We start from the raw sequence: 56,045 nt of genomic DNA on the forward strand, positions 1-56,045 counted from the left end.
GGGTCTTCATCTTCGTTCCTTCGTCACTACGACGAAGCCCCAACCCTCCTTAAATCACAACCTCAAATCTGTGCCATTGGTGCTGACGGGGGACACGCTGCCTGGGTCGAGGATTACAACCGGGAGAGACCACACTCGTCCCTTGGCTACGCAACCCCGGCGGCGTTCGCCGCCGAACTGAATAAGCAATGGCCTGCTTCGCTACGCCCTACGGGCTCCGCTACGCAGCCCATTGCTTCAACCGCGCTGATGCGCGAAATAACCGCCCGGCTCTAATCCCCGCTGGAGGAAAGCTGGGGGCCACGTCAACTGAAATATAGAATACTCTTCAATAGTCAAATACAAACTTGCAATGAATATTTAATGTTAATTGAAAGTCTAAATATAAATTTCAAGATTGTTAGATCACCGGCGTGGTTCATGGACCAAAATGGTTTGGTATTTGGTTGGCGCCCCGCAAGTACGGAGGGTACAGTTTGCCGACTATTCCCTTGTCGCGCGCAGTGGTGTTGGATCCGCCAACTTTTCCGTTGCTCCGTCATGCCCACCCTCTGGGTGGTGGATGCTGACCATCACGAGATGGTTTCGCCTGCTTATCACATTCACACTGCTATCCTTACAATCTGATCGACCGTAATTGGCCCCCAGTCTGTTCGATCAACCGACACGGAGCGATGTCCAGCCGACTGCTCGCACCTCGCCATGATACAGGCAGCCGCGGCAATCACGCCGCGGCTACTTCCTAGGCCCTTCCAGCAAGGTGTGCGCCGCAGGAAGCCCATCGAGCAGCATTTCTGCCCATATCAGCGCCAGCTCTCGCTTCCTGTCGTCAAACTGTGCCCGATTGTATGCCGCCTCGACCCGGTCTTTTGGCGCATGCCCAAGCATCAAATCGAGGATCCTGCTGTCGTTGGGCGTGCCGTTCTTGATCGCCCATTCGTTCATGATAGTGGAGAAGGACGCGCGCCAGCCATGAGGCACGTGACGATCCTGAAAACCTGCACGCTTCAACATGAATCCGAGAGCATTCTCGCTCATGTGTTTGCGGATATCCCACAGGCTCGGGAACAGATATTCGGAGGTGCCGCAGATCACATGCAATGCTCGAAGGACAGCAATGTGATGCGGGCCGAGCGGCACGACGTGATCTTTCTCTGACCGGTATTTCTCAGCCTTCGGCATCTTCATTCGGCTTGCCGGGATGCGCCACAAAGGCTTCTCCGCATCAAATGACGAGAATTCGTTCCAGCGCGCGCCAATGAGGGTGCCAGGCCTTACCGCCGTCAGCCCCAACAGCCGATTGGCAAGCTTGGTGGCAGGTTGCATCGGCATGCTCTCCACCTTGATCAGCATCGCTCTCAATTCGGCCAGGTCGGTGATCGAAGGCTGCGGCCGTTTCGGCTTCATCGGCATCAGTGCCGGCCCGATACCAGCGGCTGGATTCCGCTCGCATTCACCCTCCGCGATTGCAAACGCAAAAACGCCGCCAATCTTCTGACGAAGCCTTTTCGCTGTTTCAATCGCTCCCCGAGCCTCGACGTCCCGCAGCACAGCGAGGATAGTTTTCTCCGTGATTTCAGAGATCGGCATCTGCCCAATCTCGGGGAACACGTCACGCTGCAGGCTGTGCAGGACATCATGCGCATGACGATCAGTCCATTTAGGCTGTTGAATGGCCCACCATCGCTTTGCCATTGTTTCAAAGTCTGTGGTGCTTGTACCGCCGCCTGCTGCTTCGCCGCCTCGCAGTAACTGCCGAGGATCAATCCCCTGGGTGAGAGCGCGCTTGGCTTCATCACGTCGCTCGCGCGCCTCGCGCAACGGGACGTCGGGGTAGCCGCCAAATGTAAGCAACTGCTCGCGGCCCTGAACCCTGAACTTGAACCGCCAGACCTTTCGGCCGGTCTTGTAGACGTGAAGGTAGAGCCCTCCAGCGTCACTCAACTTGTAATCCTTGTCCCGCGGCCTGGCCGCCCTCACTGCGGTATCCGTGAGCATCATACCCCCATGGTCTTCGGCCTACCCCCGACCACACCCCCAAGAACGACTAGCTTACCCCGGAAAGGGGTGGCCTTGCGTAGACAGATGAAGCGGAGAAAACCCCGTATTCGCAGGGGTTTATAGACGATCGAGGAGCGGTATGGAAGAACGACTGGCGGAGAGGGTGGGATTCGAACCCACGGTGAGCTTGCACCCACGCCGCATTTCGAGTGCGGTACATTCGACCACTCTGCCACCTCTCCGGCCGGGCGAGCCGAACGCTTGCGTTTCGGCGATCCATTCGGTTCTCGCGGGGCATGAAAATGCGTGGTCGATCCGCGAGAAGGCGGGCCATTAGCGCAAGGCGACATGCTTGCCAAGGGGGAATCCGGCGTGTGCGTGCCGGAAAGCTTGTATGCTGCGCCGCAACACCTTAGATTAAGCCTATGAGCAACAATCCCTTCCGTTTCGGCCAAGACGATGCACCCGATGGCAGCGCCGGTTCCGGTGCGGTGGTGATGCCGCGCGTGGCAAAGGCGCGCTATGCGATCGGCGATGTCGTGCGGCACCGCATTTTCGACTTTCGCGGCGTGGTCTTCGATATCGATCCGGTGTTCGCCAACAGCGAGGACTGGTACGAATCGATCCCCGAGGAACTGCGCCCGGCCAAGGACCAGCCCTTCTATCACCTGTTCGCCGAAAATGCAGAAAACAGCTATATCGCCTATGTCAGCCAGCAGAACCTGGTGAAGGACGACAGCAACGGCCCCGTGGACCATCCCGCGGTGCCGCAGCTGTTCGGCCCGTTCAGCGACGGGCGCTATCGCCTGCGCACGATGCACTGACGCGCGTCATCCAATGGGCTGCGCCCTCCCGACATATACAGGCTGAATTGGCAAACCCGACCGAGCCACATCGCCGACACCTAGCAGGCTGACGGATCGCTTTCGCGTAGACCCAGAAAATTCGGATTTTCTGCTTTCGATCCCAATCCGGGCATCTCGAACCGGGCCCTTTTTTGCCAATAGCCGCCCAGAAACCGAAGAAATTTGGAGGCCCTTAGGCTGCCAACTGGCACGATGCGGATGGATCAGGTAACTGGGATGGGAATTTTTGATCGAAAGTTGACCGGACATGGTTCTCTCGCGACCCGGCATGATTTGTATTGTTGTGCTGACGATGGGTTGCGAACCTCAGGCATCGCAGATCAAAGCCGTAAGCGACGACGACACGCAGGTCCAACCTTCTGCAGCGAAGCGGCAGTCTCAGATGCCAACATCAACCCAAACTGATGAACTGCAGGGAGGATTGGCAGATTTGGCCTATTCACGTCCCACGAGTGGTGCCGAGCTTCGGATCCTGATTTCGGATAAACGGTTTGATCGTCGCAAGGGTCAACCAACGCCAACCCGAGCCGAGCAATTCAATGCTGATGGCACTTGGTGGGCGAGTGTCGAAGAGACGATAGCGGCGCAGCTTAATGGCAGTTGGAGAGTGGTCGAGCAGCAAGGCTCACCACCGGAAGTTTGTGTTTCACTGCTGACTAAAAACAAATCACCGATAGATCAGCGCAAGGAAATATGCCGAGTTGTGGAGTTTTCTGAAGACCGGCGCGTTGCGAAGGTTCCCGACATCTACCGCGCATCTGTGATTTCGGAGTTCGATATAGACATGCTTGGGGATGTCTGAGGCAGGCAGAAGTCCGTCCGGCTTGAAGCGCCTAAAGGCACGCCGCCCCCCTTCCACCCGATCCCCTTCATTCCGGCACCCAGCTAATCTCCCAAAAAGCGGACCCGGCCCGAACTCGCACAAAAGCGCTGCTGGCTGCTGGTGAAATCCCCGCCTGCCGGTCAGGAGCGCAGCTTCCATCCCGATTTCAGCAGCGCATAGCAGCCGATGCCGAGCGCGGCATTGATGCCGAGCAGCAGCAGCGATCCGGCGAGAAGCGGCGAATCGGTCGTGCCTATGAAACCGTAGCGAAAGCCCGAGATCACGTAGAAGAACGGATTGGCGTGGCTCAAAGCACGGAAGGTGGGCGCCATAGCATCAACCGAATAAAAGGTGCCCGAAAGCAGCGCGAGCGGCGCGACCACGAAATTGGTGATCGCGGCGGCATGATCAAATTTCTCTGCCCAGATCGAGGTGAGCACGCCCATGAAGGCGAGCATCACCGCGCCCATCAAGCCGAACCACAGGATCGCCCAGAGATGCTGCGGCATCACGTGGATGCCGGGCCAGAGCAGCATGGCGAGCCACACGGCGGCGCCAACAAGAAACGCGCGCGTCACCGCCGCGATAACCAGCGACACCAGCACTTCCATTTCGGACAGCGGCGGCATGAGATAGTCGATGATCGTGCCCTGAATCTTGCCGACCAGCAGCGAGAAGCTCGAATTGGCAAAGCTGTTCTGCATCATCGCCATCACGATGAGGCCAGGAGCGAGGAAATCGCCGAAGGGCACGTCGAGCACCATACGCCCGCTGCGTCCCAGTGCGACGGTGAAAATCACCAGGTAGAGCATCGTGGTGATCGCTGGCGCCCAGATGGTCTGCAACTGCACCTTGAAGAACCGGCGCACCTCTTTCATATAGAGGGCTTTCAGTCCTCCCCAGTTTATTGCGCTGATCCTTACGGTGCCGGGTTCCGCAAAGGGACTCGGCGATCGCACTTCCGGCCTTGTGCCGGTCTGGGCCACGCCAGCGGGGGGATTTGGTGCTTGATCGTTCATGGTGGATGCGCCTATCGGCGGACACCAGACCGGGCAAGCCCCAAGTGGTCAAGAAGGAATTGCTTTTCATGTCATGGACCGACGAGCGCATCGATCAGCTCAAAACCATGTGGGAGAAAGGCCTCACCGCCAGCCAGATCGCAGAAGAGCTGGGCGGGGTCAGCCGCAACGCGGTCATCGGCAAGGCACATCGCCTGGGCCTGAAGTCGCGCCCGTCGCCGGTCAAGGCAGGGGAAGCCAAGCCGAAGGCCGCGCCCAAAAAGGAAGCCGCCCCCAAGCCAGCCAAGAAGGCGGCAGCCGAGGTTGCGGCCGACGAACCTCCGTTCAAGGTTGACGCGCCCGTCGCCGCCAAGCCGGTGCGCGCTGCGCCTGCTCCGGCTCCCACCCCTGCCCCGGAACCGCGCCCCGTAGAGGCCGCGCCTCCGGCCGATGAGGATGAGGACGATTTCGACGATGGCGCCGAACTGGCAGCCGCACCCGAGCCCAAGCCGCAGCCGCGCATCGTTTCGGTCGGCCCCGGCGGATTCCTGCGCCAGGGCCCGGGCGACCAGCAGGCACCGATTCCGCCCGCACCGCCGCGCCGCCTGGTGCCGGCGCGCCCCAGCCCGGAAATCGCCGACAAGACGAGCCTGCTCGATCTGACCGATCGCATCTGCCGCTGGCCGATGGGCCATCCGGGCGAGCCGGATTTCCATTTCTGCGGCGAGGCCGTCAACCCCGGCTTCCCCTATTGCGTCGAGCATTGCGGCCGCGCCTATCAGGCGCAGCTGCCGCGCGGCACGCGTCGTCCGCCGCCACCGATGCCGTTCGGCGGCCCACGGGTTCGCTGAATTTTTTCGAGTTGACCGTTCACGGGCAACGGCTCGGAAAATGCGGTCACAGGCCTTCATGTTCCTGCCATCGAAGGCGGCAGGAATATGATGCGATCAAAGCCTGAACATTCTGGCGGATAAGTCGGGCGGGCGGCTTGCCCGACAGGGGTATTGCGCCCTATAGCTGCAGGCATGTCCGACGATCTGTTCGCCAAGTCCGCAGCTGCAGCCGAAGCCTATGACGCCTCGGCGATCGAGGTGCTGGAAGGGCTCGAGCCCGTCCGGCGCAGGCCCGGCATGTATATCGGCGGTACCGACGAGCGCGCGCTGCACCACCTGGCGGCCGAAGTGCTCGACAACAGCATGGACGAGGCGGTCGCAGGCCATGCCAGCCGCATCGAAGTCACGCTTCGCGCGGGCAACCATCTGACGATCAGCGACAATGGCCGCGGCATCCCGGTCGATCCGCATCCCAAATATCCGGGCAAGTCCGCGCTCGAGGTGATCCTCACCACGCTGCATTCAGGCGGCAAGTTCTCGAACAAGGCCTATGCCACCAGCGGCGGCCTGCACGGCGTCGGCGTCTCCGTTGTCAACGCGCTGTCGACCGAATTGCTGGTCGAGGTCGCGCGCAACAAGGAGCTGTACGCGCAGCGCTTCTCGCGCGGGGCTCCGCTGGGACCGCTGGAAAAGGTGGGCGCGGCGCCCAATCGGCGCGGTACCACGATCAGCTTCGTGCCTGACGAGGAAATCTTTGGTGCTGGTGCAAAGTTCAAGCCGGCGCGGCTGTTCGCGCTCGCCCGGTCCAAGGCCTATCTGTACGCGGGAGTCGAGATCCGCTGGAAGTGCGACCCGGAACTGGCCGACGACAAGGTGCCGGCCGAGGCGGTGTTCCAGTTCCCCGGCGGGCTTGCCGATCACCTGCGCGAGCAGCTCGGCAGCCGCGAGTGCGCCACATCGGATTTCTTTGCCGGGCGGCAGGATTTTCCCGAAGACAAGGGCCGGGTCGAATGGGCAGTCGCCTGGCCGCTCTGGTCCGATGGAAGCTACAGCTATTATTGCAACACCATCCCCACGCCCGATGGCGGCACGCACGAGGCAGGTCTGCGTGCGGCGATCCTGAAAGGGCTGCGCGGTTTTGGCGAGCTGATCGGCAACAAGAAGGCAGCTGGGTTGACCGCAGAGGACGTGATGACCGGATCTGAGCTGATGCTCTCGGTGTTCATCCGCGATCCGCAATTCCAGAGCCAGACCAAGGATAGGCTGACTTCGCCCGAGGCGGCGCGGCTGGTGGAAGCGGCGATCCGCGACCATGTCGATCATTTCCTCACCGACAATATGGAACGCGGCAAGGCGCTGCTCGGGCTGGTGCTCGAGCGGATGGACGAGCGGCTGAAGCGCAAGGCCGAGCGCGAGGTCAAGCGCAAGACCGCGACCAGTGCGCGCAAGCTGCGGCTTCCGGGCAAGCTGACCGATTGTAGCAATGACGGCACCGGGGTCGAAGGCGCGGAGACCGAGATATTCATCGTCGAGGGCGACAGTGCGGGCGGATCAGCCAAACAGGCGCGCGATCGCAAGACCCAGGCGATCCTGCCGATTCGCGGCAAGATCCTGAACGTGGCTTCCGCCAACAGCGCCAAGATCGGGGCCAATCAGGAAATCGCCGACCTCGCGCTGGCGCTTGGCTGTGGCACGGGCAAGCATTGCGACCCGGCCCAGCTGCGCTACGACCGCATCATCATCATGACCGACGCCGATGTCGACGGCGCGCATATCGCGACACTGCTGATGACGTTCTTCTTCCAGGAAATGCCGGACATCGTGAAGGCCGGGCACCTGTACCTCGCGCAGCCGCCGCTTTACCGGCTCGTGGTCGGGGCCAAGAGCTGGTACGCGCGCGACGATGCGCATCGCGCGGAGCTGGAGGCGACGGTGCTCAAGGGCAAGAAGGTCGAGGTCAGCCGCTTCAAGGGCCTGGGCGAGATGAACCCCGGCCAGCTGCGCGAGACGACGATGAACCGCGCGACCCGTTCGCTGCTGCGAGTCACGCTGCCGCCTGCCTATGAGCAATATGCGGCGGTGAAGGAACTGGTCGGCGAACTGATGGGCAAGAACCCGGAACACCGGTTCAACTTCATCCAGAACCACGCAGCCCAGGTCGACCGTGAAGCGATCGACGCGTAAGAGTTTGGGCCTGGGGGGCCTGTTCGTGAAACGTCCCTCGACTACGCTCGGGACAAACGGAAAATTCATGCGCATGTCGTCATGTCGTGATGCGGGATTGCTCTTCTCTCCGTTTGTCCCGAGCGAAGTCGAGGGACCTGCGCGTATATCTCGCCAATTGATGGCGACCATCGCAGCGCTGGGCCTCGCGATCGCGGCCCCCATAGCCCACGCGCAGACACCCCCCGCATCCACCACAACCCCCTCCCCCGGCTTCGACCAGGCGGCCAGCAATGTCCTCACCCTCCTGCAAGGCAAGGCCAAAGCCGCAGACATCTTCAACCCCGCCTTCATGACTGCTGTGCCCGAAGCGCAGCTCGCGCCAGTGCTCGCCGGTCTCAAGGCGCAGCACGGCGAGGCGCAGGCGGTGGTCGCGGTGCGGCCGATGGATGCGCGGGCGGCCAGCGTGGATATCCGTTTCGACAGGGCCATCGTCACCTTCACCATCGGCATGCTGGACGGCAAGCTCTCCGGCCTGTTCATCACCGGCACGCGCACCGAGGGGGACAGCCTCGACACGATCATGGCCGAAATCGCCGCGCTGCCCGGTCGCACCGGGCTGATCGTGCAGAAGCTGACCGACACGGGCGCCGAAACCATCGTGGCGCACAACGCTAACGACCGTTTCGCCATTGCCTCCGTCTTCAAGCTCTATGTGCTCGCCGAGCTCGACCGAGCGGTGCGTGCGGGCGAGCGCTCGTGGAGCGACGTGCTGGTGCTGTCGCAGAAATCGCACCCGTCGGGCATCAGCCAGGACTGGCCCGACGATGCTCCGATGACGCTGCAGACACTGGCGACGCTGATGATATCGGTCAGCGACAACAGCGCCACGGACACGCTGATTGCGGCGATCGGGCAGGAGAGGCTCGCCGCGATCGTGCGGGCGAGCGGCCATGCCCGGCCATCGGACATGATCCCGCTGCTGTCCACGCAAGCCGTCACCGGGCTGAAAATGGCGGCCAATTCGGGGGTGCGCGACCGCTTTCTCGCTGCCGACGATGCGGCGCAGACGCTATTGCTCGCCGAGGCGGGCGATGTACTGCGCCTCAAGAATCTCGACCTCTCGGTCTATACCGGCGGCCCGAACCAGATCGACACCATCGAATGGTTCGCCAGCCCCGCAGACATCGCACGGCTGCTGGCGATGCTCGAACGCGAGGGCGATCAGGTCACGCGCGCGATCCTGAGGATCAACCCCGGCATTCCCCCGGTCAATGCGGGGCGCTGGGCCTATCTTGGCTACAAGGGCGGATCGGAGCCGGGGATCATGGGGATGAGCTTTCTCGCAGCAAGCAGGACCGGCGAGCGCTATATCGTCAGCGCACTGGTCAACAATCCCGCAGCAGAGATCGACCAGCCCGGTTTCGTCACGCTGATGGCGCGGCTGCTCGATCAGCTCGCTGCGCCAGCCACTCGTCCCTGAGCAGTCCGAACAACAGGGTATCGCGCACGCCGATATGCGTTTCCCACTCGGCGCGCAGATGGCCTTCTAGTTGGAAGCCCATCTTCTTCAGCAGCGCGATGGAAAAGCGGTTTTCGGGATCGGTATCGGCGAAGACGCGGCGCTGGCCTTCGGCAATGAACAGCTGATCGAGCACCATGCCGACCGCCTCGCGCGCAATCCCCTGCCCCCAGGCCGGGCGCGCCAGGATATAGCCAATCTCGCTGACATTCTCGCGCCGCTGATGCGCATTGACCCAGCCGAGCGCGACATCCTCGCCGGAGCGCGTGATCGCCCAGCTGCGCCAACCGCCGCCACCGGTCGCCGGTTCGATATAGGCGCGGGTTTCCTCGATCGATTGGTGCGGGCCGGACGACCACCAGGTCATCAATTCGGCATCGGATAGCACCTCGAACAGCGCCTCGGCATCGCTCACGCGCACCTGGCGCAGCGTCAGCCGGTCGCTCGTCAGGACGGGACGGCCGCTCATGCTGCGGTGAGCGCGGCGACCAGCGCCTTGACCTTCTTCTGCCGCCATTGCGGGGTCGGCGCGACCACCCAGAAGGCACGGCGCGAGTCGCGCACCTCACCGATCGCCACCAGCCGCCCCTCGGTCAGATCGCGCTCGGCGAGCAGCCAGGGCACGGTGACGATGCCAAAGCCTGCAATCGCGGCATCGAGCCCCAGACCTGCATCGGCGACCTGCATCACGGTCGAGTCATCTGCCTCGTCCTCGCCCGCGCCGCGCTGACAGCCGGGCCAGTCGATCCGACGCTCGCCCTGATAGCCGGGTGCGGAAACCGTGACGAATTGCGCCGGGCCGATCTGCGCGCCTTCCAGCTCGGCCGGGCCGTCGGCAAGGCGGATGGCGCAATCAAGATTGGCCTCGGTAAAGTCGATATCGCTGTCGCCGGATACCAGCGTGTAGCGGATTTCGGGGTTTGCAGCGGCATAGCCGATCAGCCGGTGGTGCAGCCATTTGGCAGCAAAGTCGCGCGGCACCGCGATGGTCAGGCGAAAGCTCGACTGGCCCTGCTGCATCGCCCGCACCGCCTCTTCGAACTGCAGGAAGCCGCTGCGCAGCGCATCGAGTCCCGCGCCTGCCTCGTCGGTCAGTTCGAGCCCCTTGGGCGTACGGCGAAACAGCACGACGCCCAGCATCTCCTCGAGCGCGCGGATCTGCTGACCCACGGCGGCGGGCGTCACCGCGAGTTCATCGGCCGCGCGGGTGAAGCTCAGGTGCCGGGCGGCGGCATCGAGCACGCGCAGGCCGTTGAGCGGAAGATGGGTACGCTTCATGGGAAAAGGTGATTAATCGGCAACCGCCGGGGCGACCAGAGGAAAACGCGGAATTTCCACCGAGATCAGCTGGCCGTCGTCGCGCAGCATGCGGTAGATACCCTCCATTCGCCCGGTCGGGGTGTTGAGCGGGCAGCCGGAGACATAATCATGCGCCTTACCAGGCTGGATCACCGGCTGTTCGCCGACCACGCCCTCGCCATCGACCTGATGCACGCCGCCGCGCCCATCGGTTATGACCCAGTGGCGGGTGAGCAATTGCACCGCCTGGTCCGAATGGTTCTCGATACGGATGTGATAGGACCAGAACCACCGCGCGCTGTCGGCCCTGGACCGATCTGGCAGGAAGCTGACCGCCACCCGCACCGTGATGCCCTGGGTGGTGGCCGAATGGCCGAAGAACCTGTCCATGCTGTCTTTGAAGCGGTCCATGCCGTCAATATGCCTCTTTAGGCCCGGCTGCGAAAGGGGGCATCAGGGATAAATTCGTGCGCCAGCACCAGCGGGACTACTTGCCGCTCTCCTTCTTCAGATAGGCAATCACATCGGCGCGCTGCTGCACGTTCATCAGGCGGAAGGGCATCTTCGCGCCGGGCACGAACCCCTGCGGATGGGCAAGCCATTTGTCGAGCTTCGCCGCGTCCCAGATAAAGCCTGCCTTCTTGAGCGCTGGAGAATAATCGAAACCCGGCGCGCTGCCCGCCTTGCGACCGAAAACACCGCGATGCGCAGGCCCCACGCCATTGGCATCGAGGGCATGACAGCCCGTGCAGTTCGTCTGATAGACCTTCGCTCCGCGCTCGGCATTGCCCCCCTGCGGCGCCGTCTGCGCCATGGCGGACACCATGGCGAGCGCCATCAGCCCTGTGCCCAGCAGACCAAATTGGAAAACGCGAATGTCGATCAAGGTCTTCTCCACCATGTCCAGCTACGAGCGCAGGATATGGGAGCAAGTCGATGGTTTACCAGCCACGCTGCGCAGGAACAGGCACCTATTCTGCAGGCGCGACGAACGGATCGGCCTTGCCGCGCCGACCGGTCAGCCAGGCAATGGCTCGCGGCACCGGGCCGTGACGATCCATCCACGCAGCATAGGCGGCATAATCGGGATCGGCCATCAGATGCCGCTCCTCGGTCCGCGCGCGCCAGTAATAGACGCCTGATACCGCAGCCAGCAGCACCGTGTTGCGCAGCCCATCCTGCCAGGAGCCGCTGGTGACCAGAAACGGCATGGTCGCAAACCACCAATAGGCGTTCTTGGACAGATAGGCCGGGTGCTTGGTCCAGCGATACGGCCCGTGCGTCAGGATGCCGCGATGGGTGAGGTTGGAAAAGCGGATACCGAACGCGACCGTGGCCCAGGCATAGACCCCGGTCAGGAACACCAGCCACACGCCCCAGATGGCGAGCAGCGCCGTCTGCCCTTCGAACCAATAGGCCCAGTCGGCGGTCGCGACATGATAGTTGAGCGGACCGTTGTCGCCCATCAGGATGAACGGCGGATAGCAGATCAAGGCTGCGGCCCAGCCTGCCATATAGGGATTGGCGGTGCGGATATGCGCATCGAGCGGCTTGAAGGTCAGCACATAGCCGACGGTGGCGAACTGAACGTCAACCAGGAACATCGCGATGATCAGCCAGTTGGCAATCCACACCGGATTGGTGACGATCTCGGCGACATTGGCGTTGACGATATCGGCATAGCCGCCCGGCACGATCGAGAGCATGAAGGCGAGGAAGAAGCCCTTCACGCCCCACGCGCGAAGATGGTGCCAGATCTGTTCCCTCTCCCAGCCCGCCTGGCCAGAGATCATCGCGCCGAAATGCCACGCTCCGTCGCGCGGCTCCTTCAGAAAGCGGTCGATCCAGATGACATAGGGGATCGAGAGGAAGAAAAGGAACGGCGCGGCGTAGATGAACACGGCCATCGAGAACTGGTAACTGCCCGTCCAGTACCAGCGGGCGCAAGCATAGATCGCGGCGATCAGCGACCAGGTCAGCCAGAGGCCGGTCAGCTTGATCGTGCTGATGTCGAGAACATCCTTGACCGCGCGCGGGCTCGACCAGTCGATGCCGGTGCTGGGCCGCCGATGGACCTTGTCGACAAGAAGCGACCAGAGCACCATCGGCAGGCCGGTCGCGACGCAGCAGACCAGCGCCGCATTGGGCCCGTTCCAGCCATAATGGCGCGCCAGCATGACCCAGCCGATCAATCCGACGAGCCCGACAAGGCCGGCGCCATGACTGACCGCGCTGGGCGGACAGGGATCGGACAGTTGCGACGCGTTGCGGGTCATGACGCCCAGCCTTTAACCGATATTGGTAAGAATTGGATGAAGGAAACGCATTCCCGGTCGTGGCAAAGCGCCGAGCTGAAGCAAATGCCACTCGACTTGGGAACATGAACGTGCCCTAATCGTAAGCCCGGCATGGGGCATGGCCTGACTAGGGAGATGCCGGGAACAGGGTTGCAAAGGGCTGTAGCATGTATCTGGGGCGTTGGCGGGCGCGTGGTCTCGCAGGAGCGGGACTGGCAATCTTCATGACGGGCATCGGCGCGCAGGCGGCCGGGTCCGAAACCATTCACGGGACATGGGAAAATCCGACCGGCGATGTCCGCGTCATTACCCAGCCGTGCGGCGACAATCTTTGCGGCAAGGTCAGCTGGGCCAGCGATCTTGCCAAGAGGGACGCCGCAGCCGGAGGCACGCCCAATCTCATCGGCACAAGCCTGTTGCGCGACTATCACCAGACCAAGCCGGGTCACTGGAAGGGCCGTGTTTTCGTACCGGACTTGGGCGATACCTATTATTCGAAGATCGTTCAGCTGGACAACCGGCGGATCAAGATCAGCGGCTGCATATTGGGCGGCCTGCTGTGCAAGTCGCAGGTCTGGAAGAAGATCTGACCGGTCAGCCCTCGCGCTGATCGGCCTCGCGCATTGCGGGGTCGAAGCCGTGCATCCGCCAGTGATATTGCAGCGCGATCACCGCGCCCTTGGCGGGTTGCAGCATCACGATCGTCAGCAGCAGCGCGCCCAGCACTGCGATCAGCGCAAGCCAGCCCATCGGAAGCAACTCGTGTGACCCCGCCGCGATCAGCACCGGCGCGAGCAGATGGCCGCTGACGAAGATCGCGATATAGGCAGGAAAATCGTCGGCCTGGTGCAACGTCCAGTCCTGGCCGCAACATGCGCAACGCTCGACGGGCTTCAGATAGCGCGCGAACAGCGGCTTGTGGTCGCAACGCGGACAATGGTTGCGCAGCCCCCTGAGCGCGGCGACCACGGCGCTCGGCTCCTCGACAGCGCGCGGTGCGGTATTCGGCATGGCATTCGTCCCCGGTCAGCCTCGGCACTGGCCCGATCGGCGTTACGCCCTTGATGCCGCAATTCATAGTGGCCTTCAGCCATTGATTGACGGGCGAGCCTCCCCATCATGAAAGGCTCGCACGACAGGGGCCCTTCATGACCATACTCATCCCGATCCTGGGCGATCAGCTCAGCCCGAATCTCTCCGCGCTCCAAGGCGTGGAGCAGAAAGCGGCGGTGCTGCTGATGATGGAGGTGGATGAGGAAACGACCTATGTCCGCCACCACAAGGCCAAGATCGCCTTCATCCTGTCTGCCATGCGGCACCATGCCGAGGCGCTGCGCGAGGCGGGCTGGGCGGTCGATTATGTCAGGCTCGACGACGCCGAAAATGCAGGATCGTTCACCGGGGAGCTTGCCCGCGCGATCGAACGCCACCGGCCGGACCGCATCATCGCGACGCTGCCCGGCGAATGGCGCGTGCGAGCGGCGATGGAGGAATGGGCAGACCGGTTCGACGTGCCGGTCGAGCTTCGCGAGGATGACCGGTTCGTCTGCACGCACGAAGAATTCGACGCCTGGGCGGAAGGCCGCAAGCAGCTGCGCATGGAATTCTTCTATCGCGAAATGCGCCGCAAGACCGGCCTGCTGCTCGACGACGAGGGCAAGCCCGAGGGCGGCGAGTGGAATTACGACAGCGAGAACCGCAAGCCGCCGCCCAACGAGCCGCTGCTGATACCCCAGCCGCTGCGCTTCAAGCCCGATGCGATCACGTGCGAAGTGCTCGATCTGGTGGCAAGGCGGTTCGGCAACCATCCTGGCAGCCTCGACCATTTCGCCTTTGCCACCAGATTGGAGGATGCGAAGAAGCAGCAGGCGCATTTCATCAAGCACGCGCTGGCGAAGTTCGGCGATTACCAGGACGCGATGCTGACCGATCAGCCGTTCCTGTGGCACTCGATCCTGTCGCCCTATCTCAATTGCGGGCTGCTCGATCCGCTTGACCTGTGCCGTGCCGTGGAAAAGGCGTATCGGGAGGGCAAGGCCCCGCTCAATGCCACCGAGGGGTTCATCCGCCAGATCATCGGATGGCGCGAATATGTGCGCGGCATATACTGGCGCGAAGGACCGGACTACGCGACACGCAACGCTTTGAACGCAACCCGCCCGCTGCCCGGCTTCTATTATGACGGCCAGACCGACATGCATTGCCTGAAACAGGCGATCGGCCAGACCATGGATCATGCCTATGCGCACCATATCCAGCGGCTGATGATTACCGGCAATTTCGCGCTGGTCGCCGGCATCGATCCGCATGCGGTGCACACATGGTATCTGGAGGTCTATGCAGACGCGTACGAATGGGTGGAGTTGCCCAATACGCTGGGCATGAGCCAGTTTGCCGATGGCGGGCTGCTCGCGAGCAAGCCCTATGCCTCGAGCGGCAATTACATCAATTCGATGTCCGATTATTGCGGACATTGCCGTTATGACGTGAAGGCCAAGACCGGGGCCAGGGCCTGCCCGTTCAACCTGCTCTACTGGGATTTTCTCGACCGCAACGAAGAGGTGCTGGGCAAGAACCAGCGGCTTGCCATGCCCTATCGAAACTGGGCCAAGCGGGCAGACAAGGACAAGCAGACGATCCGCACCGATGCGAAGCGCTTTCTGGATCAGCTCACCAGATGAACGAGCTGATCGCAACAAAGAACGCGGTAAAGCTCAGAAAGAAAAGCCGGATTTCCTCGTTTCGCTGCGCGCGTTTGCGCTTTGCGCGCACTTCCGGTTCGTCCACTGGGGTCGCAGCAAGGATGCGCGGGGCAAGACTGCCACGAAAACTGTGGGGCTGAGCCGGTGCGCGAAGAAATTGAAGCCGTTGCATCCCTCAGGAGTTAACGCATTTTTAACCATTGCCTATGGCAATTGATGGTTAATGCCAACCATGTGTCGAAAACGGACAACGGCTCACCGCGCAGACTTGACGTAAACGTCAATCGGCAGCGCGAAAATCCGGTTGGAGCACGGCCCAAGCTGCGCTAGACCTTGTGCCATGAAGCACGAAACCATCCGCAAGGCCGAAACCATCCCCTTCACCTGGGAAGACCCCTTTCTGCTCGACGAGCAGCTGACCGAGGAGGAGCGGCTGATCCAGGCGAGTGCACGGGGATTTGCGCAAGACGTGCTGCAACCGCGGGTGATCGATGCGTTCCGCGAGGAGATCGACGCGCCCGAACTCTTCCCGATGATGGGTGAGGCGGGGCTGCTCGGCGCGACCATTGCCGAAGAATTCGGCGGTGCCGAAGCCAGCTATGTCGCCTATGGCCTGATCGCCCGCGAGGTCGAGCGGGTGGACAGCGGCTACCGATCGATGATGTCGGTGCAAAGCTCGCTCGTCATTCACCCGATCAACACCTATGGCAGTGACGAGCAGCGCCGCAAGTATCTGCCGGGCCTCACCTCGGGCAAGCTGATCGGCTGTTTCGGATTGACCGAACCCGATGCGGGATCGGACCCCGCAGGCATGAAGACCCGCGCCAAGAAGGTCGATGGCGGCTATGTCATCTCGGGCGCCAAGACCTGGATCTCGAACAGCCCGTTTGCCGATGTGTTCGTGATCTGGGCCAAGTCCGATGCGCATGGCGGCGCGATCCGCGGCTTCATCCTCGAAAAGGGAATGAAGGGTTTGAGCGCCCCCAAGATCAAGGGCAAGCTCTCCCTGCGCGCCTCGACCACCGGCATGATCCAGATGGACGAGGTCGAGGTCGGCGAAGACGCCCTGCTGCCGAATGTCGAGGGACTGAAAGGCCCGTTCGGTTGCCTCAACCGCGCACGCTATGGCATTTCATGGGGCGCGATGGGTGCAGCGGAATTCTGCTGGCACGCCGCGCGGCAATATGGCCTGGACCGCGTCCAGTTCGGCAAGCCGCTCGCCGCGACCCAGCTTTTCCAGAAGAAGCTCGCCGACATGCAGACCGAGATTTCCCTGGGCCTACAGGCATCTCTGCGCGTCGGCCGACTGATGGATGAGGGCCGGTTCGCGCCGGAGATGATCTCGATCGTCAAGCGCAACAATTGCGGCAAGGCGCTCGATATCGCACGCATGGCGCGCGACATGCACGGCGGCAACGGCATCAGCGAGGAATATCAGGTGATGCGCCACATGGTGAACCTGGAAACGGTTAACACCTATGAGGGCGCGCATGATGTCCACGCGCTGATCCTGGGCCGCGCGCAAACGGGTATTCAGGCGTTTTTCTGAGCGACCTTGGTTCATCCCATTGGTAACGCAGCATTAACCCGATCCATTTAGCTCTTGGCGCTGGCCAGGGAGCGACGCATTCAGCGGTGATGGACGGGTATATTCATGACTTCGGGTCGACCGGCCATCAGGACTGGGACGATTCCGACCTTTCCGAGGAAACAGTCGGTCGCATCGATCGGCCCGACCCCTTGCGTCTGCTGCGCAGCCTCGACCGTGCCGGCATCGGCGTGTTCGAATGCGATCTCAAGACGGAAAGCCTGATCTGGACGCGAAGCCTTTACGATATCTTCGGCGTGCCACTGAAAGGCGATGTCCATCGCAGCGAAATCATCAAGCTCTACGATCCGGAATCGCGCGATGCGCTGGAACGGGTGCGCTCGCACGCAATAGAACGGTCCGGCAGCTTCGCCCTCGACGCCCGCATTACCCAGCCCGGAGGAGAAGATCGCTGGATCCAGATCACGGCCCAGGTGGAATGCGTTGCAGGGCGGGCGGCCCGGCTGACCGGCACCAAGCAGGACATCACCCGTCAGCGCGCCGAGCACGAGCGACTCCGCGCCACGGCGGAGACCGATTGCCTGACCGGCCTTGCCAACCGGCACCTGTTCCAGTCGCAATTTCTTGATGCCAGCCGGTCCAACCCGGTGCTGCGTCCACTGGGCGCGCTGGTACTGTTCGATGTCGATGGCTTCAAGGCGATCAACGACCGGTACGGCCATCTTGCCGGAGACGCCTGTCTGGCGCAGTTCGGCAAGCGCCTTTCCCAGGCCTTTTTCGATGCGCTGATGGTGGCTCGGGTGGGCGGCGACGAATTTGCTGTGCTGCTGCCCAGCAACCGGCACCTGCCGCGGATTTCCCGGCGCGCAAAAGAGGCGATCAACCTGCTCAAGACGCCGATCGTCTGGAACGGGCACCTGATGGAAGTGGGCGCAAGCTATGGCATCGCGATTGCCGAGAACGCGATGGCCTATGATGCCGAAGCGATGTTCGCGCGCGCCGACCGTGCGCTTTATGCCGCCAAGCAGACGGCGTTGCGCGCCTGATCCCAGCCTCGTCTCAGGCGCGAAGCCCTGCCAGTTCGTCGAGCCCGGCCATGATGTTCAGGTTCTGAACCGCCGCGCCGCTCGCCCCCTTGCCCAGATTGTCGAGCATCGCGATCAGCCGCACCTGCGAGCCATCGGCGCTCGGCAGGACATGAAGCGCCAGCCTGTCGGTCGCTGCATCGCCTTCGCTCACCAGCAGTTCGCCGGGCGCGGCATCGATGGGCGCAACCGTCACCAGCGACTCGCCAGCATAGTGATCGGCGAGTGCTGCGTGCAAGGTCCGCGCATCAGCAAAGCCCAGCTCGGGATCGAGGAACAGCGGCACATCGACCAGCATCCCCCGGAAGGCCCGGATCACCGCCGGGGCAAAGATCGGCGCACGGCTGAGGCCAGCATGGACCTGCATCTCGGGCAGATGCTTGTGCTCCAGCCCCAGAGCATAGGCGCGGAAACCGATCTCGGGCGCGTCGACCTGCATCCGCTGGATCAGATCCTTGCCGCCGCCTGAATAGCCGCTCACCGCATTGACGATGAAGCCATGATCGGCAGGCAGCAGATCCTCGGCTACCAGAGGAGCGACGAGCGCGAGAAAGCCCGTGGGATAGCAGCCGGGGTTGCTCACCAGCCGCGCGTTCGCGATCGCCTCGCGCTGGCCCTTACGCAGTTCGGCAAAGCCATAGGTCCAGCCATCGGCGACGCGGTGCGCGCTCGAGGCATCAATGAAGCGGGTATCTGCCCCCTCGCCCAGTGCCACTGCCTCGCGCGCTGCGGCATCGGGCAGGCACAGGATGACGAAATCGGCGTCCTGGATCGCGGCGGCGCGCGCGGACACGCTCTTGCGGTCTGCGTCGGACAGCGTGATCAGGCGGAACTCGCCCCGCCCCGCCATGCGTTCGGCGATTTCCAGACCCGTGGTCCCTGCGGCGCCATCGATGAACAGTTTGAGCATCAGCCGATCCTCTTGCGCGCCAGGACCGGCTGGGGCGTGTCTTCGGGAAAGCGCGCGATCACATCGGCGAGCGGCTCTGCGACCACCTGCATCCAGTGGGCATTGGCGTGCACCAGTGTGTCGGCATCCGCCATGATCCCGACATGGCCGGGAAAGAAGACCAGATCGCCACGCTGGAGCGGCTCCGGATCGGCAAGCGCCCTGCCGAGCGCATCGCGCTGCTGGTCGCTGTCGCGCGGCGCAGCATGTCCAGCAAGCATCAGCACCAGCTGCACCAGCCCCGAACAGTCGAGCGCGTCACCACTGCGACCGCCCCAGAGATAGGGTGCGCCGATCAGTTGCAGCGCCCGGTCGACGGGATCGCAGGTCAGCGCATCAAGGCCGAGCGCGTGGCGTACCGACATCCACCCGCCTTCGACAGCGAAGAATCTGCCGCATTCGCTCACGCCTTGAACCGCGATCCGCGCGCCCATCGGCAGGCTCGCCACCACCGGAGTCTTGATCGAGGGTTCGGCAAAGACGAGGGCGCGGCGAACATGCACGACATGGGTCGGCTCCGCGTCGTCGCGAGTCAGCCCGTCGAGAAGCACATAGCCGCAATAGCCGTCGTGCACGCCATAGCCCCAGCCCCACTCACCAGCGCTATCCAGCAAGGCAAAGCCTTCGCCGGCCAGCAGCTGGCTGACCGCTTCGGCATCGCGGTTGCCCGCCTTGCGCAGCATGGCACCATCGGCCTTCACCCGGTGGAGCTGCGGCGCGACATAATGCGGCGCGAAGAACCGCCCGGCCAGCGCAATATCGGCCAGATCGCCGCGGATCGGCGTGACGCGCGGATCGTAATCGGCAACCGGACCGCTGAGCACGAAGCGTTGCCGGATCGCAGCGGCGTCAGGGCTGTCCTGCAGCGCCGATCCGGCATCCACCGGCGATGCTTCCGCCGCAGAACGTGTCGAATGTGTCAATTACCCCAGTCCCTCAAGCCCTGCTGCGCCGCAGATTTCCGTGTCCGAGCCCGGGCAGAGGCCGCAGGCAGGCGCGCCAGATAGCCGAACCATCGGCATTTGTCCAAGCCCCGTCATGCCGGATCAGGCGAATAGCGGCTGCGCAGATAATGCCAGCTGGCCCGCAACCCCATTGCCTCGCCGCCCTTGGGCTGGCCGGGACGCGGTGTCGGTCGCCAGGCATAGGTATCGAAATGCGCCCAGGGCAGGCCTTCGCCGACGAAGCGCTGCAGGAACAGCGCAGCGGTAATCGCGCCGGCAAAGGCTCCGCCGGTATTGCCGATATCGGCAATGTCGCTTGCATACATGTCCTCGTAACCTGCCCAGAGCGGCAGCCGCCAGCACGGATCGCCAACCATCGTGCCGCTCGACAGCAGCCCATCGGCGAGTGGATCACTGTTCGAGAACAGCGCGGGCAGGTCCGGTCCCACCGCGACACGCGCCGCACCCGTCAGCGTCGCGAAATCGAGGATCATGTCAGGCATTGCCTCGCTCGCCTTGGCCAGGCAATCGCCCAGCACCAGCCGCCCTTCGGCGTCGGTATTGCCGATCTCGACGGTGATCCCCTTGCGGCTCCTCAGCACGTCGCCGGGACGGAAGGCGTTGCCCGAGATCGCATTCTCGACCGCGCCGACCAGCAGGTGCAGCCGCACCGGCAGCTTCAGCCGCATGATCAGCTGCGCGAGCGCCAGCGCATGCGCGGCGCCGCCCATGTCCTTCTTCATCAGCAGCATGCCCGATGCAGGCTTGATATCCAGCCCGCCGCTGTCGAAGCATACGCCCTTGCCGACGATAGCGACGCGCGGATGATCGTCGCGGCCCCAGTGCAGTTCGATCAACCGCGGCGCGTGGCTGCGCCCTGCGGCCCGTCCGACCGCGTGGATCATCGGATAATGCGTTTCCAGCGCATCGCCGCGCGTCACATCGAGCAGCCCGCCATAGGTGCGCGCGAGTTCCGCTGCCGCTTCTTCCAGCGCTGCGGGACCCATGTCCTCGGCGGGGGTGTTGACCAGGTCGCGGACCCAGGCCGTTGCCTCCGCTTCTGCCAGCGCCGCGTCCATATGTGCAGGATCGTTGGTGAGCAGGACGCGCGGCCCTTGCGGGTTTTCCTCAACCTTCTTGTAGGCGGTGAACCGGTGTTGCGCGAGCGCCCAGCCGATCTGCGCATCGCCGGGCCGGGCGTCGTTTGCCAGCCGGTACGTACCTGTTGCCAGCAGCTCTGCCACCTTGGCGAGACACCAGGGCTTCAGGCTGGATGCATCGGCAACGCCCAGCACGACAGCCCAGTCGTCCGCCTGATCGCCCGGCACGACGAGCATCTCGTGCGCTCGGGCAGAAAAGCGCATCGCCGCGAGATGGTTGCGCACGCGCGGCGGCGCGGCCTTCAGCCAATCGGCAAGCCCCGCCTTGTCGACGAGGTGGATGGTGCGGGCCTGCTGGCCGAGGTCCGGCTGGACGAGGGAGGACAAATCAATCATTGTCGGCTCTTACAGCAATATGGCGCGCAACTGCGAGAGAGAATCATGACCATCCGCCAACCCGTTCATCTGGCGCTGACTGCGCTGGCGGCCCTGATGCTGCCCGCCATGGCGGCCTGCGGCCAGGATGCGCCCGAGGCGAGCAGCGCAACGCGTGAAAAGGCGGAGCAGAAGGCGGCTCCGCCCGTCACGTTCGCTCGCGAAACCGACACGTTCACCTTCAGCTATGCCTATCCGGCTGAAGCGGCGGCGATCCCGGAGCTCGCAAGCCTGCTGGAAGCCGAACGCGCCAAGGATCTCGCCAATCTGGAAAGCGAGGCGGCCGAGGCAGAGAAGGACGCCAAGGCCAATGACTATCCCTATAATCCGCACATGATGGGGCTAAGCTGGACGAGCACCGGCAACACCGCGCCCCTGCTCGCCATGCTCGGCGAGATCAGCAGCTATTCGGGCGGCGCGCATGGCAATACCGGTTATGAAGCTCTGCTCTGGGACAAAACGGCGGGCAAACGGATCAAGCCGGAAGAGCTGTTTACCGACATGAGCGCGGCGCTGGAGCCCATGCGCAAACCCTATTGCGACGCCCTGAACGCCGAACGGCTGCAGCGGCGCGGCGAATACATGTCGGACGATCCCGATGACATGTTCAACGTCTGCCCGCCGTTCAGTGATCTGACAGTGGTGCCTTCGGCGGTCGGCAATGACGGATTTGACCGGATCATGTTCGTGGCCGCCCCCTATGTTGCCGGGCCCTATGCCGAAGGAGCCTATGAGATCAGCGTCGCAGTGACGCGGGATACCCTGGCTGCGATCAAGCCCGCCTATCGGGCCGCGTTCAGCAATCCGGCAGAATAAGGGTTATTCTGCCGCAATCGCGGTCGGCGCCTCGACATCGGCCTCGGCCTTGCGGAAGGCGAGCACGCCATCGTCGACCGCTTCCTCGCGCAGCACCTTGCGGTCGAACAGATAATCCTGGTTGAGCCGCCAGGGCATGCGGTTGCCCTGTTTGGGCAGGATATTGAGCGCGCGCTGGACATAGCCCGACGAGAAATCGAAAATCTGCTCCTCGTTCACCGGGCCATCGCTGCCCAGCACCGGCACCGCGATCTCGCTGCCGGTGGCGGCCATGTGATTGAGCTGGCGGCAGACGAAATCGGCAACAATATCGACCTTGAGCGTCCATGAGGCGTTCAGATAGCCGAACACGATCGCCATGTTCGGCACATCGCTGAACATGCAGCCCTTGTAATAGAAATGCTGCGTGAAATCGAGCGGCTGGCCATCGACCGAGAAATCGACTTTGCCGGCCATGGCGAGCTTGAGGCCGGTCGCGGTGACGATCACGTCCGCATCAAGATGCCTGCCCGACTTCAGCTGGATGCCGGTGGGCGTGAAGCGGTCGATATGGTCGGTAACGATATCCGCCTTGCCGTCGCGGATCGCCTTGAACATGTCGCCATCGGGCACCAGGCACAGGCGCTGCTCCCAGGGGCCATAAGGTGGCTGGAAATCGGGCTCGTGCATCTTGCTGCCCATGATCTTGCGGATCCGCTTGAGCAGATAGTCGCCGACCTTCTTGGGGTTCTCGCGCGCGCGCCTGAAGGCGATCTGCTGCATCCGCACGTTCTTGAAGCGGATGAGGCGATAGGCCCATTCGTCGGGCATGATAGCGCGTAGCGAGTTGGCCAGCCAGTCCTTGGCCGGGCGGCTCCAGTACCAGGTCGGCGTGCGCTGGAGCATGGTCACATGCTTGGCCTTGTCGGTCATCGACGGCACGATGGTCACAGCCGTCGCGCCCGATCCGATCACGACGACGCGCTTGCCCGCATAGTCGAAATTCTTCGGCCAGAACTGGGGATGGATGATCTGCCCGCCAAAGCTCTCGCGCCCGGCGAACTCGGGGTCATAGCCCTGATCGTAATCGTAATAGCCGGTGCCCATGAACAGATAGCTGCAGGTCAGGTGCTGCACGCGGGGACCATTTTCTCCGGGGCCTTCGACCTCGGCCGCGATTGTCCAGCGCGCCTCGCTGCTCGACCAGCTCGCCGACAGCACCTTGTGTCCAAGCCGGATGTAATCATTGAGGCCGCGCTCGTCCTTGATCCGCTTCAGATAGCTCAGGATCGACGGGCCATCGGCAATCGCCTTCTGCTCGCGCCAGGGTTCGAACTCGAATCCCAGAGTGTGCATGTCGCTGTCGGAGCGGATGCCGGGATATTGAAACAGGTTCCAGGTCCCGCCGATATCGCTGCGCCGCTCAAGAATTGCGAAAGTCCGATCCGGGCATTTTTCCTTCAGATGCACCGCCATGCCAATGCCGGAAATTCCGGCACCGATGATCAGCACATCGACATGCGATGCAGCGATGAGGTCGGACGGCTTTTCATGCTTCATGGCTAGTCTCTCCGGTCGCGAGGCCGCTTTTGCGGCTCTCCGGCAGGAAAGGTTGCTTACATCGTTGTGAATTGCAACCCATATCGGACCGCACCGGCCATATTTTGCGCTCAGGAGAGGTGCCAGGCCCCGTCGAGCCGCGTGATCATGCCGCGCTGTCCGCCCTCGCGCAACGCTTCGGGCAGCAAGGACTCAGGCATGTCCTGATAGGCGACCGGGCGCAGGAAGCGATCGACCGCCAGCGTGCCGACCGAGGTCGTGCGCCCGTCCGAGGTCGCAGGGTACGGCCCGCCATGGTTGATGGCATGCCCGACCTCGACCCCGGTCGGCCAGCCATTGGCGAGGATGCGCCCGACCTTGCGCTCGAGCACCGGCAGCAGCGCACGGGCGTCATCATTATCGGCCTCGTCCATGTGCAGCGTCGCTGTGAGCTGCCCCTCCAGGCCGCGCAAAACTTCGAGCAACTGTGCGCGGTCGGCGCAGCGCACGACGATCGACGACGTCCCGAACACCTCGTGCTGCAGGTCCGGCTTGGCGAGCCAATCCCGCGCCGCGACGCTGAACAGCGCGGTGCGGCCTTCGTGCGGCCCGGTCGGGTGGATGCCGCGCGCAACGGTGATCACTTCGGGTGTCGCGGCGAGCGCGGCGCTGCCCTTCTCGTACGCAGAATGAATTCCGGCGGTGAGCATGGTCTGCGGGGCCTGCGCCTCGACCAGTGCGCCCGCCTCGGCGAGAAAGGCGTCCAGATCGGGTCCTTCCAGCGCGAGCACCAGGCCAGGATTGGTGCAGAACTGGCCCGAGCCCATGGTCAGCGACGCCACATAACCCGCTGCCAGTGCCTTGCCTCGGTTGGCCAGAGCGTTCGGCAAGAGGATGACAGGGTTGATCGCCGACATCTCGGCATAGACCGGGATCGGCTGCGGACGGCTGGCCGCGATCTTCATCAGCGCCTCGCCGCCGCTGCGCGATCCGGTAAAGCCCACCGCCTGGATGCGCGGATCGGCAACCAGCGCCGCACCGATGGCATTTCCGGTGCCCGTGACCAGGCTGAACACGCCGGCGGGCATGCCGGTGTCGGCTGCGGCTTTCGTGATCGCGCCTGCGACCAGCTCCGCCGTGCCGGGATGCGCGGGGTGCCCCTTGACCACGACCGGACATCCTGCCGCCAGCGCCGAGGCGGTGTCTCCGCCCGCCGTCGAAAAGGCGAGCGGGAAGTTTGACGCGCCAAATACCGCGACTGGCCCCAGCGGGATCATGCGCAGGCGGAGGTCCGGCTTGGGCGGGGTGCGCCGAGGATCGCCGTGGTCGATGCGCAGCTTGAGCCACTGGCCGTCGCGAACCTCGGCGGCGAACAGGCGCAGCTGGCCGCAGGTGCGGCCACGCTCGCCGGTCATGCGTGGCAAGGGCAGGCCGGATTCGGCGCAGGCGCGGCTCAGCAGCGCATCGCCCAATGCCTCGATCTCGCTCGCAATGGCTTCGAGAAAGACCGCGCGGCGCTCCAGCGGCAGATTGGCATAGGCAACCGCCGCTTCTTCGGCGGCGGCACAGGCATCGGCGATATCCTGCTCGGTTGATGTGAAAAAGCCGATATCCTCGATACTCGCGCCCTTGCCGGGATCATAGGCGTGGAACGTTTCGCCGGCGCCGCGCCGTTCGCCCGCGATGAAAAACTGGCCTGTCAGTGTCACTGTGTCAGATCTTCCTGTTCGATGGTCATGTAGCCGGGCGGCAGTCCGCGCTCGGCCTTGGCGCGCGCCACCATCGCGCGGATGTCCGCACGCAGCGCCTTGCCCTCGTAGAAAATGCCGTCCTTCACCGTCCAGGCGATACCGCCGACGCGTTGCGCCTTGCCGGTCGCATCGTCGAGCTTGAGCGTGCCGGTCGCGAACAGCAGCTTGAGGTTCGCGATCGGGTTGCCCTTGACGATCACCAGATCCGCCTTCTTGCCGGGTTCGATCGTGCCGATATCGGCATCATGGCCCAGCAGCTGCGCGCCCTGTTGCGTCGCGCTGTGGATCACCTCGAGCGGGCTGAACCCGGCCTCGCGCAGCAATTCCATCTCCTGGATATAGCCGAAGCCATAGGTGTTGTAGATATAGCCCGCGTCCGACCCGACGGTGACGCGCCCGCCGCGGTTCTTGTATTCGTTGACGAAGGTCATCCAGATGCGGAAATTCTCCTTCCAGTCCATCTCGCGCTCGGTGGTCCAATCGAACCAGTAGCTGCCATGGTTGATCCGGCTGGGACGATACCAGTCCCACAGCGCGGGCATTGTGTATTCGTTATGCCAGACCGCGCGGTTCATCCGCATCAGGTCGCGGCTGGCAAGATAGGCGGTAAAGGTCGGGTCGATGGTGAAGCCGCGCTGCAGCAGCGTTTCCATCACCTCGTTCCAGCGCTCGGAACCGGGCCTGGCCGCCTGTTTCCACAAGCGCCCGGCCTCGCCGAAACGCATCTGCTCGTCGGTGTTGACGAAATCGCCCGGCCAGTCCTGCAACTTGCGGTCGGTGAACATGGCCTCGGGCAGGCCGTACCAGTGCTCCATTGATTCCAGCCCCGCCTCGCTGGTGCGCAGCACATTGGCATAGGCGACCACGCCTTGGGCATGGTGCATCGTCGAGTGCATGCCCAGCTTCTTGGTCTCGTCGATCGCGGCGAGCAGGGCCGCCTCGCTGCCACCGATGAACTTGATGCCGTCCGCCCCGCGCCGCTTGGCATCGCGGATCGCGGCGCGGCCCTGTTCGGCCGTGCGGATCGGCAGGCCAATCTGCTGGAACATCGGATAGATATCGAGCCGGGGTCCGGTGATCTCGTTGCGCGCCAGCCGGTTCTTGATCGCCACCTGCTGCTCGATCGACATTTCGGACGAGCCGACATTGCGTGCGGTGGTGATGCCGTGCGCCAGCCACAGCTTGAGCACATAGTCGCTCGGCACGCCCTGCCCGTCGCTCAGCGTGTGCAGATGGACATGCGCATCGACGAAGCCGGGCAGCACATAATGGCCGGTCAGGTCATATTCCTTCTCGCCCTTTGGCGGCCGCCGCGCTTGGTCGATCGCGCCGGGCGCGCCGATGCTGGCGATCTGCACGATCCGGTCGTTCTCGATGACGATATCGACCGGGCCTTGCGCAGGCGCGCCGGTGCCGTCGACATAGATGGCGTTGCGCAGCACGGTGCGCGGCCAGGGGCCCTCACCCAGCGTGCGCGCCGGGATGGGATCGGCGAGTTCACGCTGTTCTGCCTGGCCCAGAGCCTGCGCCGAAACGCTGCCTGCCAGCGCCAGCGCCGACAGGCCTGCCAGCAAAATCCGACCGATCTTCATACCCGTTCCCCTGATGCGGGCCTTTGCGGCCCTTGTTGTGTCACACTCCGGCCTGCTGTTCCTGCAGCGCCTGGCTGCGCGAACGGCTATAGAGGAAATAGAAGGCAAGGCCCGCCACGTTCCACAAGGCAAAGCGTACCAGCGTCTGCGTCGGCAGGCTGGCAAGCAGATAAAGGCAGCCGAGGATCGCGAGCGTACCGACCAGATAGGGCTGCGGGCAGTTGAACACGCGCTTCAGTTCCGGCGCGCGCTTGCGCAATACCATCAGGCAGCCTCCCACCGCGATGAACGCGAGCAGCGTCCCCGCATTGGCGAGCTCGGCAATCTCGTCGAGCCGGAAGAAGCCTGCGACGGCTGCGACGAACACGCCGGTAATCCCCGTCACCAGCACCGGCGCGCCGGTCTTGGGCGAGACACGCGAGAGCACCGGCGGCAGCAGTCCATCGCGCGCCATGACGAAGAAGATGCGGCTCTGCCCGTACATCATCACCAGGATCACCGACGGCAGCGCGATCAGCGCGGCGAGCGCGACAAGATAGGAGGCGGTCGGATGCCCCAGCGTGCGCAGCACCAGCGCCAGCGGTTCGGGCGAATTGCCGAGCGTCAGATACGACATTGCACCGACGGCGGACAACGCGACGGCCATGTAGATCAACGTGCAGACCGCCATCGACCCCACGATGCCGATGGTAAGGTCGCGCCCCGGATTGCGCGCTTCTTCGGCCGAGGTCGCCACCGCATCGAACCCGTAGAACGCGAAGAACACGATCGCCGCGGCGGCCATCACCCCGCGGGTCGATCCGTCCTGCACCGTGCTGCCAAAGCCATAGGGCATGAACGGGGTGAAGTTCGCACTGTCGAACGCGGGCAGCGCCAGCGCGACGAAAGCGGTCAGTGCGGCGAGCTTGATGATGACGAGGATGATGTTGAGCGTCGCGCTCTCGCGCGTGCCCGCCATCAGCATGCCGGCAATCGCGAGCGATACGATCACCGCCGGCAGGTTGATGATGCCGCCCGCATGCGGCCCGCTGAGCAGCATCGCGGGCAGCTCGACCCCGGCGGATTGCAGCCAGCCGACCAGATAACCGGACCAGCCGACCGCAACGGTCGAACAGGCCAGCGAATATTCGAGGATCAGGCTCCACCCGACCACCCAGGCGAGCGTCTCGCCCACCACCGAATAGGTATAGGTATAGGCCGATCCTGCGGTCGGGATCATCGTCGCAAGCTCGGCATAGGCCAGCGCCGCGCAGGCGCAGACCGCGCCTGCAATCGCGAAGGCCAGGATCACCGCCGGCCCGGCGCGCTCTGCCCCCACGCCGGTCAGCGTGTAGATGCCGGTGCCGACGATCGCCCCGACGCCGAGCGCAATCAGGTGCGGCCACGACAATGTCGGCTTCAACCGGCTGCCTTCAGGGGCGTCGGCCGCCTGCACTATCGGTTTGATCGGCCCCAGAATCCCCATGCATTGCGTCCCTTTTCATTGTCAGCACAGGCTCCCTGCCCGGCAGCTTTCGGTTATCGGTTATCGTCCGTGCTCAGCTGCAGCCGCAGGTCATCCAGCGTCTTGCCGATATGCACCACCGCCAGCGCCGCGATCTTGCGTTCATCGCGCGCCAGCCAGGTTTCCAGCAGCTCGCGATGCTCCTCATTGGCGCGCTCGTTGCGCCCCAATGGTTCCAGATGCTTGCGGACATAGCGCTCCGAAAGCACATGCAGCCGCTCAAGGATGGTATAGGTTACCGGACGCCCGGCAGGGCGCAGCAGGGCCAGGTGAAACGCCCGGTTGAACGCACCGACACCGTCGCCCTGCCGGTCGGTCAGGCTGTAGAGTCGGTCCAGCAGGTCGGTGGCAGCCTGTTGGGCGGCGGCATCTGCCTGGCGCGCGGCGAGCGCAATCATCTCCGGCTCAAGCGTCAGCCGCAGCGCGAAAACCTCTTCCGCCTCTGCAGCGGCGAGTGGCCGCACGGTGAAACCGCGATTGGCCTGCGAAACAAGCAGCCCCTCTTCCTCGAGCCGGGCCAGAGCCTCGCGCAGCGGAATCTTGCTCACCCCCATTTCGGCGGCCAGCGCGTCCTGGCGGATAGGGCGATCGGGCGCGACACTGCCGTTCAGAATCCGGTCCCGGACCAGATCGACCAGCTGTTCCGAAGGGTTGCGCATGCCGATGCTCATCGGCCCCTCATATCACAGAGAAGCCAGCCCAAAAGGGGTCTTTGTCATCGATCCAGATGGTATTGAAGCCGGTGGCGACAGCGGAGCCCTCGATCGACGGAATGATGGCGGGAACACCGGCCAGATTTTCGGCTGCCTCGACACGACCGATGAAGCGGCTGCCGATATAGCTTTCATGCACGAACCGGTCGCCGGTCTTCAAGCGGCCCTTGTGTGCCAGATGCGCCAGCCGCGCCGAGGTGCCCGTGCCGCAGGGCGAGCGGTCGATGGCGCGCTCGCCATAGAAGACCGCGTTGCGCCCGTCCGCGCCGTCGCCTTTCGGCTTGTCCGCCCAAAGCACATGGCTGACCCCGCGAATCCGGTCGTCGAGCGGATGGACCGGCTCGATGGTCTCGCGCAACATCGCACGGATCGTGCGGGCATGTTCCACCAGCCGCGCCGCGCCCAGATCGTCCAGTCCGGTGTAATTTCCCTGCGGCTCGACAATTGCGTAGAAATTGCCGCCATAGGCAATATCGATCGACAGTGGGCCAAGGCCGGGCACATCGATCCGCACGTCTTCAGCGGCGACGAACGACGGCACATTGCGGATGCGCACCCAGCTGACCTTGTCGCCATCCTGACCATATTCGATGCGGATGTCGCCGGCAGGCACCTCGACCTTGAGCAGACCCGGCGTCCGCGGCTGGATCAGCCCGTGTTCCAGCCCGAAGGTGATCATGCCGATCGTGCCATGCCCGCACATCGGCAGGCAGCCCGAGGTTTCGATGAACAATATGCCGACATCGTTTTCGGCCCGGGTGGGCGGGTAGAGGAACCCGCCCGACATCATGTCATGCCCGCGCGGCTCGAAGCACAGCCCGGTGCGGATCCAGTCGAACCGCTCGATAAAGTCCATCCGCCGCTCGGCCATGGACGATCCGCGCACCAGGGGCGCACCGCCCGCGACCAGGCGCACCGGATTGCCTGCGGTATGGCCGTCGATGCAGAAGAAGGTGTGCCGCATCAGCGATCAGGCGGGAACGGGCCGGGTCGCGGCGCATTGCTCGACCCAGGCGATAACGTCCGCGCGCCGCTGGCCGGTCAGCGGCATGCGTGGCATCCGCACCCGCTCCGATCCGCGGCCCATGATCTGTTCGGCCAGCTTGATCGACTGGACCAGATCGTGCTCGGCATCGAGATGCAGCAGCGGCATGAACCAGCGATAGATGCGCAGCGCCTCAGCATAATCGCCGCGCCGCTGCGCCGCGACCAGGGCCACCGATTCGCGCGGAAAGGCGCTGGTCAGGCCCGAGACCCAGCCCGATGCCCCCAGCATCAGCCCTTCGAGAGCGACATCGTCGAGCCCCGCCATCACGGTGTAGCGATCGCCGAAGCGGTTGATCAGATCGGTGAAGCGGCGCGGATCGGGCGCGCTTTCCTTGATCGCGACGATGTTCGGCACGTTCTCGAGCTTCGCCAGCGTGTCGAAATCTACGTTGACGCGATAGGCGGGCGGGTTGTTGTAGAGCATGATCGGCAGGCTGGTCGCCTCCGCCACCGTGCGGAAATGCGTGTACAGTTCCTCGACCCGGGGGACGTAGACCATGCACGGCAGCAGCATCAGCGCATCGATGCCGATCGCTTCGGCCGCCCTTGCATATTCGACAGCCCGCTTGGTGGTGAATTCGGAGACGCCCGCAACCAGCGGCACCCGCCCCCCCACGGCCTCGACCGCACCCTTGAGCACCGCCAGCTTCTCGTCGGATTCCAGCGAATTGTTCTCACCGCACGTGCCCAGAAGGATAAGCCCGTCGACCCCGTCATCGACCAGCGCCGTCTGCACCCGCTGCGTGGCATCGTGATCGACGGCCAGGCTTTCGGTAAACTGGGTGGTGGCAGCAGGATAAACCCCCTGCCAGAGCGTCTTGCGGGTCATCTTGGTCACGCATCAATCTCCGGTTGCGATGAAAATCGTATACGATATATGATCGGCATCGCAAGATGAAAAACTTTGCTTCCCTTTCCGGCTCGACTGCTTTGGTGGTGGGCGGTGGCCTGGTGGGCCTGACGAGCGCGCTTGCCCTGCAGCGCGCCGGAGCATCCGTGACGCTGATCGAGCCGTTCGAGGCACCGCGCGGCGCCTCGTGGGGCAATGCCGGGCATATTGCGATCGAGCAGGTGCAGCCGCTCGCCTCCGCCGCCACGATCCGCAGCGCCTGGGCGATGCTCCATCCGCGCGGTGCCCTCGCGCTTCCCATAGGGCAGATCGTCACCTGGGGGCCCTTTGCCCTCAAGCTGCTGCGGGCCAGTTCAGCGGATCGGTTTGCTTCCGGAACGGCGGCCCTGTCGACGCTGCTGGCCGAGGCCATGCCGGCATGGCGCAGGCTGTGCGACATGGCCGGGGCAAGTCACCTTCTGCGCGAGGACGGCCATTTCGTCGCCTGGGAAAGTGCTGTCACCGCCGCACGCGGCAGGGCCTTCTGGCTGAACACCAATCTCGGCACCGCGACCGTGCGCGACGCGACGGCGGGCGAGCTCGCCGACATCCGCAATCTCGCGAGCCGGGGCGAAATCGTGGCGGCAATACGTTTTGCAGGATCGGGCCAGATCGCCGATCTGGGCGCGCTCGCCGATGCCCTGCGGGCGCTGTTCCGCACCCAGGGGGGCGCGTTTCGCCACTCTGCCGCCGATGCCATCGCCATGGAGGGCGGCCAGGCAGCCGTGCGCTGCGGCGCTGACATTTTGCGCGCCGACCATGTTCTGCTGTGTGCCGGGGCAGCCTCTGCCGAACTGCTGCGTCCGCTGGGTATCCGCATCCCGCTGATCGCGGAACGCGGCTATCATATCCAGTCAGCCGCCAGCCGCTGGCCGCAGGACATGCCGCCGGTCGCGTTCGAGGATCGGTCGATGATCGTCACCCGCTTCGCAGGTGGCCTGCGCGCAGCGAGCTTTGTCGAATTTGCCGCCCGCGCCGCGCCGCCTGACCCGGCAAAATGGCAGAAGTTGCGACATCATGTCGCGGAACTCGGCCTGCCTTTCGACCCACCGGGTGAGCCCTGGATGGGCGCGCGCCCGACACTTCCCGATTATCTGCCCGCCATCGGCCGCAGCCAGTACGCATCCAATCTGCTATACGCCTTCGGACATCAGCATCTGGGGATGACGCTGGCGGCAATCACGGGAGAGCTGATCGGCGCGCTCGCAGCTGACCAGCCCCCGGCAATCGACCTTGCGCCCTTCGACCCGGCGCGTTTCGGAGGGAAGACATGAAAGGCATTGGCGGATCGACCGCAGCCGAGCAACTCGCAGGACTTGGCCCTTGGGCGAGCCCTGCTTCCGCGATTACGCACAACGAACGGCTGACGCGGATCGAAAAGGCGCGCAAGCTTACCCGAGATGCCGGAGCGGATGCACTGATCGTCGGCGCGGGACCAAGCCTGCGCTATTTCGCGGGCGTTTCCTGGGGTGGCACCGAGCGGCTGGTCGCGCTGCTGATCCCGGTATCGGGCGACCCGGTGATGATCGCCCCCTTTTTCGAACTGGGCTCGCTTGAAGCCGAACTGGCGATCGAGGTCGAGATCCGGCTGTGGCAGGAAGATGAGTCGCCGACCGCGCTGGTCTCCGATGCCTGCCGTTCCTGGGGCGCGCATACGCTGGCCATCGACCCCGCGCTGCCCTTCCTGTTCGTCGATCATATCGCCAAGTCCGCGCCGGGCCTTGCGCTGACCAGCGGAGCGCCGGCGATCGACGGCTGCCGGATGCACAAATCGCCCGCCGAGATCGCGCTGATGCAGCAGGCCAAATCGATGACGCTGGAGGCGCATCGCCGGGCCGCGCTGACCTTACGCGAAGGCATGAGGGCCAGCGAAGTGATCCGCTTCATCGGTGACGCCCACCGCGCGATGGGCGGGCCGGGCAGCACGTTCTGCATGGTCCAGTTCGGGCGCGGATCGGCCTTTCCGCACGGCCTTCCCGGCGATCCGGAACTGCGCGAAGGCGATGTGGTACTGATCGATACCGGCACCACGGTGCAGGGTTATCATTCGGACATCACGCGCAGCTATGTGTTCGGAAAACCCGATGACGAGCAGCGCCGCATCTGGGACCTCGAGAAAGCCGCGCAAGCCGCCGCGTTCGACGCCGCCCAGCCCGGTGTGCCCTGCGAGAGCGTCGATGCCGCCGCGCGCCGCGTGCTCGAAGCTGCAGGCTTCGGCCCCGATTACGCGCTGCCCGGCCTGCCGCACCGCACCGGCCACGGCATCGGCCTGTCGATCCACGAACCCGCCTATCTGGTGCGCGGCGACACGACCCCGCTTGCCACCGGCATGTGCTTTTCCAACGAGCCGATGATCGTCATTCCCGACCGGTTCGGGATAAGGCTGGAAGACCATTTCTACATGACCGACACCGGCCCGCGCTGGTTCACCGAACCGCAAACCGCGATCGACGCGCCGTTCGGGTGAGCTTGCAACCATAATCGTTGGAACGGGCGGATAGCGGTGTTAGGCCGCTATCATGGTTTCGCTCGCCTCTCCCTCGCCGCTTCCCACCCGCGCGCCGCGCCGCTGGTATGCGCAGCTCTATGTGCAGGTGCTGGTCGCGATCGTCGCAGGCGTGGCGCTGGGGCATTTCGCGCCGGAGACCGGTGCGGCGATGAAGCCGCTGGGCGATGTGTTCATCAAGCTGGTCAAGATGGTGATCGCGCCGGTCATCTTCCTGACCATCGTCACCGGCATAGCCGGAATGCGCGACTTGGCAAGCGTCGGGCGCGTCGCGGGCAAGGCCTTTGCATATTTCCTGACTTTCTCGACGCTGGCGCTGATCGTCGGCCTGATTGTCGCCAATGTCGTCCAGCCGGGCGCAGGGCTGAACATCGATCCGGCGACGCTCGATACCGGCAAGGTCAGCGAATATACCGCCAAGGCGCAGGAAACGAGCATCACCGGCTTCCTCAGCAGCATCGTGCCGGACACCTTTCTCGCCTCGCTGAGCAGCGGAAATCTGCTCCAGGTGCTGTTCGTCTCGATCCTGTTCGGCATTGCGCTGGCGATGATCGGTGACAAGGGCACAAAGCTGTTCGAGCTGCTGGAGGATGCATCGTTCGCTTTCTTCAAGCTGGTCGGCATGGTGATGAAGGTCGCGCCGGTCGGGGCATTCGGTGCCATGGCCTTTACCATCGGCGAATATGGCATCGGCACATTGGCCAACCTGGCGGCGCTGGTCGCGACCTTCTATCTTACATCGCTGCTGTTCGTGCTGGTCGTGCTGGGCGCGGTCGGCTGGGCCTGCGGATTTTCGATCCTGAAGCTGATCGTCTATCTGCGCGCCGAACTGCTGCTGGTGCTGGGCACGTCCTCCTCCGAAAGCGCGCTTCCCTCGCTGATCGAGAAGATGGAGCGCGCGGGCTGCCCCAAGACGGTCGTGGGCCTGGTCGTGCCGACGGGCTACAGCTTCAACCTCGACGGTACCAATATCTACATGACACTGGCTGCCCTGTTCATCGCGCAAGCGTGCAATGTCGAACTGTCGCTGGGCGAGCAGTTGCTGCTGCTGGGCGTCGCGATGATCTCGTCCAAGGGCGCGGCGGGAGTGACCGGGGCGGGCTTCATCACCCTGGCGGCCACGCTGTCGATCGTGCCGTCGGTGCCGGTCGCGGGCATGGCGCTGATCCTCGGAATCGACCGCTTCATGTCCGAATGCCGCAGTCTCACCAATTTCATCGGCAATGCGGTCGCGACCGTGGTGGTGTCCAAATGGGAAGGGCGGCTCGACAAGGAACAGTTCGACCTCGCACTGGCGGACCGGCTGCCGCGTGTCGAGGATCTGCCGGACGATGCGGTAGACCCCTGAGGGTCAGGCCTTCTCTCCGTCGAGCAACGCAACGGGGGACAGGCCAATGCGGCGCATCTGGCGCAGCACGGGCGGCCAGACATGCTTGAGGAAATCCTCGCGCTCCATCGCGCGGAGCTTGTCGACAGCGCCAGCAGCAACGTACATGCCGACCCCGCGCTGAACCTCGACCAGCCCCTGATCCTGGAACATCTGATAGGCCTTGGCGACGGTGAGCGGATTGGCCTGTTGTTCGGCAGCAAAGGCCCGGACCGAAGGCAGCATGTCACCTTCCGCATACTCGCCGTCAAGAATCGAGGCGGCGATAATGTCGCGAAGCTTGAGGTAAACGGGTTTGCTGTTATCTGCCATCACTGCTTCACTGCCATAATACAGCGTGGCAGGTCAAGCGGATTCAATCCGGGGCTTTTTTGCGCAGCACGGCCCCGTGCCAAGGTGCCTCATCCCTGCCCGCGCGGCATGCCACCAAAAGCGGCAATGGATTCGAATATGGTGGTCAGGGCCGCGCGCTCATCCTGCGATATCTCTGGGCGCCAGATTTCGAACAGCAGGATGATGCGGGTCGCGCTGCCCCGGTTCCAAGCCTCGTGCTCGATACTGTCATCGAAGATCAGGAGCTTGCCATGCTGCCAGCGTCGCGTCTCGTTCCCGACCCGGATCGCGCAATCGGGATTGGTGATCAACGGCAGATGACAGATCAGCCGGGTGTTGAGCATGCCGTGATGTGGGCGGATATGCGTTCCTGGACGCAACAGCGAATAGAGCGCCATAGGCGACCGCTCGGCAATTTCCGGCATCGGGGCGGTGGCGAGCGCTTCCATCGTCACGGGCGCAAGCGCCGCATGATCGGCAACGATGCTGCCATCTTCCCAAAGAAAATGAGCGCCCCAGCTGGGATCGTCACGAAGCGGATTGGCAGCTGCCGGTCGATTCGGATCGGTGCGCAAATAGGGTGAAAAGCCCTGTCCACGGTTATCCAGAAGATTTTCCAGTTCCTCAACCATGGCGGGCGCAAGCGCTTCAAACCCTTCCGCCCAATCGAATTCCCGCGCCTCGTAGAACTGGCGCTGCGGCAAGGCAGGAAAATAGAAACTGGTCGGCTGCTGAAGGAACACCTGCCGCCGCCCCAGCAACAGATCGAGCGCTTCGTCGACACGCGCGGAAATCTGCCCGGGCACTATATTACGTTCCGCAAGGTGCCGGCTCAGATGTTCGGCATAGCTGCCATTCGCCTGCTGGAGATAGTTCCGCGCCTTTTCAACCAGCGGGCGGATCGTATCGGGTGCGCCGGATTGGTCGGCAACGGTGACCCCCGTCATGAAGAACGAAGTTGCAGCGCGAGTATCGCCGAGGCTGGCCTTGAGCTCGCCCATCAGCAGCAAGCCCGCGAGATGGCGCGGATCCCGCTCCAGCAATTGCGCGAGTGCCTGTTCCTGACCTCTCTGGTCGCCGGCCAGTTGGCATGCCTGCGACAGCAGGAGCCAGGGCGGAGCAATGCCAGGGGGCGGATCGCGCACCACCTGCTCGAAACACAGGCGCGCAGTGGCTGCATCCCGCCGACGCATGGCCTCCCGGCCCTGATTGACCAGCGTGTCAGCTAAATGTCGTTCCATTGGGCGGGTCTAGCCCTCAACTCCCGGATTGGCCAGCCACGCAAACACGGCTGACCTCTATTTTCAAACGCCGGCAACGGCATCGCCCACGTTGATGCGCTGGCCGTTGGTGATGATCACCACATCGCCGAGCTTGACCTGTTCGAACAGCATCTTGGCGAACGCCGTCGGCACGCCGATGCAGCCGCGCGTGCCATAGCCCCATTCGACATCGCTGCCATGGATCGCGACGCCGTCATTGGTCAGCCGCATCATGTACGGCATCGGCGCGTCGTAAAGGTTGGAGACGTGATCGGCATCCTTTTGCGTGATCGGAAAGGCGCCCAGGGGAGTCGGCTTTTCGGGGGTGCCATAGAGGATGACTGCGACCCCGATCTCGTGCCCGTCGCGGAAGACCGACAGCGTCTGCGCTTCGAGGTCCACGGTGATCAGCAGCGGTCCGGTGGCGGGCGCGTTGCTTTCGTCCCAATAGTAATTCCCATGGCCGAGCGGGCCATCGATGGTCAGCACGCTCTTGATCGCATAACCCGCCTGCTGCGGCGTGGTGATAGTCGCATCGGCCTTGGCCAGAACCGGCGCCGGAGCAGCCGCGATCGCCTGCGAGCCCGGCAGCGCCGCGCTTGCTAGTGGCCGGATCGCAGCATCGCCTGGAGCGCTGGTCAGCATTGCTCCCACCAGCACACCGATTCCCATCAGAATGCCGCCGCCTGCCATCTGCCTTGCCTTGGGCAATTTCATCGATCGCTGCTCCCGCCGTCTGCTGCACCAACACCGCATCGGTGCGGCATTTACGAAACGCTAACCAATATGTTGCCGAATCGCCAGTGGCGCAAAAGCGGCGTCCCCCGCCGGGACGATGGCGGCGAGCCAGGTTAAGCCACAAGGTTACCGCCGCCCCACGGCTGACGGGGGGACACATATGGCTTGCTTTTCGGGCACCACGGGAATATATGGCCAGTCATCCCGACATGGTTGCTGAAACTTGACGGGCCGGCGCCTCACAGGGCCGGCACGAACGAGCTTTTGCTGCCCTGCCGACAGAGCCATTTCACCAGGAAGCGCCTCCTTGACCGATCTTGCCGCCGTTGCCGCTCTTGTCGAACCCGAAGCCAGCGCGCTCGGCTTCGATCTCGTGCGCGTGCACCTGTTCGGCGCGGGCGACGATCGCACGCTGCAGATTATGGCCGAGCGGCCGGAGACCGGCCAGCTCAACATCGACGACTGTGCCACGCTCTCGCGGCGCATTTCGGACGTGTTCGACGCGCTGGAAGAAGCGGGCAAGGACCCGGTGCCCGGTGCCTATCGGCTGGAGGTCAGCTCGCCCGGAATCGACCGGCCGCTTACCCGGCTCAAGGATTATGGCAGCTGGCTGGGCCATGAGGCGCGGCTGGTGCTGACCGAGGCGGCGCAGGGCCGCAAGCAGCTGACCGGCGACCTTGTGTCGCTGGAAGGCGAGATGATCACCGTGCAGGACAAGAAGGTCGGCCAAGTCACCGTGCCATTCACCCAGGTGATCAGCGCCAAGCTGATGCTGACCAACAAGCTGATTGCCGCCACCCGCCCGCTCGATACCAGCGGCGTGGACGACATCGAAGAAATTGACGAAAACGCAGACCTCGAAGAACAGGAAGACTGATCATGGCCAGCGCCATTTCTGCCAACAAGGCTGAACTTCTCGCCATCGCCAACTCGGTGGCGACTGAAAAGATGATCGACAAGGCCATCGTGCTCGAAGCGATGGAAGAGGCGATCCAGCGCGCGGCGCGGGCCCGTTACGGCGCAGAGAACGACATCCGCGCCAAGCTCGATCCGGTCAGCGGCGACCTGCGCCTGTGGCGCGTTGTCGAGGTGGTCGAGACGGTCGAGGACTATTTCAAGCAGGTCGATGTCAAGCAGGCCGAAAAGCTGCAGAAGGGCGCCGTCGTCGGCGACTTCATCGTCGATCCGCTGCCGGCCGTGGACCTGGGCCGCATCGACGCGCAGGCCGCCAAGCAGGTGATCTTCCAGAAGGTCCGCGATGCCGAGCGCGAGCGCCAGTATGACGAGTTCAAGGACCGTGTCGGCGAGATCATCACCGGTGTCGTCAAGTCGGTCGAGTTCGGCCATGTCATCGTCAACCTGGGCCGTGCGGAAGGCGTGATCCGCCGCGAACAGCAGATCCCGCGCGAAGTCGCCCGCGTTGGCGACCGCATCCGCGCGATCATCCTCAACGTCCGCCGCGAGAACCGTGGTCCGCAGATCTTCCTGAGCCGCGCGCATCCCGATTTCATGCGCAAGCTGTTCGAGCTGGAAGTGCCGGAAATCTACGACGGCATCATCCAGATCAAGGCCGCGGCGCGCGATCCGGGCAGCCGCGCGAAGATCGGCGTGATCAGCTATGACAGCTCGATCGATCCGGTCGGCGCGTGCGTCGGCATGAAGGGCAGCCGCGTGCAGGCGGTCGTGCAGGAAATGCAGGGCGAGAAGATCGACATCATCCCCTGGTCGGAAGACACCGCGACCTTTGTCGTCAACGCACTGCAGCCCGCAACGGTCAGCCGCGTGGTGATCGACGAGGAAGAAAGCCGCATCGAGGTTGTCGTTCCCGACGATCAGCTGTCGCTCGCCATCGGTCGCCGCGGCCAGAACGTGCGCCTGGCCAGCCAGCTTACCGGCTCTGCCATCGACATCATGACCGAGGCGGAATCGAGCGAGAAGCGCCAGAAGGAATTCACCGAGCGTTCGGAAATGTTCCAGAACGAGCTCGATGTGGACGAAACGCTGTCGCAGCTTCTGGTCGCCGAAGGGTTCAGCGAGCTGGAAGAAGTCGCCTATGTCTCGCCTGAAGAGCTTTCGAGCATCGAAGGCTTTGACGAGGAACTGGCCGAAGAGCTGCAGAGCCGTGCGCAGGAAGCGCTCGAGCGCCGCGAAGAGGCATCGCGCGAGGAACGTCGCGGTCTGGGCGTCGAGGATGCGCTGGCCGAGCTGCCGCACCTCACCGAGGCCATGCTGGTGACTTTGGGCAAGGCGGGCATCAAGACGCTCGACGATCTGGCTGATCTCGCTACCGACGAGCTGATCGCCAAGAAGCGCACCGAGCAGCGCCGCCGCGACAATTCGGCCAATGCCAACAAGCGGCCCGAGGACAAGGGCGGCGTTCTCGCCACCTATGGCCTGACCGAAGAGCAGGGCAACGAGATCATCATGGCCGCACGCGCGCACTGGTTCGAGGACGAGGACACGAGTGCAGACGGGGAGGACGCGCATGCGGAAACTTCCCAATGACACGGCCGGTGATCTTCTAACCGACGTTGCCACCGATAGTGCCGCCGACAAGGCGGATGGCCCGATCCGCCGCTGCATCCTCAGCGGCGAACGGGCGGAGCGTGGCGAACTGATCCGGCTGGCGATCGGCCCTGAGGGCCAGGTCGCGCCCGATGTGCGAGCGCGTGCCCCGGGGCGCGGCGCCTGGATCGGCGTAACCCGGCCAGAACTGGAAGACGCGATAGCCAGGGGCCGGATGAAGGCGGCGCTCGCGCGTGCCTTCAAGACAGGTCCCATCGTCGTGCCCGACGACCTGCCCGGCATGATCGAGGAGGCGCTCACCCGCGCGCTGCTCGACCGGCTGGGTCTGGAGGCGCGCTCGGGCACGCTGCTGACCGGCTCCGACCGGATTGGTGAAGCGGCGCGGCGCGGCAAGGTGTGGATGCTCCTCCATTCCAGCGACAGCTCGCCCGATGGCAATGCCAAGCTCGATCAGGCCTGGCGCGTCGGCAGCGACGCCGAGGGCTCGGGCCAGCGCGGGATCGTATTGCCTGTAGACCGCACCCGCCTGTCTGTGGCATTGGGGCGCGACAACGCGGTTCATGTGGCGCTGACCGATCAGCGCGCCGCCGCCCGCATTGACCAGTTTCTTGGCCGATTGCTGCATTTCAAAGGGGAGGGGGCCGTGCCCGGCCCCGGCAAGGCAGTCTAGCGCGCATTGGCGTGTGCGGATCTGCCCCGCGCGGACCGGCGATGCTCGACGCATCGTCATACGTGAGAATTTATTGAGGATTGAGTCTGTTCGATGAGTGAAGATACCGAAAACAAGCCGACACTGGGTCGCAAGCCGCTGGGGCTGAAGCGTTCTGTCGAGGCTGGCGAAGTCAAACAGACGTTCAGCCATGGCCGCACCAACAAGGTCGTGGTCGAGGTCAAGCGCCGCAAGCTGGTTGGCAAGCCGGGCGAAGCGCCCGCTGCTGCGCCGGCCCCCGCGCCTGCGCCGGCCCCCAACCCTGCCCCGGCCGCCGCTCCGCCGCCACCGCCGCGTCCGCAGCAGCCGGTTTCGGCGATGAGCCGTCGCGAACTGCAGGAAAAGCTGCTGCGCGAGGCCGAAGAGGCGCGTCTGGCGTCGCTCGAGGAAGCGCGTCGTCGCGAGACCGAAGAGCGGCAGCGCGCCGCTGAGGAAGCGCGCCGCAAAGCCGAAGAAGCGCGTCAGGCTGCTGCCGAGCCAGCGCCCGCTCCCGCCGAAACGCCCGTGCCTGCAGCCGAAGCCCAGCAGGCGCCAGCGGCCGAGCCGGTCGAAGCCAAGACCGAGGCTGCTCCCGCAGCCAAGGAAGCAGCCAAGCCCGCAGAGGAAACGCGCGCTGCGCCGCCGCCACGCCGGTTCACGCCCGTGGCCCCTGCCCCGCGTCCCGAGATCAAGCCGAAAAAGGCCGCCAGCACCAAGGTGGTCGACAACCGCCGCCAGGCTGGCAAGCTGACCGTCAGCAAGGCGCTGAACGAGGGCGATGGCGGCGCGCGTGCGCGCAGCCTCGCAGCGCTCAAGCGTGCGCGTGAGAAGGAACGCCGCCTGCACATGGGCGGCCAGAGCCGCGATGCGCAGCCCAAGCAGGTGCGCGACGTCGTCGTGCCCGAGGCGATCACTGTTCAGGAACTCGCCAACCGCATGGCGGAAAAGGGCGCGGACCTGGTCAAGTCGCTGTTCAAGATGGGCATGATGGTCACCGTCAACCAGACGATCGACCAGGATACCGCCGAGCTGCTGGTCGAGGAATTCGGCCACAAGATCACCCGCGTGTCCGATTCCGACGTGGAAATCGATCACGAGGCCGATGTCGATGCGGCAGAGACGCTGAAGCCGCGCGCTCCGGTGGTCACGATCATGGGCCATGTCGATCACGGCAAGACCAGCCTGCTCGACGCGCTGCGCGGCACCGATGTGGTGGCGGGCGAGGCGGGCGGCATCACCCAGCATATCGGCGCCTATCAGGTGCAGGTAAAGTCGGGCGACAAGATCACCTTCCTCGACACGCCGGGCCATGCCGCCTTTACCGAAATGCGCGCGCGCGGTGCCAATGTCACCGATATCGTCATTCTGGTGGTGGCGGCCGATGACGGCCTGATGCCGCAGACGATCGAGGCCATCAACCACACCAAGGCCGCTGGCGTGCCGATGATCGTGGCGATCAACAAGGTCGACAAGGACAGCGCCAACCCGCAGAAGATCCGCGAGCGCCTGCTCGAGCACGAGGTCATCGTGGAAGCGATGTCGGGCGACGTGCAGGATGTGGAAGTGTCCGCGCTCAAGAAGATCAACCTCGACGAGCTGGTCGACAAGATCCTGCTTCAGGCCGAACTGCTTGAGCTCAAGGCCAATCCCGATCGTGCTGCCGAGGCCGTGGTGGTCGAAGCCAAGCTCGACAAGGGCCGCGGCCCCGTCGCCACCGTGCTGGTCCAGCGCGGCACGCTGAAGCGCGGCGACGTGTTCGTCGTCGGCGAACAGTCGGGCAAGGTGCGTGCGCTGATCAACGACAAGGGCAAGCAGGTGAACGAGGCCGGCCCGTCGATCCCGGTCGAGGTGCTGGGTCTGACCGGCGTGCCGTCGGCAGGCGACAAGCTGACCGTAGTGGAAAACGAGCAGCGTGCCCGCGAGGTCGCCGATTACCGGCGCCAGAAGGCACTGGAAAAGCGCACGACCATGGCGCCTGCGAGCATCGACACGATGTTCTCGGCACTGTCGGCCAACCGCGCCAAGGAATATCCGGTGCTGGTCAAGGGCGACGTGCAGGGTTCGGTGGAAGCCATTGTCGGATCGCTCAACAAGATCTCGACCGACGACATCAAGGCCCGGGTGCTGCATTCGGGCGTGGGTGCGATCACTGAGTCCGACGTGACCTTGGCCAAGGCCTCGAACGCGCCGATCATCGGCTTCAACGTCCGCGCCAATGCCCAGGCGCGCGCGCTGGCCGAACGCGATGGCGTGCGGTTCAAGTATTTCGACATCATCTATGACCTGCTCGACGACATCAAGGGCGAGATGGCGGGCGTGCTGGGTCCGGAGCGGATCGAGACCGTGGTCGGCCGCGCGGAGATCAAGGAGATCTTCCCGGCAGGCAAGAAGGACAAGGCAGCCGGTCTGCTCGTCACCGACGGCTTCATCCGCAAGGGCCTGTACGCGCGCATCACGCGCGACGATGTCATCGTCAGCAAGACGGTCATCGCTTCGCTGCGCCGCTTCAAGGACGATGTGGCCGAAGTCCGCGCGGGTCTGGAATGCGGCGTCGTGCTGCAGGATACGAACGACATCAAGCCGGGCGATATCCTGGAGACGTTCGACGTCGAGATGCGCGATCGCACGCTGTAAGGCATGATCCCCGCCGTCCGGTTTCGGTCGGCGGGGTATCGTGAAGGAAACGATCATGGCCAGGCATAACGATACCAGCCCCGAAGGGCGCTCGGTGCGCGTGCTGCGCGTGGGCGAGCAGGTGCGCCATGTGCTGTCCGAACTGCTGACGCGCGGCGAGGTGCATGACGATGTGCTGAGCAGCACCACCGTTTCGGTCACCGAGGTGCGCATGTCGCCCGACCTGCGCCACGCAACGGTGTTCGTGAAGCCGCTGCTGGGCAAGGACGAAGAGGTCGTGCTCAAGGCGCTGCGCACCAACACCGCCTATTTCCAGCGCGAGGTCGCCCAGCGCGTGCGGATGAAATATGCCGCGAAGCTCAAATGGCTGGCCGATGACAGCTTCGACACCGGCAGCCATATCGACCGTCTGCTGAGCGATCCCAAGGTCGCGCAGGACCTGGGCGGAGATGGCGACGGCGACGACAATTGACGGCTTACAGGGTAAGACGTAAGCTGACCGCATGAACGATATTACCCGCCTCTCCGCCCAGGGCCAGGTACTGATCCCTCAGGATGTGATCGACCGCCTGCAACTGGCTGAAGGTGAGGCATTTGATGTTCGTGCGCATGGCGACGAGATCATCTTACGGCGTTTGTCCAAATCCCCTCGGCGCTCGATCGCCGAAGTCAGACAAAGCCTGCGCGCCATTTATCGGCACAAAGGACCACCGATCCCCATCGAGAAGCTGAGTTGGTCGCCAGACGTTGACGATCCATCGCTGGATAACTGAGACAACGCTCGGTGCAGATTTTGGATACTAACGTCCTGGCGCGTTGGTTGTTGAATGATGACCCGGTTCAGGCCCAGATTGCCGATGATGCTGCCACCCAACCATTTTTGCTCATATGGACTGTTTTCACTGAACTTGGCTGGGTTCTGGAGAAGGCCGCCGGAGTGCCAAGGCCAATTGTCGCACAAATGATGGAGCAACTGCTGACCTTTGATAATGCCCATATGGAAAACGCTGCCGCAGTGGAATGGGCCATTGAAAGATACCGGTTGGGTGCTGATTGGGCGGACATGATGCATCTGGCGGCCGCTCCAGTTGATGCAGACAGCTTTGTCACATTTGACAAGAAGCTGGCGCGACAAGCAGGTGAGGCCAGTCCGCTTCCGGTCAAACTTCTCAAAAAACCAAGCTGATGGCCAAGCTCTATTTCTACTACGCCTCGATGAACGCGGGCAAATCCTCCACCCTGCTGCAGGCGGCGTTCAACTATGCCGAGCGCGGGATGCGGGCGATGTTGTGGACGGCAGCGTTCGACGATCGATACGGCGCCGGACAGATCACCTCGCGCATCGGGCTCAAGGCACCGGCGCATCTGTTCGAGCCCGAGACAGACATTTTCGCGGCGGTGGCGCTGGACCTGGCCTCTGCCCCGCTCGATTGCGTGCTGGTCGACGAGGCGCAGTTCCTCACCAAGGCACAGGTCTTCCAGTGCGCGCGGATCTGCGACGAGCTGAAGATTCCGGTGCTCCGCTACGGTTTGCGCACCGATTTCCAGGCCGAGCTGTTTCCCGGCAGCGCGCAGTTGCTCGCCATCGCGGACCATCTGGTCGAGCTGAAAGCGGTTTGCGAATGCGGCGCCAAGGCGACGATGAACCTGCGCGTCGACGAAACAGGTCATGCGGTCAAGCAGGGCGCGCAGACCGAGATTGGCGGCAATGACCGCTATATCGCGCTGTGCCGCAAGCATTTCATGGCGCGCATGGCATGAGCGCACTGCGCACCGTGTTGATGGACGGCGACCTTCGGCTCGAACCGCTGGCCAACTATCATGTCGAGCCGCTGCGCGCCGCCTGCGCGCGCGACCAGGATATCTGGAATATCTACCCCGTATCCATGCTGGGCGAGCATTTCGACCGGGCGATGGACGAGTTCCACGGCACCGATCGGCGCCTACCGCTGGCAGTTCTCTGGCAAGGCAAGCTGATCGGCATGAGCAGCTACATCAACCCGGATGATGCCAACCATATCGTCGAGATCGGCGGCACCTATATCGAGCCGCGCGCACGCGGTGCTGCGGGCGTCAACACCCGCATGAAGCGGCTGATGATCGACCATGCCTTCGCGCAGGGCTTTACCCGCATCGAGTTCCGTGTCGATGCGCGCAATCTGCGCAGCCGGGCTGCGGTGCTGAAGCTGGGGGCCATTCACGAGGGCACCTTGCGCCGCAACCGCATCACGTGGACGGGCTTTGTCCGCGATACCTGCATCTTCGGGCTGCTGCGCGAAGACTGGGAACGGGCTCGGCCCTGACCGCTTGATTTTCGGCATTTGGTCAAGAGCGCGAACGCTGCTAACGGGCGGCGCATGCACGGATGGATCATTCTCGACAAGCCTTATGGCATGGGCTCGACCGACGCGGTGAGCGCCGTCAAGCGCGCCTTTCGCCAGGGTGGGTTCGGCAAGGTCAAGGTCGGGCATGGCGGCACGCTCGACCCGCTCGCCACCGGCGTGCTGCCGATCGCGCTGGGCGAAGCGACCAAGCTGACCGGCCAGATGCTCAATGGCGACAAGACTTACGATTTCACGATCCGGTTCGGGGTGGAGACCGACACGCTCGACGTCGAGGGCAAGCCGGTAGCGACAAACGACGTACGGCCGACCCTGACCGAGGTCGAGGCGGTGCTGGCGCGCTTCACCGGCCCGATCGAACAGGTGCCGCCGGCTTTCTCGGCGCTCAAGGTCGATGGCCAGCGGGCATACGACTTGGCGCGCGCGGGCGAGACGGTGGAACTGGCAGGCCGGGCGGTGACGGTGCATGCGTTGCTTATCCGTCATCCTGAACTTGTTTCAGGATCCATCGCGCCGCAGCAGCTGAAGCCCCAAGACGCTGGATGGACCCTGAAACAAGTTCAGGGTGACGAGAGGGAGGCAGGTCGACAGCCGCTTGAAACCGTCACCCTCACCGCCCATGTCTCCAAGGGCACCTATATCCGCAGCCTCGCACGCGACATCGCGCAGGCGCTGGGCACCGTCGGCCATGTGACCATGCTCCGCCGCACCCAGGCCGGGCCGTTCGAGCTCGATCAGGCGATTTCGCTGGACAAACTGGACGAAATCCGCCAAGGCGCGGCCCCAGAAGACGTAATCTTGCCATTCGAGGCAGGGCTGGCCGACATCCCGGCTCTTGACCTCACTCCCGATCAGGCAAGGCGGCTCCGCATGGGGCAGGTCGTGACCGGGATTGCCGCACACGATGGGCGTTACTGGGCGCGGGGGAGCGATGATGCTCCGCTCGCGCTGGTATCGCTTTCGGACCACGAGGTCCGCGTGGTGCGCGGTTTCAACTTTGGATGATGTTCGAGGAATGAAGACATGACGATTACCGCAGAGCGCAAGGAAGAAGTGATCAAGGAATATGCGCGCGAAGCCAACGACACCGGCTCGCCCGAGGTGCAGGTTGCCATCCTGACCGAGCGCATCAACAATCTGACCGACCACTTCAAGTCGCACCACAAGGACAACCACTCGCGTCGTGGTCTGCTGATGATGGTCAACAAGCGCCGCTCGCTGCTGGACTATCTGAAGAAGAAGGATCAGGCCCGCTATACCGACCTGATCGGCAAGCTGGGTCTCCGCAAGTAAGCATTCTCGAACGGCCCCCCAGCGGGGCCGTTCGTTTATCCGCGCCATGAAATTAAAGTGCGCGGTATCCAACGCCCCCTTCCGCAATGAGGCGGATCAGGGCGAGCCGGGGCAAGATATGGCCCCGAACCGCGCCAGGCCGGTCAGCCTGGCACCAGAAGAGGCCCCGGTCCGCAATAGGGCGCACCGGGTTCGATAAGGAAAATCCATGTTTGACGTAAAGACTGTAGAAATCGAGTGGGGCGGAAAGACCCTCAAGCTCGAAACGGGCCGCATTGCCCGTCAGGCGGACGGCGCTGTGCTGGCCACCTATGGCGAAACCGTGGTGCTGTGCGCCGTGACCGCCGCCAAGTCGGTGAAGGAAGGCCAGGACTTCTTCCCGCTGACCGTCCACTACCAGGAAAAATTCTCCGCAGCAGGCCGCATCCCCGGCGGCTTCTTCAAGCGTGAGCGCGGCGCGACCGAGAAAGAAACGCTGACCAGTCGCCTGATCGACCGTCCCGTCCGCCCGCTGTTTCCCGAAGGTTTCTACAACGAAATCAACGTGATCGCGCAGGTCCTGTCATTCGACGGCGAATCCGAGCCCGATATCGTTGCGATGGTCGCCGCCTCGGCAGCGCTCACCCTGTCGGGCGTGCCCTTCATGGGTCCGATCGGCGCTGCGCGCATCGGCTACAAGGATGGCGAATATCAGCTCAACCCGTCGATGGACGAGGTCAAGGAAGGCGAGCTCGATCTGGTCGTCGCCGCCACGCATGACGCGGTGATGATGGTCGAATCGGAAGCCAAGGAGCTTTCCGAAGAGGTGATGCTGGGTGCCGTCGAATTCGCGCACGCTGCGTGCCGCGAAGTCACCGACGCGATCATCAAGCTCGCCGAACAGGCTGCCAAGGATCCCTGGGAAATGGCTCCGCAGGCCGATCTCAGCGCCGCCAAGCAGAAGCTCAAGGACCTGATCGGTGCAGACATTGCCGCGGCCTACAAGCTGACCGACAAGTCGGCCCGCTCCAATGCCCTGAACGAAGCACGCGCCAAGGCGAAGGAAGCCTTTGCCGATGCGACGCCGCAGGACCAGATGGCCGCGCAGAAGCTGATGAAGAAGCTGGAAGCGGAAATCGTGCGCGGTGCCATCCTCAAGGACGGCAGCCGCATCGATGGCCGCACCACCACGCAGATCCGTCCGATCGAGGCGATGGTCGGCTTCCTGCCGCGCACCCATGGTTCGGCGCTGTTCACGCGCGGTGAAACCCAGTCGATCTGTACCACCACCTTGGGCACCAAGGACAGCGAGCAGATGATCGACGGCCTCACCGGCCTGTCGTACGAGAGTTTCATGCTGCACTATAACTTCCCGCCCTATTCGGTCGGTGAAGTCGGTCGCTTCGGCGCGCCAGGCCGTCGTGAAGTCGGCCATGGCAAGCTGGCATGGCGTGCGCTGCACCCCGTGCTGCCCAGCAAGGACGAGTTCCCCTACACCATCCGCGTGCTCTCCGACATCACCGAGTCGAACGGCTCGTCGTCGATGGCCACGGTGTGCGGCGGTTCGCTCTCGATGATGGACGCGGGCGTTCCGCTCAAGCGTCCGGTGTCGGGCATCGCCATGGGCCTGATCCTGGAAGGCAGCGAGTTTGCGGTGCTCTCCGACATCCTGGGTGACGAGGATCATCTGGGCGACATGGACTTCAAGGTCGCCGGCACGTCCGAAGGCATCACCACGATGCAGATGGACATCAAGATCGCCGGCATCACCCGCGAGATCATGGCGCAGGCGCTGGCACAGGCCAAGGAAGGCCGCGCGCACATCCTGGGTGAAATGGCCAAGGCGCTGGGCGAAGTCCGCACCGAGCTTTCGGCGCACGCTCCGCGCATCGAGACGATCCAGATCGACAAGTCGAAGATCCGCGAAGTCATCGGCACCGGCGGCAAGGTGATCCGCGAGATCGTCGCCGAAACCGGCGCGAAGGTGGATATCGACGACGAGGGCCTGATCAAGATCAGCTCGTCCGATCTCAGCCAGATCGAAGCTGCCAAGAATTGGATTCTGGGCATCGTCGAGGAAGCCGAAGTCGGCAAGATCTACAACGGCAAGGTCGTCAACCTGGTCGATTTCGGCGCGTTCGTGAACTTCATGGGCGGCAAGGACGGCCTGGTCCACGTCTCGGAAATTCGCAACGAGCGGGTCGAGAAGGTGGCCGATGTCCTGTCCGAAGGCCAGGAAGTGAAGGTCAAGGTGCTCGAAATCGATCCGCGCGGCAAGGTGCGTCTGTCGATGCGCGTCGTCGATCAGGAAACCGGTGAAGAGCTGGAAGACACCCGCCCCGCCCGCGAACCGCGCGAGCGCGGTGAGCGTGGCGATCGCGGCGAGCGTCGCCCCCGCCGTGACGGCGATGGCGGACGTGGTCGCGGTGGTGACCGTGGTGGCGATCGCGGTGAACGTTCGGGCGGAGGCGGCCGCGGCCGTGGTCGCCCTGAGCGCTCGGAAGGCGGCGAAGGCGGCGGTGACGCTGGCCTGCCCGACTTCATCACCGGCGAAAACTGAAGATAGCAGTTTGCTGCTGGCGTCGCGGGCTGAGCCCGTGACGTGACAAAGACCGGCTGGAAGCCCCGCGCTTCCGGCCGGTTTTTTGTTCGATGATGGGCGATTGGATGCGTTACCAAAATCTGGTATCGTCAACCCATGACCAAGAACACCTCCATCGCGCTGGGCGCGCCGTTTCAGGAATTTGCCCGCCGCAAGGTGGAGTCGGGCGAATATGGCTCGACCAGCGAGGTCGTACGCGAGGCCATGCGGCGGTTGATGGCCGAGGATGAACGGCGCGGAGCCCTTAATGCAGCTCTTCGCGAGGGTCTGGCGAGCGGCCCTGCCGAGCCATTCGACTGGGACGGCTTCATGCACCGCCATTTCGGCGATGCCGCATAAGGTTCTCCTGCTCCCCGCTGCTGGCCGCGATCTCGACGCTATCGCCGTCGCTACCATGCAGCAATGGGGCACAGCGCAGGCTCGGCACTATCTCGCTGCGATGCGAGCGAGTATTTCGTCGCTGGCCGATTTTCCGCTGCGCAATCCAGTCTACCGCAGCGAGGGGAGGGAATTCCGCCAGCTGCTGTGCGGGCATCACTTAGTATTTTATCTGGTCGTTGAAGACACGGTGCAGATCATCCGCATCCTGCACGAGCGGATGGATATCGACCGGCATCTCTGACACCGCCCACAAATGCTTCGGGGCAGGAACCGCGTACGGTACCTGCCCCGAACAATGTCATCGCCAGATGGCCATTCAGCCGATCAGTACACCCGCTTCTTGGGCTTGATATACTCGACCTCGTCGCTCAGCGTATATTCGTGGACCGGGCGGTAGTCGAGCGTCACCTTGCCGCCCTTGCCACCCCAGCCTTCGAACCAGCTGACGGTGTGCTTCATGAAGTTCGCATCGTCGCGCTCGGGATAATCCTCGTGCATGTGCGCGCCGCGGCTTTCCTTGCGGGCATGCGCGCTCTCGATGGTGCACACCGCCTGGCTGAGCAGGTTGTCGAGCTCGAGCGTCTCGATCAGGTCGGTGTTCCAGATCAGCGAGCGGTCGGTGACGTGGACGTCCTCCATCCGCTTGTTGACCGTCTGCATCAGCGCAGTGCCTTCGGACAGCAGCTGCGTATCACGGAACACGGCGGCATGCTTCTGCATCGTCTTCTGCATCTCCATGCGAATCTGCGCGGTGGGCGAGCCGCCCTTGGCATTGCGGAAATGGTCGAGACGCGACAGCGCCAGATCGGCCGAGTCCTTCGGCAGCGCCTTGTGCGCGCTTCCCGGCTTGATCGTATCGCGCAGGTGGTGGCCGGTCGCGCGGCCGAACACGACGAGGTCGATCAGCGAGTTCGATCCCAGACGGTTCGCGCCATGGACCGAAACGCACGCTGCTTCGCCCACGGCATAGAGGCCGGGGACCACGGTATCGGGGTTGCCATCCTTGATGGTGACGACCTGGCCGTGATAATTGCAGGGAATGCCGCCCATGTTGTAGTGCACGGTCGGCACCACCGGCAGCGGCTGGCGCGTCAGATCGACGCCGGCAAAGATCTTGCCGGTTTCGGTTATCCCCGGCAGACGCTCGGCCAGCACCTTCTCGTCAATATGGTCGAGGTGAAGGTAGATATGATCGCCTTCCTTGCCGACACCGCGGCCTTCGCGGATTTCGGCAGCCATCGAGCGGCTGACGACGTCGCGGCTGGCCAGGTCCTTGGCCGACGGGGCGTAGCGCTCCATGAAGCGCTCTCCTTCGGAATTGGTGAGATAACCGCCCTCACCGCGCGCGCCTTCGGTGATCAGCACGCCCGCGCCATAGATGCCGGTCGGGTGGAACTGCACGAATTCCATGTCCTGCAGCGGCAGGCCTGCGCGCAGCACCATTGCGCCGCCGTCACCCGTGCAGGTGTGCGCCGAGGTGGCGGAGAAATAGCAGCGGCCCGATCCGCCCGTCGCCAGCACCACGGCATGGCTGCGGAAACGATGGATCGATCCGTCTTCCATGCACAAAGCGATCACGCCCCGGCAGACGCCGTCTTCCATGATCAGGTCGATGGCGAAATATTCGATGAAGAAGTCGGAATCGTACTTCAGTGACTGCTGGTACAGCGCGTGCAGCATGGCGTGGCCGGTACGGTCTGCTGCTGCACAGGTGCGCTGCACCGGGGGGCCTTCGCCCATGTTCTGCATGTGCCCACCGAACGGACGCTGATAGATGGTGCCATTGTCGTTGCGGCTGAACGGCACGCCGGCATGCTCGAGCTCGTAGACGGCCGCCGGTGCTTCGCGCACCATGTACTCGATCGCGTCCTGATCGCCCAGCCAGTCCGATCCCTTGACGGTATCGTACATGTGCCACGACCAGTGGTCGGGAGAGTTGTTGCCCAGGCTGGCGGCGATGCCGCCCTGCGCCGCCACGGTGTGGCTGCGGGTGGGGAACACCTTGGTGATGCACGCGGTCTTCAGGCCCGCTTCTGCGCTGCCCATGGTGGCGCGCAGGCCCGATCCGCCGGCCCCCACGACAACCGTGTCGTACACATGGTCGATGATCTTGTAGGCTTCGGTCATCAGCTTGCAGCTCCGGCAAAGGCAATGCGCGCTACGGCGAAAATGCCGAGGGCGGCCCCGGCAACGGCGTAGAAGTTGAGCAGCAGGATCACGCCGAACTTGGTGCCATGATCATGCACATAATCTTCGACGATCACCTGAAGGCCCAGGCGCAGGTGATAGAAAACGGTGACGATCAGCAGGATCATCGCGGTGGCAGGCAGCGGAGCGGAGAGCCAGGCGGTGACGGTCGCGTAATCCAGCGCAGGCAGGCTGACCAGCGAGGCGATGAACCACAGCATCAGGATGAGATTGCTGACCGCGGTCACCCGCGCCATCACCCAGTGATGGGTTCCCGTCTTGGCGGACCCCAGCCCGCGAACCTTGCCAATTCTGGTGCCACTTCCCATGGTCAACTCCCAGCGCGGGCCCCATAGCCCTTTCGCGCTTCACAGATAATTCAAAAGATCAGGCGAAAAAGATGATCGCCCACAAAAAGGCCGTCAGCGCGATCGACAGCACCGGCAGCAGCCCGGCCCAGCGGTTGTTGCGATCAACCTCATAGCCCGCGCCGATATCCAGCACGAAATGGCGGAGGCCCGAGAGCATGTGCTGGAAGAAGGCCCAGGACAGGCCGATCATCAGCAGATAGCCGATGGGGCTGGTCGCCCAGCCGACATACCAGGCATAGGCATCGGGTCCGCTGGCGAGTGCCATAAGCCAGCCGACAAGCAGAATCCCGCCGATCACGGCCATGCCGTCACCGGTTGCGCGATGCAGGATCGAGACCAGCATGGCCGGGCCCCAACGCCAGATGGAAAGGTGCGGCGACAGCGGCCTGCCCGATGGTTTTGCCATGGTCTCCCCCGTTTAAACGATCGTGTTCATAAGCGAAATTGCGTCCGGCGCCTGTTTAGCCGATTGCCCAAATGATGCAATTGTTGATTGCGCGCCCCGCCTTGCACCGGGGGCATCGCGCTGCTGACCGCGCGCACCCGATCGCTCCAGCAATAACCGGGCGTTAACCATGAGCGCATATGCCGGAGGCCGACGCACCCAGCTTGGCGAGAGGACGGCATGGCAGACCACCACAGGGATACGAAGGGCAGTGCCAATTTCAAGGCGCTCTACCAGTCCGTGGCTCACGAACTTTCGATCAGCCGGCGGCTGGCAGCCTTTGACGCCGCCGGCGATCTTCCTCGCCTTGCGCGCGAGGCGCTGGACCTGCTGAAGCAGGATCAGGACGCCATTGCCCAGTGCTTCTGGGATAATTTCAATTCGATTGCCGACCTGGCCAGCAAGACGCGTGACCTGGAGACGCTCAGGCAGAAGAATATCGAGGCCAGCCGTCGCTACACCCACGAGAAAATGGCCAATTTCGACGGCCAGCTCTGGGTGGAGATGGCCTTCAGCCACGCCCTGTACGCCCAGCAACTGGGCGTCCCGATGTGGCAGCTGCTGGCTGCACAGGCGCATACGCATGATTTTGCCGTGAGCAGAATGCGCGAGAAGCTTCCTGACGACATGGACCGGTATCAGCAGCTGGCGCGTGCCACGGCCCAGGTCATGGTGATCGAAGCAGAGATCATGGCCTTTGCCATCAACACCATGACCCAGCAGGAAGCCCAGAAGGTGCGCATCGCGCAGACTGCCAGCTTCAAGCAGACCGTGGACGGCGAACTGCAACAGGCCTCGCATCTGGGCAGTGGTCTTCAGAGCCAAGTCGTGAATGCATCCGAAGCCGCCCGGCAGATGCTGGGACGGTCATCCGAGGTTGCCGCCGCCGCAGAACAGTCGGCAATCGCCATGCGCGAGGCGGCCCAGACAGCCGCCGGCCTGATCCGCGCTATCGAGGAAGCCCGCAGCGAGGTCGAAGTCGCCGCCGACGTTGCCGAACGCGCCTCGCGTGAGGCAGGCCATGCGGTGGCGAGCACGCAGACCTTGTCGACCCATGCCGAATCCATCGAATCGATTCTCAGCCTGATCCGCGACATCGCCGGGCAGACCAACCTGCTGGCGCTCAACGCCACCATCGAGGCGGCCCGCGCAGGCGATGCCGGGCGCGGGTTTGCCGTGGTTGCGCAGGAGGTCAAGAGCCTCGCCAACCAGACCGCCCGCGCCACCGACGATATCGCCCACAAGATCACCGCCATCCAGCAGGCTACCCGCGATACCGTGGCATCGAACGATTCGGTGCGCGCAACGGTGAGCGAAGTGCAGACCAGCGCCGACCGCATCCGCGAGGCAATGGAAATCCAGGCGCAGACGGTTACCATCATTACCGCCGCCGTCGACGAAACCGCGCTTGCGGCCGATTCCATGTCGAACACCATCGGCACTATCCGGATCGACACCGAAAGCCTCGCGAGCGAGATGGACAAGGTCGGCGCAGGCTTCAGCCATCTGCAGAACCAACTGGTCGAACTGCGCAATCGTTCGGATCGGTTCGCGGACGAAATCGGTCTCGCCAAGAGCGCCTGACGCTGCAATTTCGTCGCCCGGTCATGGACCGGGGCGCGAGGCGGCGATATGGTGCCGCGCATGATCAGCGTTGAACAGAATATCCTCATCACCGGCTCGAGCCGGGGCATCGGTCGCGCCATTGCCGACCATCTCCATGAAGCGGGCCACCGCATCGTTGGTCATGCCAGCCGCCCCTTCCTCGATGACAGCCCCGACACCCCCGAATGGGATGTGATCGGCGCCGATTTCGGAGACTTTCGCGGACCCGACATGCTCTGGAACGAGGCGCTGGACATTCTGGATGGCCGCATCGACGTTCTCATCAACAATGCCGGCATTTTTGCAGCCAATCCGATCGACCGGGGCGATGCCGAATGGCTCGCCGCCTGGGACGAGACGATGACCATCAATCTGACCGCCAGCGCGCAACTGTGCCGCTTTGCCGTCCAGCATTTCCTCGATCATGGCAATGAAGGGCGCATCGTCAACATTGCCAGCCGCGCGGCCTATCGCGGCGACAGCCCGGCGCATTGGCATTATGCGGCATCCAAGGGCGGGATGGTGGCGATGACCAAATCGATCGCGCGCGCCTATGCCTCCAGCGGTATCTACGCCTTCGCCATCTGCCCGGGCTTCACCATGACCGGCATGGCGGAGGACTATCTTTCGAGCAGGGGGGGCGACAAGCTGCTGGCCGACATTCCCCTGGGCCGCGTCGCCATGCCCGACGAGGTTGCCACCATGGCGGCCTTCTGCGCCATCGACGCGCCGCCCTCGATGACGGGCGCAGTGCTCGACGTGAACGGCGCGAGTTACGTGCGGTAAGGGGATGAGATGAAGGGGGGCTGGGTGTACATGATGGCGGACCGCTATCGGGGCACCATCTATACCGGTGTAACTGCGGACATCGGACGCCGGGTGGAGCAGCATCGATCTGACGGTGGGTCACGTTTCGTCAAACGATATGGCCTCGACCGACTCGTCTACACCGAATGGCATGACGAGATCGAATTTGCGATCGCGCAGGAAAAGGCGATCAAGAAATGGTGCCGTCAGTGGAAGGTTGACCTGATCGAGCAGGCAAACCCGAATTGGGAAGACCTGTCACACCTCATAAACGCCTGATCCGGGCGCACCGTATTTCGTCACCCCCGCGAACGCGGGGGTCCCGCTTCCTTTCTGAACTCTGTGAATAAGCGGGATTCCCGCGTTCGCGGGAATGACGGTATTGGCAAAGTGAAGAGGGTTTCCCTAAAGGTGTGCGAGCCTCCACGCGAACAAGGACCCACGCATTGGACAATTGGAAAGTCACCATCCCCTGCACGCTCGCAGAGGCGCAGGCCGTGACCGACGACATGACGCTCGACGACAGCGCCTTCGGCAGCCCCAGCCTGGTGGCGAGCGAGGTC

The 56,045-nt window shown here is 63.7% G+C and carries 56 protein-coding genes, 1 tRNA gene and 1 pseudogene (1 of these 58 running past the window's edge); 33 read left to right on the forward strand and 25 right to left on the reverse strand.

Annotated elements, in window-relative coordinates; translation table 11 throughout:
• Nucleotides 1-96 precede the first annotated feature (96 nt).
• Nucleotides 97-276, forward strand: a pseudogene (locus tag C7451_RS15665) (integrase core domain-containing protein); the annotation flags it as partial.
• A 459-nt stretch (nucleotides 277-735) separates the two neighbouring features.
• On the opposite strand, the gene C7451_RS15670 reads toward C7451_RS15665, so the two are convergent.
• Complete coding sequence (locus tag C7451_RS15670; RefSeq protein WP_208625235.1) at nucleotides 736-2,001, reverse strand: tyrosine-type recombinase/integrase; 1,266 nt, start codon at nucleotides 1,999-2,001, stop codon at nucleotides 736-738.
• A 152-nt stretch (nucleotides 2,002-2,153) separates the two neighbouring features.
• Nucleotides 2,154-2,243 (reverse strand) — tRNA-Ser (locus C7451_RS15675).
• A 255-nt stretch (nucleotides 2,244-2,498) separates the two neighbouring features.
• Between C7451_RS15675 and hspQ the strand changes: the two genes are divergently transcribed.
• Nucleotides 2,499-2,825, forward strand: a complete 327-nt coding sequence (hspQ, locus tag C7451_RS15680; protein WP_110299987.1) for a heat shock protein HspQ — start codon at nucleotides 2,499-2,501, stop codon at nucleotides 2,823-2,825.
• 289 nt (nucleotides 2,826-3,114) lie between these two features.
• The gene (locus tag C7451_RS15685; RefSeq protein WP_110299907.1) at nucleotides 3,115-3,669 is read left to right on the forward strand and encodes a hypothetical protein; all 555 of its coding nucleotides are present in this window, start codon (nucleotides 3,115-3,117) and stop codon (nucleotides 3,667-3,669) included.
• Between the two features lie 161 nt (nucleotides 3,670-3,830).
• On the opposite strand, the gene C7451_RS15690 is transcribed toward C7451_RS15685, so the two are convergent.
• Nucleotides 3,831-4,709 (reverse strand): ABC transporter permease, encoded by an 879-nt coding sequence (locus C7451_RS15690; protein ID WP_279629503.1) that lies wholly within the window; start codon nucleotides 4,707-4,709, stop codon nucleotides 3,831-3,833.
• A 68-nt stretch (nucleotides 4,710-4,777) separates the two neighbouring features.
• On the opposite strand from C7451_RS15690, the gene C7451_RS15695 reads away from it, so the two are divergent.
• From C7451_RS15695 to C7451_RS15705, 3 genes are all read left to right on the forward strand, one after another.
• A complete protein-coding gene (locus C7451_RS15695; RefSeq protein ID WP_110299989.1) occupies nucleotides 4,778-5,539 on the forward strand; it encodes a GcrA family cell cycle regulator in 762 nt (253 codons plus the stop codon).
• Between the two features lie 174 nt (nucleotides 5,540-5,713).
• On the forward strand, nucleotides 5,714-7,705 hold the full coding sequence (gene parE, locus C7451_RS15700; protein ID WP_110299908.1) for a DNA topoisomerase IV subunit B: 1,992 nt from the start codon (nucleotides 5,714-5,716) through the stop codon (nucleotides 7,703-7,705).
• A gap of 160 nt (nucleotides 7,706-7,865) precedes the next feature.
• A complete protein-coding gene (locus tag C7451_RS15705; protein WP_167398575.1) occupies nucleotides 7,866-9,167 on the forward strand; it encodes a serine hydrolase in 1,302 nt (433 codons plus the stop codon).
• Here the strand turns inward: C7451_RS15705 and C7451_RS15710 are convergent.
• From C7451_RS15710 to C7451_RS15730, 5 genes are all read right to left on the reverse strand, one after another.
• A complete protein-coding gene (locus C7451_RS15710; RefSeq protein WP_110299910.1) occupies nucleotides 9,112-9,675 on the reverse strand; it encodes a GNAT family N-acetyltransferase in 564 nt (187 codons plus the stop codon). The two genes, C7451_RS15705 and C7451_RS15710, sit on opposite strands and share 56 nt — an antisense overlap.
• Entirely contained in the window at nucleotides 9,672-10,484 is an 813-nt protein-coding gene (locus C7451_RS15715) for a LysR family transcriptional regulator (RefSeq protein ID WP_110299911.1), read from the reverse strand. The genes C7451_RS15710 and C7451_RS15715 overlap by 4 nt, the downstream gene beginning before the upstream one ends.
• A 12-nt stretch (nucleotides 10,485-10,496) precedes the next feature.
• Nucleotides 10,497-10,895, reverse strand: a complete 399-nt coding sequence (apaG, locus tag C7451_RS15720) for a Co2+/Mg2+ efflux protein ApaG (RefSeq protein WP_110299990.1) — start codon at nucleotides 10,893-10,895, stop codon at nucleotides 10,497-10,499.
• 97 nt (nucleotides 10,896-10,992) lie between these two features.
• Complete coding sequence (locus tag C7451_RS15725) at nucleotides 10,993-11,391, reverse strand: c-type cytochrome (RefSeq protein WP_244181964.1); 399 nt, start codon at nucleotides 11,389-11,391, stop codon at nucleotides 10,993-10,995.
• 85 nt (nucleotides 11,392-11,476) lie between these two features.
• Nucleotides 11,477-12,781, reverse strand: coding sequence for an isoprenylcysteine carboxylmethyltransferase family protein (locus tag C7451_RS15730; RefSeq protein WP_110299912.1), 1,305 nt, complete (start codon nucleotides 12,779-12,781; stop codon nucleotides 11,477-11,479).
• Nucleotides 12,782-12,969: 188 nt separating this feature from the next.
• Between C7451_RS15730 and C7451_RS15735 the strand changes: the two genes are divergently transcribed.
• The gene (locus tag C7451_RS15735) at nucleotides 12,970-13,392 is read left to right on the forward strand and encodes a DUF2147 domain-containing protein (protein WP_244181967.1); all 423 of its coding nucleotides are present in this window, start codon (nucleotides 12,970-12,972) and stop codon (nucleotides 13,390-13,392) included.
• A 4-nt stretch (nucleotides 13,393-13,396) separates the two neighbouring features.
• Here C7451_RS15735 and C7451_RS15740 read toward each other — a convergent pair whose 3' ends face one another.
• Entirely contained in the window at nucleotides 13,397-13,813 is a 417-nt protein-coding gene (locus tag C7451_RS15740; protein ID WP_110299913.1) for a DUF983 domain-containing protein, read from the reverse strand.
• Nucleotides 13,814-13,950: 137 nt separating this feature from the next.
• Here C7451_RS15740 and C7451_RS15745 point away from each other — a divergent pair, with 137 nt between their 5' ends.
• The 4 genes from C7451_RS15745 to C7451_RS15755 all read left to right on the forward strand — a co-directional run bounded on the left by C7451_RS15745 (nucleotide 13,951) and on the right by C7451_RS15755 (nucleotide 18,099).
• Nucleotides 13,951-15,483 (forward strand): cryptochrome/photolyase family protein, encoded by a 1,533-nt coding sequence (locus C7451_RS15745; RefSeq protein WP_110299914.1) that lies wholly within the window; start codon nucleotides 13,951-13,953, stop codon nucleotides 15,481-15,483.
• Entirely contained in the window at nucleotides 15,449-15,721 is a 273-nt protein-coding gene (locus tag C7451_RS20130; protein ID WP_208625237.1) for a hypothetical protein, read from the forward strand. The genes C7451_RS15745 and C7451_RS20130 overlap by 35 nt, the downstream gene beginning before the upstream one ends.
• Nucleotides 15,722-15,844: 123 nt before the next feature.
• Nucleotides 15,845-17,053 (forward strand): acyl-CoA dehydrogenase, encoded by a 1,209-nt coding sequence (locus tag C7451_RS15750; protein ID WP_110299915.1) that lies wholly within the window; start codon nucleotides 15,845-15,847, stop codon nucleotides 17,051-17,053.
• Between the two features lie 89 nt (nucleotides 17,054-17,142).
• Nucleotides 17,143-18,099 (forward strand): sensor domain-containing diguanylate cyclase, encoded by a 957-nt coding sequence (locus C7451_RS15755; RefSeq protein ID WP_110299916.1) that lies wholly within the window; start codon nucleotides 17,143-17,145, stop codon nucleotides 18,097-18,099.
• Between the two features lie 13 nt (nucleotides 18,100-18,112).
• Here the strand turns inward: C7451_RS15755 and argC are convergent, their stop codons facing one another.
• The 3 genes from argC to C7451_RS15770 all read right to left on the reverse strand — a co-directional run bounded on the left by argC (nucleotide 18,113) and on the right by C7451_RS15770 (nucleotide 21,527).
• Nucleotides 18,113-19,051 (reverse strand): N-acetyl-gamma-glutamyl-phosphate reductase, encoded by a 939-nt coding sequence (gene argC, locus C7451_RS15760; protein WP_110299917.1) that lies wholly within the window; start codon nucleotides 19,049-19,051, stop codon nucleotides 18,113-18,115.
• A complete protein-coding gene (locus C7451_RS15765) occupies nucleotides 19,048-20,010 on the reverse strand; it encodes a C40 family peptidase (RefSeq protein WP_110299918.1) in 963 nt (320 codons plus the stop codon). Before C7451_RS15765 ends, argC begins: the two co-directional genes overlap by 4 nt.
• A 113-nt stretch (nucleotides 20,011-20,123) precedes the next feature.
• A complete protein-coding gene (locus tag C7451_RS15770; protein ID WP_110299919.1) occupies nucleotides 20,124-21,527 on the reverse strand; it encodes a leucyl aminopeptidase family protein in 1,404 nt (467 codons plus the stop codon).
• 45 nt (nucleotides 21,528-21,572) lie between these two features.
• Between C7451_RS15770 and C7451_RS15775 the strand changes: the two genes are divergently transcribed.
• Entirely contained in the window at nucleotides 21,573-22,382 is an 810-nt protein-coding gene (locus C7451_RS15775) for a PdaC/SigV domain-containing protein (RefSeq protein ID WP_110299920.1), read from the forward strand.
• 3 nt (nucleotides 22,383-22,385) lie between these two features.
• Here the strand turns inward: C7451_RS15775 and C7451_RS15780 are convergent, their stop codons facing one another.
• From C7451_RS15780 to C7451_RS15810, 7 genes are all read right to left on the reverse strand, one after another.
• Nucleotides 22,386-23,921, reverse strand: coding sequence for a flavin-containing monooxygenase (locus C7451_RS15780; RefSeq protein ID WP_110299921.1), 1,536 nt, complete (start codon nucleotides 23,919-23,921; stop codon nucleotides 22,386-22,388).
• A gap of 110 nt (nucleotides 23,922-24,031) precedes the next feature.
• On the reverse strand, nucleotides 24,032-25,609 hold the full coding sequence (locus tag C7451_RS15785) for an aldehyde dehydrogenase (NADP(+)) (protein WP_110299922.1): 1,578 nt from the start codon (nucleotides 25,607-25,609) through the stop codon (nucleotides 24,032-24,034).
• The gene (locus C7451_RS15790) at nucleotides 25,606-27,243 is read right to left on the reverse strand and encodes an amidohydrolase family protein (RefSeq protein WP_110299923.1); all 1,638 of its coding nucleotides are present in this window, start codon (nucleotides 27,241-27,243) and stop codon (nucleotides 25,606-25,608) included. The genes C7451_RS15785 and C7451_RS15790 overlap by 4 nt, the downstream gene beginning before the upstream one ends.
• Before the next feature lie 40 nt (nucleotides 27,244-27,283).
• Entirely contained in the window at nucleotides 27,284-28,708 is a 1,425-nt protein-coding gene (locus tag C7451_RS15795; RefSeq protein WP_110299924.1) for an amino acid permease, read from the reverse strand.
• Between the two features lie 53 nt (nucleotides 28,709-28,761).
• Nucleotides 28,762-29,418, reverse strand: a complete 657-nt coding sequence (locus tag C7451_RS15800; RefSeq protein ID WP_110299925.1) for a GntR family transcriptional regulator — start codon at nucleotides 29,416-29,418, stop codon at nucleotides 28,762-28,764.
• A 7-nt stretch (nucleotides 29,419-29,425) separates the two neighbouring features.
• On the reverse strand, nucleotides 29,426-30,424 hold the full coding sequence (locus C7451_RS15805; protein ID WP_110299926.1) for a 4-hydroxyproline epimerase: 999 nt from the start codon (nucleotides 30,422-30,424) through the stop codon (nucleotides 29,426-29,428).
• A gap of 6 nt (nucleotides 30,425-30,430) precedes the next feature.
• Entirely contained in the window at nucleotides 30,431-31,336 is a 906-nt protein-coding gene (locus tag C7451_RS15810) for a dihydrodipicolinate synthase family protein (RefSeq protein WP_110299927.1), read from the reverse strand.
• 65 nt (nucleotides 31,337-31,401) lie between these two features.
• On the opposite strand from C7451_RS15810, the gene C7451_RS15815 reads away from it, so the two are divergent.
• From C7451_RS15815 to C7451_RS15825, 3 genes are read left to right on the forward strand one after another with little or no spacing between them, the layout of a single operon-like run.
• Nucleotides 31,402-32,670, forward strand: coding sequence for an NAD(P)/FAD-dependent oxidoreductase (locus tag C7451_RS15815; RefSeq protein WP_110299928.1), 1,269 nt, complete (start codon nucleotides 31,402-31,404; stop codon nucleotides 32,668-32,670).
• Nucleotides 32,667-33,863, forward strand: coding sequence for a M24 family metallopeptidase (locus C7451_RS15820; protein ID WP_110299929.1), 1,197 nt, complete (start codon nucleotides 32,667-32,669; stop codon nucleotides 33,861-33,863). The genes C7451_RS15815 and C7451_RS15820 overlap by 4 nt, the downstream gene beginning before the upstream one ends.
• Nucleotides 33,864-33,915: 52 nt before the next feature.
• A complete protein-coding gene (locus C7451_RS15825; RefSeq protein WP_110299930.1) occupies nucleotides 33,916-35,250 on the forward strand; it encodes a dicarboxylate/amino acid:cation symporter in 1,335 nt (444 codons plus the stop codon).
• Between the two features lie 3 nt (nucleotides 35,251-35,253).
• Here the strand turns inward: C7451_RS15825 and C7451_RS15830 are convergent, their stop codons facing one another.
• The 3 genes from C7451_RS15830 to C7451_RS15840 all read right to left on the reverse strand — a co-directional run bounded on the left by C7451_RS15830 (nucleotide 35,254) and on the right by C7451_RS15840 (nucleotide 37,601).
• Nucleotides 35,254-35,601, reverse strand: a complete 348-nt coding sequence (locus C7451_RS15830) for a GntR family transcriptional regulator (protein WP_110299931.1) — start codon at nucleotides 35,599-35,601, stop codon at nucleotides 35,254-35,256.
• 89 nt (nucleotides 35,602-35,690) lie between these two features.
• Complete coding sequence (locus C7451_RS15835) at nucleotides 35,691-36,863, reverse strand: aspartyl/asparaginyl beta-hydroxylase domain-containing protein (RefSeq protein WP_244181969.1); 1,173 nt, start codon at nucleotides 36,861-36,863, stop codon at nucleotides 35,691-35,693.
• A gap of 63 nt (nucleotides 36,864-36,926) precedes the next feature.
• Nucleotides 36,927-37,601, reverse strand: a complete 675-nt coding sequence (locus C7451_RS15840) for a L,D-transpeptidase family protein (protein ID WP_110299933.1) — start codon at nucleotides 37,599-37,601, stop codon at nucleotides 36,927-36,929.
• A gap of 328 nt (nucleotides 37,602-37,929) precedes the next feature.
• Here C7451_RS15840 and rimP point away from each other — a divergent pair, with 328 nt between their 5' ends.
• The 14 genes from rimP (at nucleotide 37,930) to C7451_RS15910 (ending at nucleotide 50,308) form a co-directional block, all read left to right on the forward strand.
• Nucleotides 37,930-38,499, forward strand: coding sequence for a ribosome maturation protein RimP (gene rimP, locus C7451_RS15845; protein ID WP_110299934.1), 570 nt, complete (start codon nucleotides 37,930-37,932; stop codon nucleotides 38,497-38,499).
• A gap of 2 nt (nucleotides 38,500-38,501) precedes the next feature.
• Complete coding sequence (nusA, locus tag C7451_RS15850) at nucleotides 38,502-40,127, forward strand: transcription termination factor NusA (protein WP_110299935.1); 1,626 nt, start codon at nucleotides 38,502-38,504, stop codon at nucleotides 40,125-40,127.
• Entirely contained in the window at nucleotides 40,108-40,818 is a 711-nt protein-coding gene (locus C7451_RS15855) for a DUF448 domain-containing protein (protein WP_110299936.1), read from the forward strand. Before nusA ends, C7451_RS15855 begins: the two co-directional genes overlap by 20 nt.
• A 93-nt stretch (nucleotides 40,819-40,911) precedes the next feature.
• Entirely contained in the window at nucleotides 40,912-43,470 is a 2,559-nt protein-coding gene (infB, locus tag C7451_RS15860; RefSeq protein WP_110299937.1) for a translation initiation factor IF-2, read from the forward strand.
• 55 nt (nucleotides 43,471-43,525) lie between these two features.
• Complete coding sequence (gene rbfA, locus C7451_RS15865; protein ID WP_110299993.1) at nucleotides 43,526-43,942, forward strand: 30S ribosome-binding factor RbfA; 417 nt, start codon at nucleotides 43,526-43,528, stop codon at nucleotides 43,940-43,942.
• Nucleotides 43,943-43,973: 31 nt separating this feature from the next.
• On the forward strand, nucleotides 43,974-44,243 hold the full coding sequence (locus tag C7451_RS15870; protein WP_110299938.1) for an AbrB/MazE/SpoVT family DNA-binding domain-containing protein: 270 nt from the start codon (nucleotides 43,974-43,976) through the stop codon (nucleotides 44,241-44,243).
• A gap of 11 nt (nucleotides 44,244-44,254) precedes the next feature.
• Nucleotides 44,255-44,656, forward strand: coding sequence for a type II toxin-antitoxin system VapC family toxin (locus C7451_RS15875; protein WP_167398576.1), 402 nt, complete (start codon nucleotides 44,255-44,257; stop codon nucleotides 44,654-44,656).
• On the forward strand, nucleotides 44,656-45,231 hold the full coding sequence (locus C7451_RS15880) for a thymidine kinase (protein ID WP_110299940.1): 576 nt from the start codon (nucleotides 44,656-44,658) through the stop codon (nucleotides 45,229-45,231). Before C7451_RS15875 ends, C7451_RS15880 begins: the two co-directional genes overlap by 1 nt.
• The gene (locus C7451_RS15885; RefSeq protein WP_110299941.1) at nucleotides 45,228-45,773 is read left to right on the forward strand and encodes a GNAT family N-acetyltransferase; all 546 of its coding nucleotides are present in this window, start codon (nucleotides 45,228-45,230) and stop codon (nucleotides 45,771-45,773) included. The genes C7451_RS15880 and C7451_RS15885 overlap by 4 nt, the downstream gene beginning before the upstream one ends.
• 54 nt (nucleotides 45,774-45,827) lie before the next feature.
• A complete protein-coding gene (gene truB / locus C7451_RS15890) occupies nucleotides 45,828-46,817 on the forward strand; it encodes a tRNA pseudouridine(55) synthase TruB (RefSeq protein WP_110299942.1) in 990 nt (329 codons plus the stop codon).
• An 18-nt stretch (nucleotides 46,818-46,835) separates the two neighbouring features.
• Nucleotides 46,836-47,105: a 30S ribosomal protein S15 gene (gene rpsO / locus C7451_RS15895; RefSeq protein ID WP_110299943.1), complete on the forward strand. Its 270-nt coding sequence runs from the start codon at nucleotides 46,836-46,838 to the stop codon at nucleotides 47,103-47,105.
• A 208-nt stretch (nucleotides 47,106-47,313) separates the two neighbouring features.
• Nucleotides 47,314-49,644: a polyribonucleotide nucleotidyltransferase gene (gene pnp / locus C7451_RS15900; protein ID WP_110299944.1), complete on the forward strand. Its 2,331-nt coding sequence runs from the start codon at nucleotides 47,314-47,316 to the stop codon at nucleotides 49,642-49,644.
• A gap of 138 nt (nucleotides 49,645-49,782) precedes the next feature.
• On the forward strand, nucleotides 49,783-50,025 hold the full coding sequence (locus C7451_RS15905) for a type II toxin-antitoxin system ParD family antitoxin (protein WP_110299945.1): 243 nt from the start codon (nucleotides 49,783-49,785) through the stop codon (nucleotides 50,023-50,025).
• Nucleotides 50,015-50,308: a type II toxin-antitoxin system RelE/ParE family toxin gene (locus tag C7451_RS15910; protein ID WP_167398577.1), complete on the forward strand. Its 294-nt coding sequence runs from the start codon at nucleotides 50,015-50,017 to the stop codon at nucleotides 50,306-50,308. The genes C7451_RS15905 and C7451_RS15910 overlap by 11 nt, the downstream gene beginning before the upstream one ends.
• A gap of 83 nt (nucleotides 50,309-50,391) precedes the next feature.
• Here the strand turns inward: C7451_RS15910 and sdhA are convergent, their stop codons facing one another.
• From sdhA to sdhC, 3 genes are read right to left on the reverse strand one after another with little or no spacing between them, the layout of a single operon-like run.
• A complete protein-coding gene (gene sdhA / locus C7451_RS15915; protein WP_110299947.1) occupies nucleotides 50,392-52,194 on the reverse strand; it encodes a succinate dehydrogenase flavoprotein subunit in 1,803 nt (600 codons plus the stop codon).
• Nucleotides 52,194-52,583, reverse strand: a complete 390-nt coding sequence (gene sdhD / locus C7451_RS15920) for a succinate dehydrogenase, hydrophobic membrane anchor protein (protein WP_110299948.1) — start codon at nucleotides 52,581-52,583, stop codon at nucleotides 52,194-52,196. Before sdhD ends, sdhA begins: the two co-directional genes overlap by 1 nt.
• A 58-nt stretch (nucleotides 52,584-52,641) precedes the next feature.
• On the reverse strand, nucleotides 52,642-53,031 hold the full coding sequence (gene sdhC, locus C7451_RS15925) for a succinate dehydrogenase, cytochrome b556 subunit (RefSeq protein WP_110299949.1): 390 nt from the start codon (nucleotides 53,029-53,031) through the stop codon (nucleotides 52,642-52,644).
• 219 nt (nucleotides 53,032-53,250) lie between these two features.
• Here sdhC and C7451_RS15930 point away from each other — a divergent pair, with 219 nt between their 5' ends.
• From C7451_RS15930 to C7451_RS15945, 4 genes are all read left to right on the forward strand, one after another.
• Nucleotides 53,251-54,654, forward strand: coding sequence for a methyl-accepting chemotaxis protein (locus tag C7451_RS15930; RefSeq protein ID WP_110299950.1), 1,404 nt, complete (start codon nucleotides 53,251-53,253; stop codon nucleotides 54,652-54,654).
• 60 nt (nucleotides 54,655-54,714) lie between these two features.
• Nucleotides 54,715-55,461: an SDR family NAD(P)-dependent oxidoreductase gene (locus C7451_RS15935; RefSeq protein WP_110299994.1), complete on the forward strand. Its 747-nt coding sequence runs from the start codon at nucleotides 54,715-54,717 to the stop codon at nucleotides 55,459-55,461.
• 9 nt (nucleotides 55,462-55,470) lie between these two features.
• Nucleotides 55,471-55,761, forward strand: coding sequence for a GIY-YIG nuclease family protein (locus tag C7451_RS15940; RefSeq protein WP_110299951.1), 291 nt, complete (start codon nucleotides 55,471-55,473; stop codon nucleotides 55,759-55,761).
• Nucleotides 55,762-55,928: 167 nt separating this feature from the next.
• On the forward strand, nucleotides 55,929-56,045 hold the 5' portion of the coding sequence (locus C7451_RS15945) for a 50S ribosomal protein L11 methyltransferase (RefSeq protein ID WP_110299952.1). Its footprint extends 807 nt past the window's final position; the window shows 117 of its 924 coding nt (coding positions 1-117); the start codon lies at nucleotides 55,929-55,931; its stop codon lies beyond the right edge, outside the window.

The sequence above is a fragment of the Blastomonas natatoria genome, assembly GCF_003201955.1.
Classification (GTDB): domain Bacteria; phylum Pseudomonadota; class Alphaproteobacteria; order Sphingomonadales; family Sphingomonadaceae; genus Blastomonas; species Blastomonas natatoria.

Coding starts and splice junctions, on each gene's coding strand:
- C7451_RS15670 (WP_208625235.1), bottom strand. CDS start 2,001: ATGATGCTCACGGATACCGCAGTGAGGGCGGCCAGGCCGCGGGACAAG.
- hspQ (WP_110299987.1), top strand. CDS start 2,499: ATGCCGCGCGTGGCAAAGGCGCGCTATGCGATCGGCGATGTCGTGCGG.
- C7451_RS15685 (WP_110299907.1), top strand. CDS start 3,115: ATGGTTCTCTCGCGACCCGGCATGATTTGTATTGTTGTGCTGACGATG.
- C7451_RS15690 (WP_279629503.1), bottom strand. CDS start 4,709: ATGAACGATCAAGCACCAAATCCCCCCGCTGGCGTGGCCCAGACCGGC.
- C7451_RS15695 (WP_110299989.1), top strand. CDS start 4,778: ATGTCATGGACCGACGAGCGCATCGATCAGCTCAAAACCATGTGGGAG.
- parE (WP_110299908.1), top strand. CDS start 5,714: ATGTCCGACGATCTGTTCGCCAAGTCCGCAGCTGCAGCCGAAGCCTAT.
- C7451_RS15705 (WP_167398575.1), top strand. CDS start 7,866: ATGGCGACCATCGCAGCGCTGGGCCTCGCGATCGCGGCCCCCATAGCC.
- C7451_RS15710 (WP_110299910.1), bottom strand. CDS start 9,675: ATGAGCGGCCGTCCCGTCCTGACGAGCGACCGGCTGACGCTGCGCCAG.
- C7451_RS15715 (WP_110299911.1), bottom strand. CDS start 10,484: ATGAAGCGTACCCATCTTCCGCTCAACGGCCTGCGCGTGCTCGATGCC.
- apaG (WP_110299990.1), bottom strand. CDS start 10,895: ATGGACAGGTTCTTCGGCCATTCGGCCACCACCCAGGGCATCACGGTG.
- C7451_RS15730 (WP_110299912.1), bottom strand. CDS start 12,781: ATGACCCGCAACGCGTCGCAACTGTCCGATCCCTGTCCGCCCAGCGCG.
- C7451_RS15735 (WP_244181967.1), top strand. CDS start 12,970: ATGTATCTGGGGCGTTGGCGGGCGCGTGGTCTCGCAGGAGCGGGACTG.
- C7451_RS15740 (WP_110299913.1), bottom strand. CDS start 13,813: ATGCCGAATACCGCACCGCGCGCTGTCGAGGAGCCGAGCGCCGTGGTC.
- C7451_RS15745 (WP_110299914.1), top strand. CDS start 13,951: ATGACCATACTCATCCCGATCCTGGGCGATCAGCTCAGCCCGAATCTC.
- C7451_RS20130 (WP_208625237.1), top strand. CDS start 15,449: ATGCGAAGCGCTTTCTGGATCAGCTCACCAGATGAACGAGCTGATCGC.
- C7451_RS15750 (WP_110299915.1), top strand. CDS start 15,845: ATGAAGCACGAAACCATCCGCAAGGCCGAAACCATCCCCTTCACCTGG.
- C7451_RS15755 (WP_110299916.1), top strand. CDS start 17,143: ATGGACGGGTATATTCATGACTTCGGGTCGACCGGCCATCAGGACTGG.
- C7451_RS15770 (WP_110299919.1), bottom strand. CDS start 21,527: ATGATTGATTTGTCCTCCCTCGTCCAGCCGGACCTCGGCCAGCAGGCC.
- C7451_RS15775 (WP_110299920.1), top strand. CDS start 21,573: ATGACCATCCGCCAACCCGTTCATCTGGCGCTGACTGCGCTGGCGGCC.
- C7451_RS15780 (WP_110299921.1), bottom strand. CDS start 23,921: ATGAAGCATGAAAAGCCGTCCGACCTCATCGCTGCATCGCATGTCGAT.
- C7451_RS15790 (WP_110299923.1), bottom strand. CDS start 27,243: ATGAAGATCGGTCGGATTTTGCTGGCAGGCCTGTCGGCGCTGGCGCTG.
- C7451_RS15795 (WP_110299924.1), bottom strand. CDS start 28,708: ATGGGGATTCTGGGGCCGATCAAACCGATAGTGCAGGCGGCCGACGCC.
- C7451_RS15800 (WP_110299925.1), bottom strand. CDS start 29,418: ATGAGCATCGGCATGCGCAACCCTTCGGAACAGCTGGTCGATCTGGTC.
- C7451_RS15805 (WP_110299926.1), bottom strand. CDS start 30,424: ATGCGGCACACCTTCTTCTGCATCGACGGCCATACCGCAGGCAATCCG.
- C7451_RS15810 (WP_110299927.1), bottom strand. CDS start 31,336: ATGACCCGCAAGACGCTCTGGCAGGGGGTTTATCCTGCTGCCACCACC.
- C7451_RS15815 (WP_110299928.1), top strand. CDS start 31,402: ATGAAAAACTTTGCTTCCCTTTCCGGCTCGACTGCTTTGGTGGTGGGC.
- C7451_RS15820 (WP_110299929.1), top strand. CDS start 32,667: ATGAAAGGCATTGGCGGATCGACCGCAGCCGAGCAACTCGCAGGACTT.
- C7451_RS15825 (WP_110299930.1), top strand. CDS start 33,916: ATGGTTTCGCTCGCCTCTCCCTCGCCGCTTCCCACCCGCGCGCCGCGC.
- C7451_RS15830 (WP_110299931.1), bottom strand. CDS start 35,601: ATGGCAGATAACAGCAAACCCGTTTACCTCAAGCTTCGCGACATTATC.
- C7451_RS15835 (WP_244181969.1), bottom strand. CDS start 36,863: ATGGAACGACATTTAGCTGACACGCTGGTCAATCAGGGCCGGGAGGCC.
- C7451_RS15840 (WP_110299933.1), bottom strand. CDS start 37,601: ATGAAATTGCCCAAGGCAAGGCAGATGGCAGGCGGCGGCATTCTGATG.
- nusA (WP_110299935.1), top strand. CDS start 38,502: ATGGCCAGCGCCATTTCTGCCAACAAGGCTGAACTTCTCGCCATCGCC.
- C7451_RS15855 (WP_110299936.1), top strand. CDS start 40,108: ATGCGGAAACTTCCCAATGACACGGCCGGTGATCTTCTAACCGACGTT.
- infB (WP_110299937.1), top strand. CDS start 40,912: ATGAGTGAAGATACCGAAAACAAGCCGACACTGGGTCGCAAGCCGCTG.
- rbfA (WP_110299993.1), top strand. CDS start 43,526: ATGGCCAGGCATAACGATACCAGCCCCGAAGGGCGCTCGGTGCGCGTG.
- C7451_RS15870 (WP_110299938.1), top strand. CDS start 43,974: ATGAACGATATTACCCGCCTCTCCGCCCAGGGCCAGGTACTGATCCCT.
- C7451_RS15880 (WP_110299940.1), top strand. CDS start 44,656: ATGGCCAAGCTCTATTTCTACTACGCCTCGATGAACGCGGGCAAATCC.
- C7451_RS15885 (WP_110299941.1), top strand. CDS start 45,228: ATGAGCGCACTGCGCACCGTGTTGATGGACGGCGACCTTCGGCTCGAA.
- truB (WP_110299942.1), top strand. CDS start 45,828: ATGCACGGATGGATCATTCTCGACAAGCCTTATGGCATGGGCTCGACC.
- rpsO (WP_110299943.1), top strand. CDS start 46,836: ATGACGATTACCGCAGAGCGCAAGGAAGAAGTGATCAAGGAATATGCG.
- pnp (WP_110299944.1), top strand. CDS start 47,314: ATGTTTGACGTAAAGACTGTAGAAATCGAGTGGGGCGGAAAGACCCTC.
- C7451_RS15905 (WP_110299945.1), top strand. CDS start 49,783: ATGACCAAGAACACCTCCATCGCGCTGGGCGCGCCGTTTCAGGAATTT.
- C7451_RS15910 (WP_167398577.1), top strand. CDS start 50,015: ATGCCGCATAAGGTTCTCCTGCTCCCCGCTGCTGGCCGCGATCTCGAC.
- sdhA (WP_110299947.1), bottom strand. CDS start 52,194: ATGACCGAAGCCTACAAGATCATCGACCATGTGTACGACACGGTTGTC.
- sdhD (WP_110299948.1), bottom strand. CDS start 52,583: ATGGGAAGTGGCACCAGAATTGGCAAGGTTCGCGGGCTGGGGTCCGCC.
- sdhC (WP_110299949.1), bottom strand. CDS start 53,031: ATGGCAAAACCATCGGGCAGGCCGCTGTCGCCGCACCTTTCCATCTGG.
- C7451_RS15930 (WP_110299950.1), top strand. CDS start 53,251: ATGGCAGACCACCACAGGGATACGAAGGGCAGTGCCAATTTCAAGGCG.
- C7451_RS15935 (WP_110299994.1), top strand. CDS start 54,715: ATGATCAGCGTTGAACAGAATATCCTCATCACCGGCTCGAGCCGGGGC.
- C7451_RS15940 (WP_110299951.1), top strand. CDS start 55,471: ATGAAGGGGGGCTGGGTGTACATGATGGCGGACCGCTATCGGGGCACC.